A 56,420-nucleotide genomic window follows, 5' to 3' on the forward strand; every position below is an offset into this window, starting at 1 on the left:
CGTTGGCCCCGATCGGCTTGCGGATCGGTGTGCACACGGGTGAGGTGCAGTTGCGCGACGAGGGCAATTACATCGGCCCCACCGTCAATCGCACGGCGCGGCTGCGCGATCTGGCCCACGGCGGGCAGGCAGTGTTGTCGGGCGTGACTGAGTCACTGGTGGTCGACACACTGCCCGCCGACGTGTGGTTGAAAGATCTTGGCAATCACGAGCTACGGGGTGTTTCGCGTCCTGAGCGGGTAGTCCAGCTGTGTCATACCGATCTACGCAATGACTTTCCGCCCTTGCGTGAGTCGACAAGCGTTGAGAGACACAATCTTCCGCAGCAATTCGCCCGTTTCGTCGGTCGCGGCCCACAGCTGACCGAAGTGCGGAAGTCCCTGGCGCATAACCGCATTGTGACCCTGACGGGAGCAGGTGGGGTCGGCAAGACGCGCCTGGCGGTGGAAGTCGCGAACCAGCTTGCGGCCGAATACGCCGATGGTGTCTGGTATGTGGATCTGGCGCCGCTCGCCGATCCCGATGTGGTGCCGGTCGCGATGGCTCGGGTGCTGGGCCTGCCCGATCAGCCCGGCCGCTCGACGTTGGATACGATGCTGCGGGTTGTTCGCGACCGCCAGATGCTGATTGTGCTGGACAATTGCGAGCACCTGCTCGACGCGTGCGCCGAGCTGGCTGTCGCTCTCTGGACTGCGGCGCCGGGGCTGACGCTGCTGGCGACGAGTCGTGAGCCGATAGGAGTCAGTGGCGAGGCGACGTGGCGGGTGCCGTCGCTGTCGTTGGCCGATGAGGCGATCGAGTTGTTCACCGACCGCGCGCGTTTGGCTTACACCCGCTTTTGCCTGACCGACGACAATGCCGCCGTTGTGGCCGAGATCTGCGGTCGCCTCGACGGGATACCTCTGGCGATCGAGCTGGCCGCGGCGCGGGTCCGGGCGTTGTCGCCGGCCGAGATCCTTGACAGCCTCCATGACCGCTTCCGGTTGTTGACCGGTGGTTCGCGGACCGCGGTGCGCCGCCAGCAGACCCTGCGCGCCTCGGTGGATTGGTCGCACGCGCTGTTGACCGAACTGGAGCGCGTTGTGTTTTGCCGGCTGGCCGCATTCATGGGCGGCTTCGATCTGGATGCAGCCCAAGCGGTCGCCGCACATGGGGAGGTGGAGCGTTTCCAGGTGCTGGACCTGCTCACCCTGCTGGTGGACAAGTCGCTGGTGGCGGTCGACGACAGCGGGGCGCGAACCCGTTATCGGATGCTGGAAACGGTGCGCCAGTACGCGCAGGAAAAACTCGGCGAGTCCGGCGAAGCCGACGCCGTGCGCACCCGGCACCGCGATTACTACGCGGCGCAGGCGGCCCTGCTCGACGCCCCGGCAGTTACGGACCACGAGCGCCGCATTGAGCAGGCCGAGATCGAGATTGACAACCTGCGCGCGGCCTTCGGGTGGAGCCGCGAGAACTCCGACATCGATCTGGCTCTGGCGCTGGCGTCGTCGTTACAGCCGCTATGGATGTCCCGCGGCCGCCTACGCGAGGGGCTGACCTGGTTCGACACCGCCCTGGCCGACATCGAGCAGTACTACCCCGGGGTGCTGGCCGCCGTGCGGGCGCGGGCGCTCGCCGACAGGGCGATGCTCGCCATTTGGGCGGGCGCCGCCGACAGCCCGGACCAGGCTCAGCAAGCTCTGGCGATCGCCCGCGAGGTCGACGACTCGGCCCTGCTGGTGCGGGCGCTCACCGCCTGCGGTTACATCACCGGCCTCTTCGACACCGAGGCAGCCCGGGCGTACGTGGCCGAGGCGACCGGCCTAGCCCGGCAGTTGGGCGACCGGTGGTTGCTTTGCCAGGCCCTTGTCGCGCGAGCCATGGGGGCGCTCACGGCGGGTGACCCGCTCGCGTTGCGCGTGGCCGCCGGGGAGGGACGCGATCTCGCCGACGCAATCGGTGACAAGTTTGACGCGCGCCGGTGCCGCTGGGGCCTTGCAGTCGGACAGGTATTCAGGGGTGATCTGGCCGGCGCGGTAGCACAATTCGCCGCGGTGGCCGCCGAGGCCGAGGCAGCTCACGATCAGGTGTTCAGGGTGGATGGCCTCGCGTTCCGGGGCGTCGCGTTGGCGTACCAGGGCGACACCGCCGCGGCCCGGGCCGCCGCGGGTGCGGCCGTCGAGGCCGGCCCAGAACTGGGTGGGCCTAAGGCGAGTCTCGCGTACTTGGCGTTGGCCGCCGCGGCGCTGGCCGTCGGCGATGCTGCGACGGCGCTGGACGCGGCCGAGACGGCGTGGCGGCACGTGAGTGCCCTGCCGCTCCCTGGGGGGAAGCGACGCGTTATTGCTGCGCAGGCCGCGCTGGCGGGCGGGGATCTGGACGCGGCGCGCCGCTGGGCCGACGAGGCCATGCCGACAGCGACGGGCGTGTTCCTGTCGGAAGCGTTGACGACACGTGCCCGCGTGGCGATCGCGCAAGGTGAGCCGGACGAGGCTGACCGTGACGCCCACGACGCGCTTGCGCACGCCGCCGAAGTCGAGGCGTACCTACTCGTCCCTGACATCCTGGAATGCCTCGGCACTCTGGCCGGCGAGGCGGGCGGTCATCTGGAAGCGGCCCGGCTGTTTGGTGGGGCAGACGCCATTCGCAAGCGCATTGGCTCGGTCCGGTTCAAGGTCTATGACGCCGCGTACGAGGCCGCGGTGGCGGCGCTGCGAGAAGCAATGGGCGAGTGCGACTTTAACGCGGCATGGGTCGAGGGCGCGGCGTTGTCCACCGAGGAGGCGATCGCCTACGCGCAGCGTGGCCGCGGCGCACGCAAGCGACCCGCCAGCGGCTGGGGATCTCTCACCCCTGCGGAGCGCGATGTCGTCCGACTCGTCACCGAAGGGTTGGGCAACAACGATATCGCGACCCGGCTGTTCGTATCGCCCCGCACCGTGCAGTCGCATCTGACCCACGTCTACGCCAAACTCGGTCTCACCTCTCGGGTGCAACTGGCCCAGGAGGCGGCCCGCCAGGCGTGAAGGGCGACTACGCCGGCCGCGGAACGAACTCGGGCTGCGAGACGTCGGTGCGCGTCCGCGACACCTGCGAGGCGAGGAGCGCGATCAGCACGCCCGCCACCCCACCGGCCGTCGCCACCTCCGACGATCCCGACAGCACGAAATAACCGAACGCGGCCCCACCGCCGAGCAATACCAAGCGCACCGGAGTCCAGTGGACAGCCGACGGCAGCCGATACGACAGGCCGATGCCGAGCAGCAGCGCCAGCACGTGCCCGACGGCGGTGAAGTCCGCGCCCGAGGCCGCCATCAGCGCGATGCCCAGCCACCACCCGACCCACACGTGGCGCCAGCGCGCCGGTATGGACGCCGTCAAAGCGCCCAGTACGCAGACCGCGCCGTAGCTGACCCCCACGTCGCTCGCCCGCGCAACGGAGAACGGCAGCCACCCCACTTTCAGCGCGACGATCAGCCCCGCCGCGACGAGGAGCGTGGCACCGATATGGCCGACCGCGAACGCGACCACCAAACCCTTGCCGCGCCAAATCAATTCGCCCAGGGCCAGCAAGCAGACCAGCCACGGTAGCCAGAGACAGATATTCCCGCCGTCGTCGACGAATGCGCTGCCGACGAGCGTGCTCAGGCGGCCGTGCGCGAGATTGTGCAAGTTGGTGCTCATGCGGCTCACCGCGACCTCGCGCGCTTGCGGACCGAGCGCATTCAACATGACCGAGATCGCGGCCAGCAGGGCGGCGTAGGCCGCCGTGATGCGCACCGAGGCCGCGTGGGACAACACCCGCGCGGCCCGGCTCTCGCGAACGGCTATGGCATACATCGTGATTCGTCTTCGTCGGAGTGGCCCGACCAACCGCGGTCTCGGGCGAGCAGGTCGGCGACCGTCTCGCGGCGCACCAGCTCACGGGCCCTGCCGCTGGCGACCGCGACCAGCGGCGGGCGGCCCACCAGGCTGCAGCTGGATCCCATCGAGTAGTGGTAGGCGCCGGTGCAGGCCACCGCCAGCAGGTCGCCGGGATGGATGTCGGCGGACAGCTCGACATCGCCGGCGATCTCGTCGCCGGCCTCGCAGTGACGACCCACCACCGTGACCGGCGCGGTGTCGGCCGAAGAATGCCGATTGGCCAGCGCCACCGTGTATTTCGCGTCGGCGCCCGCCACGCGTGGATTGTCGCTCATGCCGCCGTCCACCGCGACGAAGGTGCGCCCGTCGCTTTGGCGTTTGACGGCGACCACCCGGTACAGCGTTATCCCGGCGCGGGCGGCGATCGCGCGGCCCGGCTGAATCACGATCCGCGGTCGGGGATAACCGTATTTCGTGCAAGCGGATTGGAGTGTGGCGTGGGTGACCGCGCCCAATGCCCGCGGATCGAGCTCGGGATCCCCGGACCGATAGGGAACCGCGTGGCCGCCGCCGAGGTTGAGCTCGCCCAGCACGATCCCGTGGCGGTCACGCACCTGGGCCATCAACGCGATCACCTGCCTGATCGCCTCGCCGTACAGCCCCACATCGGCGAGCTGTGACCCCAACTGGCAGTGCAGCCCGACCAGGTCGAGCCACGGCTGATCCAGGACGCGCCTCACCGCGCCGTAAGCCTGGCCGCCCGCCAACGCAAATCCGAACTTCTGGTCGATTACCCCGGCACTCACCGCGCCGGCGTCGATGTCGGGGACCACCCGGATCAGCACCCGTTGGCGACGGCGCACCCGCCCGGCCAGCAGCGCGATCTCGTTGGGTGTGTCGATCACGATTCGCCCGACCCCGGCGGCGACCGCGTCGTCCAATTCGCCGGCGGTCTTGGCGTTGCCGTTGAGGATGATCTTCGCCGGCGGCACCTCGCCGGTGAGGGCGGTGGCCAGTTCGCCGCCGGAGCAGACGTCGACGCCCGCGCCTTCGTCGGCTGCCCACCCGGCCACGGCCGCGGTCAGCAGCGCCCGACCGGCGTAAACCACCTCGGCGCCGGGAAGCGCCGCCCGGTAATTGCGGATGCGGGCCCGGAAATCTTGCTCGTCGACGACGTAGGCGGGGGTGCCGAACGAGGCGGCCAGGTCGGTGGCGGCGACCCCGCCGACGCACAACCGGCCCCTCTCGTCGAGGTAGCTGCTCAGCGGCCAGATCGCCCGGTCGAGGCGCGGATCCACCTCGTGCCGCGGCGATGAAACCAGCTCGAACAGCGTCATACGTCCACGGTGCAGGCGTACGGCGGGATCCGCCTCGTTCTTAACGAAGCTTTCACACCGGTGTGATTAATCTTCACAGAATTCTGCGCGGCCGCCGGGCTCATCCGCGCCTTGACGAGCTCGTCTGGGTGCTGCTACACATGGCGTGCGGCAGAAAATTGGGCGATCGCCCAATATTGGAATCGAGGTGGCTATGGCGGGCCGGATGGACGGCAAGGTCGCGTTCGTGACCGGCGCGGCGCGCGGGCAGGGCAGAAGTCACGCGGTACGGCTCGCGCAGGAGGGCGCCGACATCATCGCCGTCGACATCTGCCGGAAGTTCGAGGCCTCGCCGGCGGACGGCGCGACGCCCGAAGACCTCGACGAGACCGCGGGACTGGTGAAAAACGCCGGCGGGCGCGTCGTCACCGCCGAGGTCGACGTTCGCGATTTCGACGCATTGAAGGCCGCCGTCGACAGCGGGGTGGAACAGCTCGGGCGCCTGGACGTCATCGTCGCCAACGCCGGCATCGGGACGACGGCGGGAAAGCTGCACAAGACCGACGAGGCGCTGTGGCAGGAGATGATCGACGTCAATCTCAGCGGGGTCTGGAAGACGGTGAAGGCGGGCGTCCCGCACATTCTGGAGGGCGGTCGCGGCGGCTCCATCGTCCTGACCTCATCGGTGGCGGGTTTCAAGGCCTACCCGCACGTGGGCCATTACGTGGCGGCCAAGCACGGTGTGATCGGGCTGATGCGTTCGTTCGCGGTCGAATTGGGTCAGCGCATGATCCGGGTCAACGCCGTCCTGCCGACGCACGTGAACTCGCCGCTGCTGATGAACGAGGCCACCTACCGGGCGTTCCGGCCGGAGCTGGAGAACCCCGGACCCGACGACCTGGCGCCGGTGTGCCAGAGCTTCCACTACCTGCCGATCCCCTGGGTGACCCCCGAAGACATCAGCAACGCAGTGCTGTTCCTGGCCTCCGACGAAGCGCGCTACATCACCGGCGTCGCGCTGCCCGTGGACGCCGGCAGCTGCCTGAAGTAAGGAAGCATCGATGACCGTCACCAGTGACACCGACGTCTACTACGACCCCTACGACACCGGGATCATCGCCGACCCGTATCCAACCTATGCGCGGCTGCGCGAAGAGGCGCCGATCTACTACAACGAGCGGTACGACTTCTGGGCGATATCAAGGCATTCCGACGTCGAACGCGCGTTGGCCAATTGGGAGGTCTTCTCCAACCGCCGCAGCGACATCCTCGAGCTGATCCAGTCGAAATTCGACATGCCCGGCGGCGTCATGATGTTCCAGGATCCGCCCGAACACACCAGGCTGCGCGGCCTGATGTCGCGGGTCTTCACGCCGCGCCGGATGGCCGAACTCGAGGACCAGATCCGGCGGTACTGCGTGCGGTGCCTGGATCCGCTCGTCGGCTCCGGCGGCTTCGACATCATCGCCGAACTTGCGTCGATGATGCCGATGCGAGTGATCGGGATGTTGCTGGGAATCCCCGAGTCCGAACAGGTTTCGGTGCGCGACGCCAACGACGCCAACCTGCGCACCAAGCCGGGCGCCCCGATGAAGGTCGTCGACGCCGACTCCATCGCCGATGGCCGCATCTACGCCGACTACGTCGAATGGCGGTCCAAGAACCCGTCGGACGACCTGATGACGACGTTGCTCAACGTCGAGTTCGACGACGAGCACGGGGTGCACAGGAAGCTGACGCGCAAGGAGGTGCTGCATTACACCCAGGTGGTCGCGGGCGCCGGAAACGAGACGACGGGCCGGCTGATCGGCTGGCTGGCCAAGGTGCTCGCCGAGCACCCCGACCAGCGCCGCGAGGTCCGCCAAGACCGGTCGCTGCTGACCCGGGCCGTCGACGAGACGCTGCGGTTCGAGCCCACCGGTCCCCACGTCGCCCGTTGGATGGCAACGGATTTCGAGTGCTACGGCAAAACGGTTCCGGCCGGCAGCGCCATGTTGCTGCTGTTCGGCGCCGCCAACCGCGACCAGCGCCGCTACACCGATCCGGATACCTTCGACATCCGACGCGACAACATCTCGCACATCACTTTCGGCAAGGGCGTGCATTACTGCCTGGGGGCGAACCTGGCGCGACTCGAGGGCCGCGTCGCACTGGACGAGATCCTCAACCGCTGGCCGGAATGGGACATCGATTACGACACGGCGCAATTGGCGTCGACGTCGACCGTCCGCGGCTGGGAGCGCCTGCGGGTCGTGCTGCCCTAGGTCGGTCAGTCGCGCCGCTTGGTCGGCATCTCGAACCGGTCAAGGAAGCGGTTGACCAGTGTGACGGCCTCGTCGTGGCCGCCCTTGGTGCCGAGCGTCTGCTCGAGGATCAGGGTGCGCCCGATCGCGGCGATGACGACCGCGATGCCCGCGGGCGGGAATTCGCTGGGGTCGAGGCCATGTTCGCGGACGATGAAGTTCAGCGCAGTGATCTGCATCTCGCGCCACCGCTCCTGCCACGCGGAGATCTCCGCCCGGATCTCCTTGCGGTGGTTGGCAAGCCCCATGAACTCCAGCAGCAGCCGGGCGTCCTTGGGTTCGACGAGCGTCTCCCAGAAGGCGTGCAGGGGCCGCTCGGAGGCCAGCGCTTCCCGTTGCCGTTCCAGGTAGGCCGCGGCGCCCCGGCGGAACACGTCCAGGTACAGCTCGTCCATCGTGGGGAAGTAGTAGTGCACCAGTGCGGGTTTGACCCCGGCTTCGGCGGCGACGCGGCGCGACGTGGCCGCGGCGTAACCCTCGTCGACCATGATGCGACTCGTCGCGTCGATCAGCATGTCCCGAGTGGTGGAGTCCCTGGCCATCAACGGACCCTAAATTGGGCGATCGCCAAAAATCAACCGCGCGCCGCGAGGGAATCGGCCCCAACTTGACCCTCGTCGCGCGCGGGTGATAGGCAATGTCCAGTCCCCCATGCTGGGCGGTCGCTCAGGAAAGGCGGGTGCGCGTGAAGACTGCGGTGGTGACCGGCGGTGCGTCCGGGATTGGCCGGGCGGTCGCGGAGCGATTGCGCAGCGACGGACTTCGGGTGGCGGTCATCGACCTGTCGCCCACCGACGACGGGTTCGGCTACGTCGCGGACGTGACCGATCGCGCGCAGGTCGACGCCGCGATGTCGGCGATCCGGGACGCGCTCGGCCCGATCCTGGTGCTGGTCAACGCGGCCGGCGTGGAAGGCTTCAAGAAATTCCTGGGCATGTCCTTCGAGGAATGGTCGAAGGTGATCGACGTCAACCTGAACGGTGTGTTCCACACGATTCAGGCCGCGCTGCCCGACATGGTCGAGGCGGGTTGGGGGCGCATCGTCAACGTTTCGTCGTCCAGCACGCATTCCGGTCAGCCGTTCATGGCCCACTACGTCGCGGCCAAGTCCGCCGTGAACGGCCTGACAGTCGCTGGCGCTCGAATACGGGCCGAGTGGGGTGACCGTCAATGCGGTCCCGCCGGGGTTCATCGACACGCCGATGCTGCGCAGCGCCGAGCGCCGGCAGCTGCTGGGCGGCACGGTGGAAGACCACATCGCGCGCACGCCGGTGCGCCGGGTGGGCACGCCGGAGGACATCGCCGCCGCGTGCGCGTTCTTCGCCTCCGAGGAGGCCGGCTACATCACCGGCCAGATACTCGGCGTCAACGGCGGACGCAACACCTGACCCGGGGGTTAGGAAGTGGCGTTAATGGGGAAGGAATACTCGTGGCTCCCAGCTTTCAGGACGTCGTGACGTCCAAGTACCTGCTCCTGACCACCTTCACCAAGGATGGCCGTCCCAAGTCGACACCGATCTGGGGCGTGCCGGACGGCGACAAGCTGCTGGTCATCACCGACGACGGGTCGTGGAAGGTGAGGCGGATCAACAACACGCCGCGGGTGACGATCGCCCGCAGCGCGGCGCTGGGCAAGCCCAAGAGCGAACCGGTCGAGGCGATCGCCCGGGTACTGCCGAAGTCCGAGACGCGGCGGGTCTACAACGCCGTGCTCAAGCGGTACTGGTACCACGCCTGGTGGTTCTATGCGCACTCGATCGTGCGGGGCGGCATCGACAAGGTGCACGTGGGGCTGGAGATCACGCCGGCTGCGTAGCGTCGCTGCGGGGGTCGATCAGGATCTTCGCGTGCGCCTCCGGGTCGCCGAGCGCGTCGAACGCGGCCTCCACGCCGGCCAGCCCGACCGTCCCGGTGATCAACGGCGCGACGTTGACCTTGCCATCGGCGAGCATGTGCAGCGTGTCGCGGAACTCCAGCGGGGTGTAGCCGAGCACGAACCGAAGGTCGATCTCCTTGTTGATCGCCATCGCCGGCCGGATGTGGTCCGAGCCCATGCAGACGCCGACCACGACGACGCGCGAGAACAGCGGCGCGCTCGCGATGATGCCGTCGATGATGCCGGGCACGCCGACACATTCGAAAATGACGGGGTGCTTGGGCGTCGCGGCGCCGGCCGCTTCGGCGGCGCGCCACACATGCCACCAGGGCAGCCGCAACCTCTGCAGCTTCTCGATCGTGCCGACCGCCAGATCGAACGCCTCGAGGATGCCGCGCAGGTGTTTACGGCTCGCGTCCGTCGCGTACGGAGAATCCTGCGCGGGGTCGACGACGACGTCGGCCCCGCAGGCGGTCGCCAGCGCGCGCCGGCCCGGTGCGAAGTCGCTGGCGATCACGGTGCGTACCCCGTGCGCCTTGAGCATGCAGATCACCGCGAGACCGATTGGCCCGCAGCCGATCACGATCGCCACGTCACCCTTGCCCACCTCGCCGCGCCGGACGGCGTGCCAGCCGACCGCCATCGGCTCGGTCAGGGCGGCCATCTCGGGGCTCAGCCCGTTGGGGACCGGAATCGTCAGCGACCGCTCGACGAGGAGCTGCTCGGCATAGGCTCCCGGCGCCATCGTGGACAACCCGATCCCGTGCACCTCCTTGCCACGGCGCAGCAGCGGCAGGGCGACGACCGTGCTGCCGGGCCGCGGTGCCTTGCGCGTGCCGGGGCCGTAATCGAGCACCTCACCGCAGAATTCGTGCCCGAACACGACCGACTGATTCGATCGCATGAACGCGTCGTACCCGGATTCGACCATCACGTCGGCAAGCTCGTCGCAGTGGTGGCGCGCATGCAGGTCCGATCCGCAGATGCCGCACCTGAGGACCTCGATCAGCAACTGTCCCTTCGCCGGGGTCGGGGTCGGCGTGTCGATGACTTCGAGCTTCGCATTGGTGCACGTAACGCTCTTCATCTCTCGATCCTCCTACACCGGCGCCGGCGGGCGGGTGGCGATCGCGAAAGTGCAACTGGCGACACGTTTGCCGAGAACCGATGTCGGTAGTTGCACTTTCGAGGCGAAGCCTTAGCCCCCCGCGGCGCGCAGGGCCTCGAACGTGTCAGCGACGGTTTCCTTCGGGTCCCGGTAGGTGATGCCGAGTTCCCGCTCGCTGGGCGAATCATCCGACGCGGGCATCTGCGTGTAGTACTGCATTCCCGCCGACGTGAACGGCGTGTCGAAGGGCAGAAACCGGCCCGCCCGATCCATGACCGCACCGGCAACGCGCAGCGCGGCGTCCGGGATGGGAACCGCGACCATCGGGGTCCCGGCGACCTCGCCGAGCAGGGTCGCGAGCTCGGCCGCGGGGACGCGGTGACCGCCGGCGGTGTAGCGGCGCGGCCCGCGGCCGGGTTCCAGGAGCGCGGCGTGCAACGCGGCCAGGTCGCGGGCGTCGACGATCAACCATGCCGCGCTGCGCCCCGGGATCGCGTGCATCTGCACCGCCGCCCTGACGCCCTCGCCGGCCTCACCGAACTGGTTGCCGACCGGTGGGCCGAGGACCATGCCGGGATAGGTGATGTTCACGGGTGCGCCGGCGTCCTGCAGGCCGCGCGCATAGATTTCGACCTGCGCCTTGGACGTCCCGTATCCGTCCGCCCCGCCGACGACGGGGAGGTCAGAAGTCAGCGTCTCCAAGCCCGGGTGGAACAGCGCGGTGAAGCTCGACACGTGAATGATCGGGTCCAGGCCCAGCTCGACGGACTGCCCGAGGACGTTCTGCGCGCCCTGCATGTTCGTGGTCAGCATCTCGTTGGTCTGACGCGGGTCGACGGCCACCAGGGCGGCGCTGTGCACGACCGCGTCGCAGCCGCGCAACGCCTCGCGCACCGACACGCGATCGGTGATGTCCCCGACGGCGAAGTCCGAGACGTCGACGCCCAGGTTGGCGACCGATGTCCGCAGCCGATCGGGGTTGCGCACCAGGAACCGGATGGAGTGCCCGTCGTCGGCGATCGCCTTGGCGGTCCACCCGCCGACAAATCCCGTCCCGCCCGTGACCAGAACCCGCATGGTGCGATTCTGCACGGGCCTACAAATGACTCGCCGCGTAGGTCGCGGCTTGGCCCGTCATGCCGTTCATCGGATAGGACATATGCGCGAAGGCGTCGTTGCCGTCACCGCAGATCCCGTCGCCCGGCGCACACAACTCCAGCGTCTTGGGCTGATACAGCGGGCCGATGGCGATCACCGGGGCGCCGTACTTCTGCAGCCACGGACCCGACGGCGTCCCGAAGAGCGTGACCGCCGCGACGTGGTTCGCGATCTCCGGTGGCATCGGCGGGGGCACCGCGGAAGCCGGGACGCCCGCCGGTACTGAGGCCGAGGTGGCAAAACCCGCCACCGCGGCGCCCTGGGAATACCCGCCCAGCACTTCCTTGGTGTTCGGGCAGTTCTTCGCCATCGACTCGATGTGGGTACCGGCGTCACGGATGCCGTCGATGACGGTCCCCGGGAAATCGGGATTCGAAAAGTCGGTGCTGGCAGGGTAATTGACCGGATACACGCCGAGCGACCGGCCGCCGAGCTGCCCGCGCAAGGCGTCGACGAATGACCCGCCGACGCCCCCGACGCCGGGCGGTTCGCCCGAACCGCGGGCGAACACCACCTCGACGTCCGGACACGGGTCGCCGGATGCCGCGGGGGCTGGGGCGCCCGCCAGTGCGAAGGCGGCCGCCACCGCGGCAGCTCCCAGGAATGTCGTGTATCGGCGCATGTTCGTAGGCCTTCGCATCGTCTTGTCCTTTACCCACTATTCGGCGCCAATTGCGGTATGGACGGCCGATCGAAAGGAAAGACCAGCGGGCCGCCGGCCGTCACCGGCAGACCCGCTGGTCAGTGATCACTTACTTCTTGAAGGCGTCCTTCACCTTCTCGCCGGCATCCTTGAGGCTGGACTTCGCCTGGTCGGCCCGGCCTTCATCTCTGGTGTCGTGATCTCCGGTCGCCTTGCCGATGGCCTCCTTGGCCCGGCCACCGAGATCCTCGATCTTGTTCTTCGCTTTATCTGTGCCACTCATGCTGCTGTGACTACCCAGCGGTGGGCGATATTGAAACCGCAGCTCGTCCGGGGCTGTCATCATGGACTGCGTGGGCACCGCAATAGTGGTGGCGATCGTCGCGACGCTGATGCTGCTGGGCATCGGCATGGTGGTCAATCAGCTGCTTCGGCTCAGGAAGTGGCTGAACGCCCAGCCGCCGGAGCCACCGCCCGGCGACGCGGCGCACCACCCCCCGGAGTGATCTGTGCCCGGGGCTTTTGCCGGCTGATAGCTTGAGTCCGTGATGGCCTCGCGTCGCGGATCAGCCCTGCTGGTGACCGACGACGGCTTGCCACGCGGCGTGTCCGGGGCCGCCGACCCGCATTTTGCCAACGTCATCGGCATTTTCGCGCGGCTGTTCCCCGGCCGCCGGTTCGGCGGGGGAGCGCTGACCGTTTACATCGACGGCGCGCCCGTCGTCGACGTCTGGACGGGCTGGTCGGACCGCGCCGGCACCGAGCCCTGGACCGCCGACACCGGCGCGATGGTGTTCTCGGCGACCAAGGGCGTCGCGTCGACGGTGATTCACCGCCTCGCCGACCGGGGTCTGCTGTCCTACGACGATCCCGTCGCCGAATACTGGCCGGAATTCGCGGCCAACGGCAAGGCCGACATCACGGTCCGCGACGTCCTGCGACACCGGTCCGGGTTGTCGCACCTGCGGGGCGTCACCAAGGCGGAGCTGATGGACCACCTCCTCATGGAGGAGAAGCTGGCCGCGGCGCCCGTCGATCATCTGCGTGGCGTGCAGGCCTATCACGCGCTGACCTACGGATGGCTGCTGTCCGGTCTGGCCAGGGCGGTGACGGGCAAGGGCATGCGAGAGCTGATCCGGCAGGAGATCGCGCGTCCGCTCAACACCGACGGCCTGCACCTGGGCCGCCCGCCCCAGGGGGCGCCGACCCGGGCGGCCCAGATCCTGATACCGCAGGGCAAGCTGCGCGCCCCGGTGTTCAATTTCATCGCACCGAAACTGGCCGGCCTGCCGTTCTCCGGTGCGCTGGGCGCGATGTACTTCCCCGGCGTCATATCCCTCATCAAGGGGGAGACCGGTTTTCTGGACGGCGAGGTGCCGGCGGCCAACGGCGTGGTGACCGGCCGCGGGTTGGCCAAAATGTACGCGGCGCTGGCCAACGGCGGCCGCATCGACGGCAAGAAGTTTGTGTCCGAGGAGTTGGCGCGCGGCCTGACGGGCCAGCCGCAGCGCAAGTGGCCCGACGCAAACATGGTGGTGCCCATGCCATTTCATCTGGGCTACCACGAGTCGCCGGTCCCCGGCCTGCTCAAGGGTTTCGGTCACGTGGGGCTGGGCGGAACGCTCGGCTGGGCCGACCCGGAATCCGGCAGCGCCTTCGGGTTCGTGCACAACCGCCTGTTGACGCCGTTGCTGTTCGACATGGGATCGTTCGCGGGTTTGGCGGGCCCGCTGCGCAACGCCATCGAGGCCGCCCGTCACCAGGGGCCGCTCGAGGTGCCGCAGCTGGGCGCGACCTACGCCAAACCCGCCCGGCGGAAGGCCGTTCCCGCGGCGGCGGCCTCGGGCGACGGTTAGACCTTCGCGAAGCCTCGGGGAAGCGTGAGCGGCAGATCGGTATAGGTCACGATGCCCGGCGGGGCGGCGACGACGGCGGGGATCGCGTTGATGACGGGCAGCGCCGTCATGATGTGTCCGAGCGCCATGAAGTCGGCGATCGTCTCGGCCTGGAAGTAGGGGGGCGGCAGGAACCCGACCTTGGTGGTCACCGTGGGCTGCCCGTCGATCTGGATAACCCAGCCGTCCTGCTCGATTTGCCAGTCGGGCTCGAGCGTCTGCCCCTTGCGCCACCGGACATTGAGGTCGATCAGGGTTTTGCCGCCGACGATGCCCTGCCAGCTGATGTACACGCCCGCGACGCACCCCGCGGCAATCGTCCAGGATGCCATTTCGAGATCGGCTGTGGTCTGGGCGAATTCGGCCACGCAACGCACCTCATCGAGCTCGACACCGAGTGCGTCGGCCACCAGCAGCACGGCCTCGGCGAAAATGGCGGTCCCCTTTCGGGCCATCTCCTGCAGCTCCGGGTGATCGATCGGTTGGCCGAAGCCCACCGGCTTCTCGGTGTCCGGCGAGTCGTAGAACGTGGTGTCGGCCGCCTCGATCACGCTGACCTTGTCGATCCTGTTGCACACCATCGCCGAGACGATGGCCAACAGCTCCGCGAAGCCCGGGCTGACGCCGGAGCCGAACATCGTCGACCCGCCCTTCTGGCAGGCTTCGACGATTCGGTCGCGACCCTCGCCCAGATTGGCCCCGGTGATGAAGGACGCCGTCGTCACCACGTTGACGCCCGCGGACAGGATGCGCACCAACTCGTCGACGTCGATCCACATCGGGTTGTAGACGACGCAGTCGGGTTTCAGGGCGAGCAGCGCGTCGACGTCGTTGGTGGCGGTCACGCCCAGCGGCGCAATGCCGACCAGCTCGCCCGCGTCGCGGCCGACCTTCGCCTCTGACCAGGCATAACAGCCCACGAGCTCGAGCGCGGGATTGTCGGCGATCGATTGCAGCGAGCTCTTGCCGACGTTTCCGGTGTTCCACTGAACGACGCGATAGTTGTTTGGCACTCGCTCAGCATAGGGAATGCGGGCGGGCCGAGCGAGGAGGATCAGTAATCCGATTCGGCGGCCAGGATCTCCGCCAGAAAGGCGTCGTTCGGCGGCCGGTCCAGCCGCGCCCGCGCCCACCGGCGGACCCTGTCCCGGGTGTCGCGCGTCTCGATCCCGCCCGACACCTCGGCGCCGACGATCACCGACGTCGCCGACCAATCGTGGTCCCAGGCAGCCGATTCCGTCACCGGCCGTCGCTCGCGGTCGACCAGGGGGAGGGTGGCGTCGCCGTCGGCGTCTAAGGCGCCGCTGCCGCTGATGGACCCGGCCCTCAGGTGCACCGCGATTCCGGTGGCGGGGCCGGGCCCGATCACGGCCGCCCGCACGACGGCGACCACCTCTGCGCCGGCCACCTCGACGCTCCAGTCGACGGTGTTTTCGCCCGCGTCGAAGATCCCGGGCGGCACCGCACTCCAGCTGACGGACGCGACGCCGCGGGCGATCGGGGCCGCGCCCCGTGGGCCCGCCCCGGTGCCGGCGGCCAGCGCGTAGTCGTCACGACGCCCACCCGGCTGGGTCGGCTCGCCAGCCGGTGCCATGCCCGAATCATCCAGCAGTGCATGCAGTTGCGGCCATCCCGCGCCGTCGACGCCCACCTCGTCGGCCAGCCCGGCGCCGGCTCGCACCAGATCGAGGACCCGCGGATCGCCACCCCGCGCGTGGCTGATGAGGGCCAGGGCGTGCGGCGCCAGCAGCTCCTCCACATCCGAATCCAGGGTGTCGTCGGTGAAGAAGCTCTGCGCGCCGGAGGTCAGCAGCGCGACCTCCACGTCGAGCAGCGCCCGGTCGAGTCCGGCGATGCCGTCCAAGCGGCTGACGGGCCACCACCGCCGCAGCCAGTGGCCCACCGCCAGCCGCCGGAGTGGGGCGAGCGATCCGGGCACGATCTCGACGCCCGCGAGCTCGATGCCGGGTGGTTGATCGGCCGCACCGTCGACCGCCGACACCAGGGCGACGTGCCCGGACTCGCCGAGGACACGCCAAAGCCAGTCGGCGCGTGACAAATCGGTGAAGGCGATTCGGGTGCCCGCATCGCCGGGAGGATCGTCGATCATCCAGCACAGCACCGCGCCACTGACTTCCAGCACCGCGGCCAGCGGCGTCTCGGCGGGGGGCGTTCCCGTCGTCCACAGGCCGGAATCGGCAACCAATCTCATCCGGCCACCTGCAATTCCAGCATCGCCTTGATCCGTTGCCGGTGGTCCAGGCTCACCGACCGCGCGACGCCCTCCAGCAGGGACCGCACCTCGTCGACGTCATCGCAGGGCTCCTGCCAGACATCCCGCCCGTGCAGCCGCGCCCAGAGCCGGCTCAGGTAGGGCCTCGTGTAGGCGGCGAGGTCGTCGACGACCTGCCGTTGGCGGGGATGGATCGGACCGCCCTCGGCGAGGTAGCGCCGGGCGTGCAGCACGTAGGCCTCCTTGCGCAGCCGGGCCTGGATCTGCGCCGCCAGCGCGTAGCGGCTGGAGACCGACGGGTCCAGGGGCGCCAGCTCGACGGCCACCTCGATGCCGGCTACCAGCGTGGCCTGCTTGTCCTCGGACAACAGCCCCCAGGGCGCCGACGCGCGGTCCACTTCCTCCTCGCACAGCAGCGGGATGTCGGGCAGCGCGTCGCGGTCCAGGGCGCGCCGCAGCGTCGCGCGCACCCGATCCACCACGCTGCGGTCCAGCGGCCGATCGCTGTCGGATTCGCCCGCGATTCGGGGTTGTCGTTGTGGCTCAACCGAACTCAAGCCCAGCTCGACGATCGACCAGGGCAGCTCGGCGCTCTCGAGCCGGGCCAGCGCCCCCAGGTTGTACGGCGTCGCGTCGGAGATCACGGCCGACCAGACGCGCTGCCGGGCCGCCGCGGCCCGATGGCCGGTGGCGGGTCCGAGCACCGTGCCCAGTTCGGCCAGGAACGGGGCGATCGCCGGTTGTGCTGCCCGCACGTCACGCCAGCTGCGGTCGAGCTGCTCGGTGAGCCTGCCGACGACGCCGGGGCTTGCCACGTAGTGGCGTAGCACCTCGATGGCGGTGCGGTCGCGGCCCTGGTGGATATCCGTGAGCACGGCGGCAGCCGTCTCTCGATCTTGCGGCGCCGGTGGGCCTTTCGTCACCGCGAGCTCGAAGCACACCGGAAAATACAGTTCCTGGGCGTTGCCGGTGCGGATTCGCTGCCTGCGGCGCTCGAGCTTGAGCGTGTCGAACCACGATGCCGCACAACGCAGTTCGTGCGCACTCCCGACGATCAGGTGGTGCATGGCGGCCGCGGTTTCCGGCGGGACGACGGGGGCGGAGTACTGCGGATTGGAGCGTAGCCGCAGCACCAAGGGGTCAAGGATGCGTTTGACGGTCCGGCTCAAGGGGCCGCCGTCGTCGCTGCTGAGCACCTCGACGCCGGGGCCGATTGCGCGCCACGCGGCCTCGATCACCGACCGGCGTGGGTGGCCCACGGCGACGTCGGTCGCGATCTGCGAATCCGCGCTCATCACCACAGGATAGGGGCATTCGGAAAATATCGGCAGCCGAAAAGTTGGGTTTGGTAGCCGCCCGGTGGTTGGAGCCTGGTGGCATGAAGAAGTTCATCATGTTGCTGGACCGGTTCCCGCTCGCTCGGCGCCGGATCCCTGTGGGACCCACCGTCGGGGTCGGGACCGTGCGCAACGTCGGCGACGAGCGCCAGGTATTCATCGAGGTGGTAGCCGTTTCCGGCGAGACATTCATCGGGAAACTGGCGGGCGGTGCGGGTGATGCGGACGTGTCGATGCTACGACCCGGGCTCGTCGTGCTGGTGGCGTTCGATCCCGCTGCCCGCGAGGACCTTTCGCTGCCCGATGACGTGCTGGCCGTCCACGCGGCCCGGCCGGCGTCGGTCTGAGCGCTATCGTGCCCCGTCCACCGCGAATGTGACCAGGGCACCCCAATACAGCGGGCTGGCGCTGATATCGCCGCCCCGCCAGTGCCGCATCTGCGCGCGCTGCCAACGAATCACCGCGCACCCCGCGTCGGCGCCGCCGTGCGCGTCGTCCACGGCGACAACGACATCGGCCATCGGGTCGGCCGCCTCGTGTGCGGCGAACCGTCGATATGCCGCGGAGGTGGGCAGCGACCACAAGGTGGCGGTCACCAGCTCGGCACCGCCGAGAACCATCGCGGCCACCAGGCCGGTCGCCTCGTCGAATTGGTAGTCGCCGCCCGATCCGCAGGCCAGCAGGGCAACCCGCGGCGGGATCGGCAATTGCAGCGACATCAGGTCCGAGGCGGTCAGCGGGCGGTGATCGCCGATCGTCTCGGCGTCTCCGGGGATCCCGGCCGCGCACGCCAGGTGCAGCGCGGCCTGGTCGGCCCGCCCGTGCGCCGAGCTGGCGTGGCCGACGTACAAGAGCCGGCTGGGGGCCTGTGCCAGCTGCTTGGCCAGCCAGACGCGGTCGGCGTCCTGGCGGCGGAACAGCTCGACCGGACCGCCGACCTCCGGCAGCACCGGCCGGCGCCCCATCAGCTCGCCGAAGTGTTGCGCCAGTGGCGTTTCCGGGGAGGGCCTGCCGAGCACCGAGCCGAGCGCGGAGTCGGGGCGCTGCCCGGGCACCCGGGGATCGAGCAGCAACAACGGCGGGGCACCCCTCCTGGCGTCCCAGCCGGCCGGTGCCCGTGGTGAGTGAACGATGTTGGGCGGCACCGCCATCAGGACTTCGACCAGCTCCATCAGCCGGTCGCCGTCGGTGTAGGCGTCGATGTCGGCCAGCTGCCACGGGATTCGGGCGGCGACCCGCCCGCTGCGGGTGATGGCGTCCTGGCGGGCGCGCACCAACTCTTCCTTGCTCGGGCCCGATTTCGGCACCGCCACCAGGCCCCAGGGAATGCGCGCCAACCGCGCACTGGGCGAGACGAACAACACCGCACGCGGCGACGCCGCGCACTGAACCAACAGCTCCCACCCTGCTGACCCGATCAGCAGCACCCCGAGGATGTAGGCCACCGTGAGTTCGGCTTCCGGTGTCGCGAACGGACCGCTGGTCAGTGCCCGCTCGATGGCGTCGGGCCGGCTCTCGGCGCCGTGTGGCTCGGGGAGCGCGTCGGTCAGCTCTTGCAACGCCGCGAGCAGGATCGGTTCCTCCACCACCCAATTGACGGTCTTCGAGGGCTGCCCGACGATCCGCAAACTGCCGTAGGTGGCGATCCCGACGTCGGCGAACCGCAGTACCAGAGTCGGTCGGTCCGCATCGGTCATGGCCAGGTCGACCAGGCCGGCTCGGCGGCGGTGACGTCGCGGCCGTAGCGCCGCTGAGCCAGGTCGCGATAGTGGCTCATGATCGGCGGGCCGTCGGGCTGCATCTGCAACGGCGGCAGCGGGCCGAGCCGCGTCAGTGAGCCGCCGGCCCGGGCCGGCGCCGGACCCGCCGCGGCCAGGGCCACGTCCGCGTCGGTGTCGATGACGACCGTCGCGGTGGCCATCGACGCCCATTCGCCGATTTTCGGCCGCTCCAGATCCGTGTCGAAAGTGCCGCGCGCGCTGTGGTATTCAACCAGTTCGCTGATCAGTTGGGTGTTTTCCCACTCCCACGCGACGGCGAAGGCGCCGGCCAGGATGGGCGCCGAAATGCTGGAGGCCCAGCGCGATCTCGCGTCGGCGTCGGCGATCGAATACCGCACCGAGTCGACCGCGAGCGCGGCCGGCACCTTGAGCTCCGCGGCCTGTTCGAGTTTAGTCATCGCGCGCCAGTACTGCGGAGTGCCGACCTCCCCGTGCAGGATGCCGAGCCCCTCGGCCTGCCGCGCCTCGGTTTCCTGCAGCGTCTCGTCCGGGTCGCCCGAACTGTCGAAACCGAGGTCGGCCAACGCATCCGCGCGCCACACCGTGCCGAGGTGGCTGTCGAGCTGGGCGTACTGCAACCAACTGCTGCGGGGCGATGAGTCCAGTAGCTCCCGGGCCTGGGCGATCAGCTCGACCGCGTCGGCAAAGCGGCTCCAAAATATGGCAATCCAGCTGCGCTGCAACAAGATACGGTGCAGGTGCAAGGGCTTCCCCAGTTCACGCCAGTGCCGTTCGGCGTGCTCCCAGCACTCGTCGGCGGCTTCCAGCGCACCGGATCCCAGCCGGGTCAGCCCCAGGTAAAGCCAGCAGCGCGCGACGTCGTGCGTGCGGGAGTATCGAGCGATGACGGGCTGGGCCTCGGACGCCAGCTGCGCGGTCGTGGCGTGGTCGCCCACCGACCAGCGGGCCGCCGCGCGCTCCAATTTCGTTCTGGCGCTTGCCAGTTCCCATCCGCGCGCCTCCGCCCTGGCCCCCGCGCGCCGCAACCAGGGCTCGGCCTCGCTCAGTCGGCCCGTCTCGACGCAGAATCTGCCGTATGCGGTGCCGGCGGTGATCAGGAGGTGATCGGCCGACTCGCTGCCATCTCGCAGGTGGTCCACGCCTTCAAGCGCGCGTTCCCACAACGGGACTGATCGCACATGCAGGTCGTCGTCGCAGAGCGCCATGGCACACAGGACTTGCGCGTGGGCGAGCAGGTATGTGTGTTCGTCAGCCAGGTCGTCGAAGTCGCAGCCCGTGTCGCTCAATGCGCTCAGCGCCGACGCGGCGCCCTCATGGTCCCCGACGGCCGCGGCCAGGCCCGCCTCCAGGAACAGCGCCCGCCGTGAGTACCGGCAGATGAGGTGCGCCACCTCGGCGTCGGACATGCTTACCTGCGCCGCGGCGTCCGGCATCGTGCCGGCGGCGATCCCCGAATAGATGGCCAGGCAGTCGCGGATGCGCCGGATGGACTCGCGCACCCCGTCGTGCGTCCCGCGCGCGAGGTAGATCTCACCAAGCTGCGCAAAGGCTTCCAGCATCAGATCGTCACGGTCTGCCCGCTCGATCTGCGGCACCAGCGACAACAGGAGATCACGCGCGCGTGTCTCGTCGGCGGCATATGCCAACCGGCGGGCGTTCGCCAATTCGACGGGGATCGACACGGCTGCATCATAAGTCCGCCGTCGCGGGCGTGGCGAGGATCCGGAGCGGCGGGCGTGTGAGTGAGGGCACGCCCGCCGCCCCGGAGTTCGGTCGATCAACCGCAAGTCACCTTGATGTTGAAGTCCTTGGTGATCATTCCGGCCATCGGGTTCTTCATGTCGGCGCCCTGCGCCTGGCCGCTGATGGTGTAGGTCTTGCCATCCACCGCCACGTCGGCCGAACCGACCTTGGCGCCCATGCCGTTGCTGACCGTCAAGGCGCTGCCGTCGACAAAAAGGGCCAGCGACTCGACCTTGGGGGTGGCCTCGTCGGTCATCACCACGGCCAGCGCCTGCTGGGCGCCCGCGTTGCCGCTGCCGATGTCGATCTTGCCGCCGGTCCGGACGCAGGTCACCGAGGACGGGTTCAGGCCGGCCAGATCGGTGCCAGCCACCTTGACCTGCGCGTTGGTGCCGGTTGTGGCGGCGCTGGGCGCCGTGCTCGACGCGGGGCTGGCCGTGTGGCCGCCGCTCGAGCAGCCCACCAGCGCAGATGCGACGCCGAGGGTTCCAATCGCTCCCGCGATAAGACGTTTCACTGGTTTTCCTTCCTTCATGCGCCGCCCGATTGGCGTCGCCATGAGCGCAAGTACAGACGTGCCCGGCTGCTACCGATCCCAATTTCCGGCCCCGCCCGGTAGGCTGCCTCGACACGGCCGATGAAGGGAGACGCGCGATGGCGAGCGTGAAATGGCTCGAAAAGCCTGAGACGCATGACTTCCCGGCGGCAGCCGACTACCTCGCCTTGCTCGCGGAGCCGGGTACCGCCAACCAGTTGGCGGAAAAGCTGAAGGCCGGAATCGTCAGCCACAAGAAGGCGAAGGACATCCTCCGGGCGGCGCAGCTGACACTGCTACCCGACGACAACCCCCACGTCGCCGCGGATCTCTCCAAGATCAAGAAGGGGCAGGCGTTGTCCCCGATCCTGCTGGTGCGCGGCGACTTCACGACGGGCGTCCCGCTGCAGATCGCCGACGGCTACCACCGGGTGTGCGCGAGTTACCACACCGACGAGAACACCGACATCCCCGTCGTTATCGTCTCATCGTGATCGAGATCGAGGCCGCCGGCGCGGTTCAGGTACTGACCCTTTCCTCCGGGCGCGTCAACGCCCAAGATGTCGAGCTGCTCAAAGAGCTGGCGGACGCGCTGTGCGAGCTGCAGCACTCCGGCGCCGGAGCGCTCGTCGTCACCGGCGCGGGCCGCGCGTTCAGCGCCGGGGTCGACCTCAACCGCGTGGTCGACGGCGGTGCCGACTACACCGACCGGCTGATCCCGGCGCTGTCCGAGGCGTTCGAGGCGATGTTCTGCTACCCCGGCCCGACGGTGGCCGCGATCAACGGCGCCGCCATCGCGGGCGGATGCGTGCTGGCGTGCGCCTGTGACCGCCGGCTGATCGGCCCCGAGGCGCAGATCGGGGCGTCCGAGGTCCGCGTCGGGGTGCCGTTTCCGGTCGCCGCGCTCGAGGTGATGCGCTACGCGTGCGGGGACCGCGCCGAGGACGTGTTGCTGGGCGGCCGCGTCTACCGGGGGGACGAGGCGATCGCCCACGGGCTCGCCCATCGCGTCGTCGCCGACGACCTCGTCGCGGCGGCAGTGGCGGAGGCCGCCGACCTCGCCGGCATCCCGGTCGACGCTTATCGCCATACCAAAATGCAGCTGCGGGCCCCCGCCCTGGCACGGATGCGCGAGGGTGCCCTCGTGGACAGTGAGGTCCGCCGGCTGTGGGGTGCCGATCAGACGCAGCGGCGCATCGCCGCCTATGTGGAAAGCCTCAAGCGCCGCTGACGCCGCAGGCTGCGGTCACTCGTCGACCGCGACGCCGCCTCGGGTGCGCCGGCGCATCCGGTGGGAGCCCTTGCCGGTGGGGCGGCGGTTCTGCAGCCCACCCTTGGCCTGTTCGGTGTCTTGCGCGGCAGGTGCTTCCGCGGGAGCGTCGGCCGATTCGACCGGTTGTTCGGCCTGCTCGTCGGTGGCGGCTTCCTCGCTCGCTTGGGTTTCCGGGGCCTCTTCGGTCTCGTCGACCTCGGGCTCAGCGCCCTCTTCGGCGAGTTCTTCCGTTTCCTCTTCGGTCTCGTCGCCCTTCTTGCCGCGGACGCCCCGCTTCTTGCGCTTGTCCTTCTTCGCCTTGATCGGCTTCGGCGGTGGCGGCGGCAACTCGGCGATGAACGACAGATAGAACGCGAAGACCCCGAGCACGCCGATCGCGGCGGCGGCGCCGTAAACGCCGAACAGCCACCGCCCGACGGCGTCGAGGCTGAGCCAGATCTCGCTGATCGCGGTGCCGATGATCAGCGCGCCGGCCAGCACGTGGGCCACGATCGACACAAGCCGGATGGTCAGCGCCAGCTGCGGCGTGCCCAACTCCGGCTTACGGGTCCGCAGCTGGGTGAAAACCACCGGCAGCGCGGCCAGGGCGATCAGCGCGCCCGTCACGATCCGCAGCGTCGTCCCCACCGAATGCGTGGTGTCGCCCATCAGCTCAGGCCAGCGGGGCAGCACGAAAAAGAAGTAGAGGACGCCGGCAGCGATCGAGAACGTCGCGTGCCACGGTACGGCGACCTTGCGCCCCATACGCCTCCTCATGCTGCTGGTAAGCCCAAGCCAGCCTAAAGGCCGGTCACAGCGATTCCAAACAACCCCCGTGCGTGGTCGCGCCCTATCGAGTGCGACCGGTGGCGGAGGATGCGGGATTTGAACCCGCGAGGGCTGTTAACCCAACCCGCGTTCCAGGCGAGCGCCATAGGCCACTAGGCGAATCCTCCGTGGGCCATGGTAACCGAGCGTGCAGGCCCCTTGAATGGCCGCCGCCATTCGCTTCCGGCCAGGTACTAGACTCGCCGCAGGACCCCGCGCGGCGTCTATCCTGTGAACTCCCCCAGGGCCGGAAGGCAGCAAGGGTCAATGGGCTCTGTCGGGTGCGCGGGGTCCCCTACGTTTGATGAGTGGCGACCCGCTTCGCCCGGCTCCGCCGCGCTTGCGATCTCCACTTGACTCCACCCCGGTTGGACCGCGAAAGGGCCCGCATAGCTATGGCGTCGTTCGATTCCCTCAGCCCTGACGAGCTGACCGCGGTGCACGCGCGCAACCAGCAGGATTATGCGGAGCTGCAGGCCAAGAAGCTGGCTTTGGACCTGACCCGCGGCAAACCCTCGCCCGAGCAGCTCGACCTGTCCAACCAGCTGCTGAGCCTCCCCGGCGACGATTTCCGCGATTCCGAGGGCACCGACACCCGCAACTACGGCGGCCTGCACGGCCTGCCGGAACTGCGTGCCATATTCGGGGAGCTGCTCGGGATCCCGGTGCAAAACCTGATCGCCGGCAACAACTCCAGCCTGGAGCTGATGCACGATCTCGTCGCCTTCTCGATGTTGTACGGCGGGGTGGACTCGCCGCGGCCCTGGAAGGACGAGCCGGTCGTCAAGTTTTTGTGCCCGGTCCCCGGCTACGACCGCCACTTCGCGATCACCGAGACGATGGGCATCGAGATGATCGCGGTCCCGATGCTGCAGGACGGGCCGGATGTCGACCTCATCGAGGAACTGGTCGCCGTCGATCCCGCGATCAAGGGCATGTGGGCGGTGCCCGTGTTCGGCAACCCCACCGGCATCACCTACTCCTGGGAGGCGGTGCGCCGGCTCGTGCAGATGCGGACGGCGGCGCCGGACTTCCGGCTGTTCTGGGACAACGCCTATGCGGTGCACACCCTGACACACGACTTCGTTCGCCAGGTCGACGTGCTCGGGCTCGCGGCCACGGCCGGCAACCCCAACCGCCCCTACGTCTTCGCGTCCACCTCGAAGATCACCTTCGCCGGCGCCGGGGTCAGCTTCCTGGGCGGATCGCTGGGCAACATCGCCTGGTATCTGCAATACGCGGGGAAGAAGTCGATCGGCCCGGACAAGGTCAACCAGCTGCGGCACCTGCGCTTCTTCGGCGACGCCGACGGGGTGCGCCTGCAGATGCAGCGTCACCAGCAGATCCTGGCGCCGAAGTTCGCGCTGGCGCTCGAGATTCTGGACAACCGGCTGGGCGACTCCAAGATCGCCTCGTGGACCGAACCCAAGGGCGGCTACTTCATCAGCCTCGACGTGTTGCTCGGCACCGCGCGGCGGACCGTCGCCCTGGCCAAAGACGCCGGTATCGCGGTGACCGAGGCGGGCGCGTCGTTCCCGTACCGGAAAGACCCGGACGACAAGAACATCCGGATCGCGCCCACCTTCCCGTCCCTGCCGGACCTGCGCGACGCGGTCGACGGGCTGGCGACGTGCGCGCTGCTGGCGGCTACGGAGTCGATGCTGGTCTCCTCGCCGTCGAGTGTGAGCTGACGGCGACGACCCGCCGACCGGGCTCCAGTCAGCGCGCGCCGGTAGCCTGCTGACCGTGGCCCTCTACCGCAAGTATCGACCGGCAACCTTCGCCGAGGTGGTGGGGCAGGAGCACGTCACCGAGCCGCTGTCGATCGCCCTGGAGGCCGGCCGGATCAACCACGCCTACCTGTTTTCCGGGCCGCGCGGCTGCGGCAAGACGTCGTCGGCGCGCATCCTGGCCCGGTCGCTGAACTGCGCGCAGGGGCCGACGGCCAACCCCTGCGGCGTGTGCGACTCCTGCACGGCGCTGGCGCCCAACGCGCCCGGCAGCATCGACGTGGTGGAGCTCGACGCCGCCAGCCACGGCGGCGTGGACGACACGCGCGAGCTGCGGGACCGCGCCTTCTACGCCCCCGCGCAGTCGCGCTACCGAGTGTTCATCGTCGACGAAGCGCACATGGTCACCACCGCGGGGTTCAACGCCCTGCTCAAGATCGTCGAGGAGCCGCCCGAGCACCTCATCTTCATCTTCGCCACCACCGAACCGGAGAAGGTGTTGCCGACGATCCGGTCGCGCACCCACCACTACCCGTTCCGGCTGCTGCCGCCCAAGACCATGCGGGCGTTGATCGGGCGGATCTGCGAGCAGGAGGACGTCGTCGTCGACGACGCCGTGTACCCGTTGGTGATCCGGGCCGGCGGCGGTTCGCCGCGCGACACGCTCTCGGTCCTGGATCAGCTGCTGGCCGGCGCCGAGGGCAACCACGTGACCTACCAGCGCGCGCTGGGGCTGCTCGGCGCCACCGACGTCGCGCTCATCGACGACGCCGTGGACGCCCTCGCCGCGTCGGATGCCGCCGCGTTGTTCGGCGCGGTCGAATCGGTGATCGACGCCGGCCACGACCCGCGGCGCTTCGCCACGGATCTGTTGGAGCGGTTCCGGGATCTCATTGTGCTGCAATCGGTTCCGGATGCCGTGAGCCGCGGCGTGGTCGACGCGCCCGAGGACGTGCTGGACCGGATGCGCGAGCAGGCGGTGCGGATCGGCCCGGCGACCCTGACCCGGTACGCCGAGGTCGTGCAGGCCGGGCTGGGGGAGATGCGCGGTGCGACGGCGCCGCGCCTGCTGCTCGAGGTGGTATGCGCGCGGCTGCTGTTGCCCTCGGCCAGCGACGCCGAGTCGGCGCTGTTGCAGCGCGTCGAGCGGATCGAGACCCGGCTGGGCGTGTCGCTTCCGGCCTCCGAGAGCGCCGCGCCGCCGCCACGGCCCGCGGCGCCGCCCGTGCAGCCCCGCAAGGAGGCCGACGCGCCCGTCGCCAGGGCCGAGCCGAAGCCGGAGCCCAAGCCCGAACCGAAGCCGACGCCGGCACCCGAACCGGCTCCGCCGCCTCCCGAGCCCGTATCAGCCTCTGCCCCAGGAGAACTCAACGCGGCCGCGCTGCGATCGATGTGGCCGACGGTGCGCGACAAGGTGCGCCAGCGCAGCCGCACCACCGAGGTGATGCTGGCGGGCGCCACGGTCCGCGCGGTGGAGGACAACACGCTGGTGCTGACCCATGCGTCGGCGCCGCTGGCCAAGCGGCTGTCCGAGCAGCGCAACGCCGACGTCATCGCCGAAGCGCTCAAAGACGCGCTGGGGGTGAGCTGGCGGGTGCGGTGCGAGGTCGGCGCGGGGGAACCGGCCGCGAGCGCCCCCGAGCCCGCCAGGCGGGAAGCGCCCGTCGACGAGCCGGCCGAGACGGATTCGGCTCAGCGCGACGACGAGGAGCACATGCTCGCCGAGGCCGGCCGCAGCGAGTCGTCGGCGCCGCGACGCGACCCCGAGGAGGTCGCACTGGAGCTGTTGCAGAGCGAGCTGGGCGCCCGCCGAATCGATAACGCTTAGGGCATCCACCACGGCCGCAGTGGCAGGCCGTCGCCGCCGCGGGCCGCTACATTGGCCGCCAGCACGTGATGCAGCTGAAGGTTGTTCTGCTCGAAGGCCACCCGGGAGGCCGCCATGTACAGGCCCCACACCTTGGCCGTCGCCAGGCCGACCTCGTCGACCGCTTCGTCCCAGTGCTCCACGAGGTTGCGGCACCAGTCGCGCAGCGTCATCGCGTAGTGGTGCCGGAAGTTCTCCTCGTGCAGCACCTCCAGGCCGACGTCTTGGGCCTCGGTGATGATGCGGCCCGAGCCGGTGAGCTCGCCGTCGGGGAAGACGTAGCGGTCGGTGAATCCGCCGGCGAACGACGTCGATTTGTTGTCATGGCGGGTGATGCAGTGATTGAGCAGCAGGCCGCCGGTGCGCAGCTTGGACTTCAGGAAACCGAAGTATGCGGGGTAATTCTTGACGCCGATGTGCTCGGTCAGGCCGATCGAGGACACGGCGTCGAATTCCGCCTCGGCGACGTCGCGGTAGTCGGAGTGACGCACCTCGGCCAGGTCGGCGAGACCTTCGTCTTCGATCGCCAGCCGCGCCCATTTCGCCTGCTCGGCCGACAGCGTGGCGCCGATCGCGCGGACGCCGTGTCGCGCCGCGTAGCGCACCATGCCTCCCCAGCCGCAGCCGACGTCGAGCAGCCGGTCGCCCGGTTGCAGGCGCAGCTTGTCGAAGATCAGCCGGTATTTGTTTTCCTGGGCCTCTTCCAGCGTCGCGTCGGCGTGGGGGTAGACCGCGCAGGTGTAGGTCATCGACGGACCCAGCACCCATTCGTAGAAGGTGTTGGAGACGTCGTAGTGGTGGTGGATGGCCTCGGCGTCCCGGGTCTTGCTGTGCATGACGCCGGCCGCGACCCGGCGCCACCGCGGCGGCGCCTCCTCCGGCGGCGGGGCGACGGGCAGCAGGTGCTCGACACCCATGGAACGGACGACGTTGGCAAGCGTCCGTGCCGACGGCCGCCTGAAGTTGACCCGGTCGGTCAGCGTCTTGAGCAACTGGTACGGGTCGCCGGGATGGACGCCGTAGGTCTGCAGGTCACCCGACACGTAGGCGCGGGCCAGGCCCAGCTCGCCGGGGGCGGTGGCCAGATAGGTCGCCCCGCGTGGCGAGCAAAGGTCCAGGCCCAGCTCCGCGTCCTCGCTGCCCGCGGTGCTGCCGTCGTACGCGGTGAACTTCAGCGGGTGCCGTCCGGTCGCGGCGAAAAGCTCCAGGATCTCCGCCATGCTGAGCTTCCCGGTGGTGGTGTGATGGGGTTCTCGGGTAGTCGTCATCGCCGTTGCACCGCCTTCGCGTACAGGTCCAAAAGACGTGAATCGGGGTCATAGGTTTTCTTGACCGTCTTGTAAGCCTCCCCGCCGTAGAGCTCGTCAAACTCCTCGCGGGTGTAATAGGAGTCGGAGTACAGCGACTTGTGCCCGTCCAGCTCGCTGACCTTCGCCTCGATCGCCCGATTTGTGGCGCCTTCGGTCGCGCCGGCCGGCACCGACGACCAAAACCCGATGTTGACGTAGGTATGGTCCGGGCGCATCGGATACAGCGGCCAGCAGTCGTGATCGCGCAGCCGCAGCGGGCACAACCAGATCGGCGTGATGGGCACGTTGCCGGCGAACCACTCCAAGAACTCGCAGGTCCGTTCGACCGGCACCTCGACGTCCTGCACCACCCGCTCGCGCGGCGGACGGCCATTGCGCTTCTCGATGCGATCGGCGATGCCGAAACGCTGGTCCAAGGCGACGAGCTTCCAATAGAAGCTGCTGCGCCGGTATCGGCGGGGCCACCAGCGCCGCACCCGCGGGTTCTGGGCGCCGAACGCTCGGGAGCACCAGAACCAGTCGGTGTCCCAGCGCCAGAGGTAGTCGTGAATGGTCAGCCGGTCGTCCTTGGTGGCTTGTTGAGTGGCGTTCGAGCCAACCGAGTCATGCCGAATCGATTGGTAGTAAATGTGTTTGCCGGTGTAATCGCTGACCGGTCCCGGGGTGGCGGTCCGGCGGCCCACGCACAGGTAGCTTTCGTCGGGGCTGAAAACCACGCCGTCCAGATAATCCACCGGGGTGCCGCCCTGCCCGCCGGTGTCGATGATGCGTTCCATGGCCGCGACCATGTCGGGCAGCGAGCGGAATCGGATATGCCGCAGCGCCACAAACGGAGCGACGGGCTCCAGCTCGATCCGCAGCCTCGTCGAATAGCCCAGTGTGCCATAGGAATTGGGAAATGCGCGGAACAGGTCCGGGTGTTGGGTGCGGGATGCGGTCAGCAATTCGCCGGCGCCGGTGAGGATGTCCATCTCCAGCACCGATTCGTGGGGCAGGCCGTTGCGAAACGACGCCGACTCGATGCCCAAGCCGCTGACCGCACCGCCGAGGGTGATGGTCTTCAGCTGCGGAACCACCAGCGGCGAAAGGCCGTGCGGCAGCGTCGCGGCCACCAGGTCCTCGTAGGTGCACATGCCGGCGACGTCGGCGGTGCGGGTGTCGGGATCGACCGACAGGACGCCGGTCAGGCCCGAGGTGTCCAGGCCGCGCGCATCGCGTTTGGCGCGGGCGCGGAACAGATTTGAGGTGGGCTTGGCGAGTCGGACGGCGGACGTCGCGGGGATGGATCGATAACTCGCCATCAACCGGTCGACGCCCGCTGCGTGAGCCGAGAGTGCAGATCCAGGGACAGGCACCACATATACCCTAGTCTTCGGAAACAGCCCGTGCACCCGCGCGCGGGCGGATCGCCGAGACATCGAAAGAGGGGTCGCGCCCGATGGGCCAGGTGAGCGCAGCCAGCACGATCTTGATCAACGTCGAGCCCGGGGCAACCCTGGCCGCGGTCGCGGACTATCAGAAGATGCGCCCGAAAATCCTGTCCCCGCAGTACAGCGAGTACCAGGTGCTGCAGGGCGGGCAGGGGGCGGGCACCGTCGCCAAGTGGAAGCTGCAGGCCACCAAGTCACGGGTTCGCGACGTGCAGGTGAACGTTGACGTGGCCGGCCATACCGTCATCGAAAAGGATGCGAACTCGTCGATGGTCATCAACTGGACGGTGGCTCCCGCCGGGCCGGGGTCCAGCGTCACGGTGAAGACCAGTTGGACCGGCGCCGGCGGCGTCAAAGGTTTCTTCGAGAAAACCTTTGCGCCCTTGGGGCTGAAGAGGATTCAGGGCGAGGTCCTGGCCAACCTGAAGAAGGAACTGGAAAGCTAGCGCGCCTGGCCCTGGGTGGCCAGGAAGCCCGCGACGCCGCGGACGAGCGCGTCGGCGTACTTCTGCCGGCCCTCGGGTGACTCCATCAGCGCCGAGTCCACCGGATTCTTCATGTTGCCGCACTCGACCAGGATCGACGGATACTGCGCCAGGTTCAGGCCGGCAAGGTCCGAGCGCCCGTACAGCCCGTCCTGGCCGATGTAGTTCGCGGGCGGAATGCCCGACGCCTGCATTTGGTCGCGCATGATCCGGGCGTACTGCACCGAGGGCCCGGCCTGCGCCTGGTTAAGCGGTGGCGCCGAGTAGTTGACGTGGAACCCGCGCCCCGACGGCGGACCACCGTCGGCGTGGATGCTCAGGACCGCGTTGGGGTGCAACGCGTTGGCCATGTTGGCCCGCTCGTCGACGCAGGGCCCCAGGCCCGTGTCGTTGCCGCGGGACATGGCTGTGCGGACGCCCAGCGCGTTGAGCTCGGCGCGCACCCGCAGCGCGGTGTCCCAGGTGAACGTGTGCTCCCCGTACCCGGTGTTCGTCGACGTCCCGCTGGCCTGGCAGTCCTTCGTGCCGCCGCGCCCGGTGGGCACCTGGCGGGAGATGGAGGCGTCGTTGGACCCGTTGTGGCCGGGGTCGATGAAAACGACCATGCCGGCGATATTGGACGGCACCCCCCAGGCGGCCGGGGTTGCCGTCGGCATGATCGCCGTGGAGGCGGCGACCAGCGCACCGATCACCGATTTGATTCCGACACGCCTGCTCACTCGTAGGTCCACGGCGCAAAGGTAACCGCGCGCGGTCTACGCTGGGTGTTTCGAATCGCCCGGCACCCACAGGCGAAACCAACTCGAGACCAAGATGCGAGGGGATTGTCATGCAACCCGGAGGCGACATGTCGGCGCTGCTCGCTCAGGCGCAGCAGATGCAGCAGAAGCTACTGGAGGCCCAGCACCAGCTCGCCAACGCCGAGATACACGGTGAGGCCGGCGGGGGCTTGGTCAAGGTCGTCGTCAAAGGCAGCGGCGAGGTGATCGGCGTCGAGATCGATCCCAAGGTCGTCGACCCCAGCGACATCGAGACTCTGCAGGACCTGATCGTCGGGGCCATGCGCGACGCGTCGGCGCAGGTCACCAAGATGGCGCAGGAGCGGCTCGGGGCCCTGGCCGGTGGCATGGGCGCCCCGCCGGCCCAGCCGCCGGCGCCGCCGCCGACTCAAATGCCGGGGCTCTGACGCTGTACCGACATGTTTGAGGGACCTGTCCAGGATCTGATCGACGAGCTCGGCAAGTTGCCGGGCATCGGGCCCAAGAGCGCGCAGCGCATCGCGTTCCATCTGCTGTCGGTCGAACCGCCGGAGATCGACCGGCTGACAGCGGTGTTGGGGAAAGTCCGCGAGGGCGTGCGGTTCTGCGCCGTCTGCGGCAACGTGTCCGACGACGAGCGCTGCCGCATCTGCGCCGACCCGCGCCGGGACGGCTCGCAGGTCTGTGTCGTCGAGGAGCCGAAGGACATCCAGGCCGTCGAGCGCACCCGCGAATTCCGCGGCCGCTACCACGTGCTGGGCGGCGCGCTCGATCCGCTGTCCGGCGTGGGTCCCGAGCAGCTGCGCATCCGCGAGCTGCTGACCCGCATCGGTGAGCGGGTCGACGACGTCGACATCACCGAGGTGATCATCGCCACCGACCCCAACACCGAGGGGGAGGCGACGGCCACCTACCTCGTCCGGATGCTGCGCGACATCCCCGGCCTGACCGTGACGCGCATCGCGTCCGGGCTGCCGATGGGCGGTGACCTGGAGTTCGCCGACGAGCTGACGCTGGGCCGCGCGCTCACCGGCCGCCGGGCCATGGTCTGAGCCGTCACTTGGTGACGACGGCGAAGTTGTCGCTGGTCTGCCACGCCGCTTCGAAGGTGGCAACGGAAACCTGTTCGTCCCGCCCGGCCTTGATGCCGCTGTCGTTCAGGTGCACCGCGTTGGCTGAGGTGTCGATGCCGATGACGACGACGAAGTGGTTTTCCTGGGTGCGGTCGCCGGGCCTGTTCCACAGGATCTTGTCGTTGAGCCCGACGATCACCTTGCGCCCCTGATCCAGGTCCTGCGCGAGGGCGTCGAGGTTGGGGTGGACCGCGGTGGCCGGGACGCCGTAGTGCGCCAGCAGCACGGGCAGGTCCGAGTTCTTGGTGTTGCTCCCGGGCCGGTAAATCGGTCCGGGGTGGCTGACGCTGGGGACGTTTCCGGCCGCGGCGGTGATCTCGTCCTCGGTGGGTTCGTGGCCGGTGACCTGGCCGACGACGTCGGCGACCGCCATCTCCCCGCAGTCGCGGTCCTGCTGTTGGTAGCGCCAGTAGGGCGCCGCGGCGGCCGGGGTGCCGTGCATCCCGTCGTGGGCTGCGTCGGCCCTGGCGGCGAACGCAACCATCGAGCCGGTGGCCGCGGCCAGCACGGCCGAGAGCCCGATGACGCGGGCCGCCGTGACGATGAGTGTTCTCGGGTTGCTCATGGGATTCCTTTTCTCGGTCGGTGCGTTGAGAAAAGGCTGGATGATGCCGCTAAAGGGATCCTTGAAGAAAACTTGGAGCGCGGCCAGGGGGCCCTTCCTGCGCGAGATATAAACCCTTGCGGTCGGCCGCGGCGTGTCGTCGCAGAGGTTTCCGTGTCGCGGAAGAGGCCTAGCGAGCCGCCAGTCGCTCGCGGCGCAGCAGGTCGACCTCGGGCAGCTGCAGCGGCGCCAGCTCGCCCACCACTGTGCCGAGCAACAGGTCGGCCAGCTCGGGGTTGCGGGCCAGGCAGGGCCCGTGCATGTAGGTCGCGACCACGCTGCCCTGCACCGCGCCGTCGAAGCCGTCACCGGCCCGGTTTCCCGCGCCCTTGACCACTGCCCCCAACGGCGACGCCGCCGACCCCAAAACCGTGCCGCCCCGGTGGTTCTCGAAGCCGGTGAGCCGCTGCGTCAGGCCGGCCGGCAGCGGCTTGCTGACCAGCTCGCCGATGGTGCGCGCGTCCTGCGGCGACGCGGTCGCATCCAGCATGCCTACCCCGTCGACCCGTTCGCCCGACGACGTCGCGTACCAGTGCCCCAGCACCTGGACCGCCGCGCAGATCGCCAGCACGGGCGCGCCCCGCTCGGCCGCGCGCTGCAGGCCCGGGTAGCGAAGGAGGTGCCGGGTGGCCAGCCGCTGCGCGTAGTCCTCGGCTCCGCCCAGCGTGTACAGGTCCAGCGACTCCGGCACCGGATCGGCCAGCGTGATCTCGATGATCTCGGCCGCGATGCCCCGCAACCGCAGCCGCTGCCGCAGCACCAGGGCGTTGCCGCCGTCGCCGTAGGTGCCCATCACGTCGGGCAGCACCAGCCCGATCCGCACGGTGGAGTCAGCCATGGCGCGCCAACGCTCGCTGCAGCTGCAGGAAGGCGGTGTAGTTGGCGACGACCTCGACCCGCCCGGGCGGGCAGGACGCGATGGCCGCGACGGTGTCGTGCACCAGCGTGTGCTCGACGCCCGCGTAGCCGAGGCGCACCGCCAGGTCGGTGCCGCGTTCGCCCGCTGCCACGACGGCCGTCTCCTCGAAGTGCTCGAAGCGCACGTCCCACAGCCACGACAAGTCCTCGCCGTCGGGCACCTGCCCGTTGACCGAGATGACCACCCCGGCGGCGTGCTTGTCGACCATCGACAGCGCCTCCTGCCAGCCGGCGGGGTTCTTGGCCAGCAGGATCCGCGCCTGGTGGTCGCCGACGCGGACGCTGCGGTAGCGCCCGGCGACCTCGTCGACCCGGGAGACCGCCGCCACCGCTTTCGACGGGTCGGCGCCCAGCGCGACGGCGGCGGCCACGGCCTGGGCGGCGTTGCCCCGGTTCACCGCGCCCGGCAGCGCCAACCGCATCGGCAGGGCCAGGCCGTCCGGCCCATACAGCGTCTCGTCGTCGAACCACCACTGCGGGCTGGGCCGCTTGAAATCGGCGCCGGTGGAATACCAGTGTCCCTGGTCGCGCACGATGACCTCGCCGCTGCGCGGGCAGCTGACCGAGTCGTTCGCCCACGCGCCGCCCGCGGCCACCCACACCACGTGGGAGCTGTCGTACGCCGCGGAGGTCATCAGCACGTCGTCGCAGTTGGCGACGACGACCGCCGTGGGGTGCCGCGCCAGGCCGGCCCGCAGCGTGCGTTCGATCACGTTGATCTCGCCGACCCGGTCCAGCTGGTCACGCGACAGGTTGAGCAGCACGATGACGCTGGGCTCGACGGCGTCGGAAACGTGCGGCACGTGCATCTCGTCGACCTCCAGGGCGGCCAGCCCGGCCTCGCGGTCGGCGGCCAGCGCGGCCACCAGGCCGGCATCCATGTTGGCGCCCTCGGCGTTGGTGGCCACCGGGCCCAGCGTCGCGAGCGCGGCCGCCGTCATCCGTGTGGTCGTCGACTTGCCGTTGGTGCCCGTGACGATGACGGTGCGCCGCCCGGCCCCGAGCTGGCGTAGCACCGAACGGTCCAGCGTCATCGCGACCAGGCCGCCGATCATGGCGCCGGCCCCGCGTCCGGTCATCCGCGATGCCCAGCGCGCGCTCGCTCCCGCGGCGAGGGCCAGGCGCGCACGGGTGGTGATCACCCGCGCAGTGTAAAGGCGCGGGAAGTTACCTGCCGACACGGCAGCGCAGCGACCGGGTGATGTCGGTCGTGCGTGCCATGCTCAGGTCATGAACCGGGTGTCCTGGGGGCGGCCGGCCGGCGAGCCGGGCGGGGGTTGGGCGGTCGTCGACGTCGAGACCTCGGGCTTTCGGCCGGGTCAGGCGCGGATCATCAGCGTCGCCGCGCTCGGGCTCGACGCCGAAGGCCGAGTGGAGCAGTCGGTGGTCAGCCTGCTCAACCCGGGGGTGGACCCCGGTCCCACCCATGTGCACGGCCTGACGGCCGCGATGCTCGAGGACCAGCCGCAGTTCGCCGACATCGTCGGTGACCTGGGCGAGGTGCTGCGCGGCCGCACGCTGGTGGCGCACAACGTCGCCTTCGACTACGCGTTCTTGGCCGCGGAGGCCGAGCTCGCCGAGGCCGAGCTGCCGGTTGACGACGTCATGTGCACGGTTGAACTGGCGCGCCGGCTCGACCTCGGGGTCGAGAACCTGCGGCTGGAGACCCTCGCGGCGCACTGGGGCGTGGTGCAGGAGCGCCCGCACGACGCCTTTGACGACGCGCTGGTGCTGACCGGGGTGCTGGAGTCGGCGCTGGAGCGGGCGCGCCAACGCGACATCTGGCTGCCGGTGCACCCGGTGACCCGGCGGCAATGGCCCAACGGCCGGGTGACCCACGACGAGCTGCGCCCGCTGAAGGTGCTGGCTTCGCGGATGCCGTGCCCCTACCTCAACCCGGGGCCCTTCGTGCGGGGCAGACCGCTGGTCCAGGGCATGCGAATCGCGCTGGCGGCCGAGGTGAGGCGCACTCACGAGGAGCTCGTCGAGCGGATCCTGCACGCCGGGCTCGCCTACAGCGACGCCGTGGACGGCGAGACCTCGCTGGTGGTCTGCAACGACGACGCCCCCGAGCAGGGCAAGGGCTATCACGCCCGGCAGCTGGGGGTGCCGGTGGTGCCCGACGCGCAGTTCATGGACTGCGTCGGTGCCGTCGCCCGCGGCACCGGTATGGAGGAATTCACCGACGTCACCGCGGCCCACGCGCAGCTGGCCCTGTTCTGAACCCACCCTTGCCATCACTACGCCTGTAGTAGTACCGTCGTCGGCATGGCAACCACTACAGACGTAGTACACCGGCGTCGGTGGGCCGCGTACCGCCGCCACGGCTACTTTTTCCGCGCGGCGGCCATGCTGACCATTTCGCTGGGTGTGGCCCTGCACTTGTACCGGGTGGTCTTCGGAGACAACCTCACCCTGAAATACGTGGCGACTGTGCAGGCCGACAGGTTCCTGCTCGTTCCCATGACGTATGCGGCTATCACCGGCATCTTGGTGTGGCGGCGCGTCCGGTTCGCCAACAAACGTCATCGCGCGTTCTTCACAGCGTCGCTCGTCTACATCGCCGGAAGTGTGCCGCTACACATTTACTGCTCTTACGTGATCAAGGACGTTTCGCTCTACATGTGGTTTCCGTTGTGGTTCAGCTACCTTTTGCTGGTTGCGGTGTATCCGGCTTTCCTCACGATGTTCTGGCGGCTGCGCTACAAAGACTGATGCCGCCTAATCCGGAACGCCGCGCGCAGATGCTGGACGCCGCGATCGGCATCCTCGCCGATACCGGCGTCGGGGGTCTGACGCATCGCCAGGTCGACGAGCGGGCGGGCCTGCCGGCGGGCACCACGTCGAACTACTTCCGCACCCGGCAGGCCTTGCTCGAGGCCACCGCGTCGCGCACCGTCGATCTGCATTGGCAGCGCGTCGAGGCTCTGCGGGCCTCGATCGGCTCGCTGACACGCGACGGCGTCAAAGCGCTGATGACGCGGCTGATCTCCGACCCCGACGAGCAGGCTCTCCGTTACACGCTGGCTCGGTTCGAGCTGTTCATGGAGGGCACGCGGCGGCCCGAGCTTCGGCCGCTGCTGATGGAGTTGCAGGCCGCGGCGGTGAAGTCCGCCACGCTCATCTTCGAGGCGGCTGGCCTTGCCCCGGAACCGCAGCAGCTGGAGGAGCTCAGCCGCCTGCTCAACGGCTACGTGTTCAGCAAGCTCACGATGCCCACCGATGACGACCCGGCGGAGCTGGTCGATCGACTGCTGCGTGTGTTCTTTGACGCTTAGCGAGAGGCGCGGTTGACCGCCGACACCACGGCACGCAACGACGCGGTGGTGATCGACGGCGCGATGCCGACCCCCCACACCGTGCGGCCGGCGACCGAGCCTGATGGGTGCCGACCCGCTTCGCCCGGCTGCGCCGCGCTCGCGATCGACACCGAAGCCTCCACATACGCGGCGGCCTGAGCGTCGTCGCCCGAGCTCATCGCGTGCTCGGAGTAATCCAGCACGGCCACGTCGAAGCCGACGCTCCCCAGCGCGTGGACGAAGGCGGCGAGCGGGCCGTTGCCGGTGCCGCTGATCTCCGTCTCCACGCCGTCGATCTTGACGGTGGCATCGATCGTCGTCGCCCCGCCGTCTTCGTCGGAGGCGTCGACGCGCTGCTTGATTCGCTCCAACGGCCGCACCGGGGCCAGGTACTCCTCGGAGAACGCCTCCCACATCTCCTTCGGCGAGACCTCGCCACCCTCGCCGTCAGTGATCTTTTGGATCACCTGCGAGAACTCGATCTGCAGCCGTCGCGGCAGGGCCAGGCCGTGATCGGCCTTCATGATGTAGGCCACCCCGCCCTTGCCGGACTGGGAGTTGACCCGGATCACCGCCTCGTAGGTGCGCCCGACGTCCTTGGGGTCGATCGGCAGATAGGGCACCTGCCAGAGCATGTCGTCGAAGTCGGTGTCCGCCTCGTCGGCGGCGATCTTCATCTGGTCCAGGCCCTTGTTGATGGCGTCCTGGTGGCTGCCGGAGAAAGCCGTGTAGACCAGGTCCCCGCCGTAGGGGTGTCGCTCGGGCACCGGCAGCTGGTTGCAGTACTCCACGGTGCGGCGGATCTCGTCGATGTTGGAGAAGTCGATCTGCGGGTCCACGCCGCGGGAGAACAGGTTGAGACCCAGCGTCACCAGGCACACGTTGCCGGTGCGCTCCCCGTTGCCGAACAGGCAGCCCTCGATCCGGTCCGCGCCCGCCTGGTAGCCCAATTCGGCTGCGGCGACGGCGGTTCCGCGGTCGTTGTGCGGATGCAGGCTCAGGATCACCGATTCGCGGTTGGCCAGGTTGCGGCTCATCCACTCGATCGAGTCGGCGTAGACGTTCGGGGTGGCCATCTCCACGGTGGCGGGCAGGTTGAAGATGATCGGGTTCTCCGGCGTCGGCTGGATGATTTCGCCGACGGCGTCGCACACCTGCCTGGCGTACTCGAGTTCCGTGCCCGTGTAGGACTCCGGTGAGTACTCGAAGCGCCACTGCGTGCCGGGATGCTTGGCGGCCTCCTCGACGCATTTGCGGGCGCCGTCGGTCGCGATGGCCTGGACCGCCGCCCGGTCGGCGCGGAATACCACCCGGCGCTGCAGGATCGACGTCGAGTTGTAGAAGTGCACGATGGCCCGCGGCGCGCCCGCGCACGCCTCGAAGGTGCGCTCGATCAGCTCCGGCCGGCACTGGGTCAGCACCTGGATCGTGACGTCGTCGGGGATGGCGCCCTCGGTGATGATGGCGCGGACGAAGTCGAAGTCGGTCTGGCTGGCCGACGGGAATCCGACCTCGATCTCCTTGTAGCCCATGCGTACCAGCAGGTCGAACATGCGGCGCTTGCGGGCCGGGCTCATCGGGTCGATCAGCGCCTGGTTGCCGTCGCGCAGGTCCACCGCGCACCACAGCGGGGCGTGCGTGAGGACGCGGTCGGGCCAGGTGCGGTCGGCCACGCGGATGGGCTCGACCTCTTCGGCGAAGGGCCGGTACCGGTTGATCGGCATCGACGAGCCGCGCTGGGGGTTCCAGGAGGGTTGGCCGGGTTGGGGCGGGCCGGCGGGTTTGACGATGGTGCGTGCCGACTTGTAGGCGTCGGGCGAATCAGGCTGGGTCACGGTAGTTGCTCCGGGGGTTTGGAAGGAACCTCAGACCGGCGCATCGCGAACTCCCGCGACGGGAGGCCGGTCTGGATCAGACCCCGTCGCGGCGTCCGAGGAGGAACACCCGCTGCACGGTGTGCACTCTACCGCCATCGGCGCCGTCAGGGAAAATTCCGCCGAAGTGAGGTCCGAGCCCACCCGCAAAGGCCCGAGCGCACCGGCATCGGCCGGAAAATCGGGATGCGCCCCCACGTATTCTGTTGTGGACTTAGGACCAGCCGGGGAAGGGAAACAGTGGCGCTCGTCGTGCAGAAGTACGGCGGATCATCCGTGGCGGATGCCGACCGGATCCGCCGCGTCGCGGAGCGCATCGTCGCGACCAAGAAGCAGGGCAATGACGTCGTCGTGGTCGTGTCCGCGATGGGCGACACCACCGATGACCTGATGGACCTGGCCCAGCAGGTCTGCCCGGCCCCGCCGCCGCGGGAACTCGACATGCTGCTGACCGCCGGTGAACGCATCTCCAACGCATTGGTCGCCATGGCGATCGAATCGCTGGGCGCGCAGGCCCGCTCGTTCACCGGTTCGCAGGCCGGGGTGATCACCACCGGCACCCACGGCAACGCGAAGATCATCGAGGTGACGCCGGGCCGGCTGCGGGACGCGCTCGACGAGGGGCGCATCGTGTTGGTCGCCGGGTTCCAGGGCGTCAGCCAGGACACCCGGGACGTGACCACGCTCGGCCGTGGCGGCTCGGACACCACCGCAGTGGCTCTGGCCGCGGCGCTCGGCGCCGACGTCTGCGAGATCTACACCGACGTGGACGGCATCTTCAGCGCGGACCCCAGGATCGTGCACAACGCCCGCAGGCTGGACACCGTGACGTTCGAGGAGATGCTCGAGATGGCGGCGTGCGGCGCCAAGGTGCTGATGCTGCGCTGCGTCGAATACGCTCGCCGCTACAACATTCCGGTGCACGTCCGGTCGTCATACTCGGACAAGCCGGGCACCGTCGTTAAGGGATCGATCAAGGACACTGCCATGGAAGACCCCATCCTGACCGGAGTCGCGCACGACCGCAGCGAGGCCAAGGTGACCATCGTCGGGATACCCGACATCCCGGGTTACGCCGCCCGGGTGTTCCGGGCCGTCGCCGACGCCGACGTGAACATCGACATGGTGCTGCAGAACGTCTCGAAGGTGGAGGACGGCAAAACCGACATCACCTTCACCTGCTCGCGCGACAGCGGGCCCACCGCGGTGGAGAAGCTCGACGCCCTGCGCGACGAGATCGGGTTCACCCAGCTGCTTTACGACGACCACATCGGCAAGGTGTCGTTGATCGGGGCGGGAATGCGCAGCCATCCGGGCGTCACCGCGACCTTCTGTGAGGCGTTGGCCACGGTGGGCGTCAACATCGAGCTGATCTCCACGTCCGAGATCCGGATCTCGGTGCTATGCCGCGACACCGAACTAGACAAGGCCGTCGTGGCGTTGCATGAGGCGTTCGGGCTCGGCGGCGAGGAGTCGGCGACGGTGTATGCGGGGACGGGTAGGTAGATGGTCGCGATTGGGGTAGTGGGGGCCACCGGGCAGGTGGGCCAGGTGATGCGCAGGCTCCTCGAAGAGCGTGACTTTCCCGCGACGACGGTGCGGTTCTTCGCCTCCGCCCGCTCACAGGGCCGCAAGCTGCCCTTCCGCGGCCAGGAGATCGAGGTCGAGGACGCCTCGACCGCGGACCCGGCGGGGCTGGACCTGGCGGTGTTCTCGGCCGGCAAGACGATGTCGCTGGTGCAGGCGCCGCGGTTCGCCGCCGCCGGCGTGACGGTGATCGACAACTCGTCGGCGTGGCGCAAGGACCCCGAGGTGCCGCTGGTGGTGTCGGAGGTGAACTTCGCGCGGGACGCCGCCAACCGCCCGAAGGGCATCATCGCCAATCCGAACTGCACGACCATGGCCGCCATGCCCGTCCTCAAGGTGCTGCACGACGAGGCGCAGCTGCAGCGCCTGGTGGTGTCCAGCTATCAGGCGGTTTCCGGTAGCGGGCTGGCCGGCGTCGAGGAGTTGGCCACCCAGGCGCGCGCCGTCATCGACGGCGCCGAGCAACTGGTGTACGACGGCGGCGCGTGCGACTTTCCGGCGCCGAAGACTTACGTGGCGCCGATCGCGTTCAACGTGCTGCCGCTGGCCGGATCGCTGGTGGACGACGGTTCCGGCGAGACCGACGAGGACCAGAAGCTGCGCTTCGAGAGCCGCAAGATCCTCGGCATCCCCGACCTGTTGGTCAGCGGTACCTGCGTGCGGGTGCCGGTGTTCACCGGGCACTCGTTGTCGATCAACGCCGAGTTCGCGCGGCCGCTGGCACCGGAGCGGGCCCGTGAGCTGCTGGAGGGCGCCGCGGGCGTCAAGGTGGTCGACGTGCCGACGCCGCTGGCCGCCGCCGGGGTGGACGAGTCGCTGGTCGGGCGCATCCGGCGCGACCCGGGCGTGCCCGACGGGCGCGGCCTGGCGCTGTTCGTCTCGGGGGACAACCTGCGCAAGGGGGCCGCGCTGAACACAATCCAGATCGCCGAGTTACTCGCCGCCCAGTTGTGAATCCGCGGGTGAGTTCCGCGACGCGGTTCTCGCTAGTTGTGGCCGCTTTGCTGGTGCCGCAGTGCTTTTGGATCGCGCGCGCCGATCCCCCGGCGCCGGCGCCGGAGCCGGTCCTGCAGCCGCTGGCGCCGGGCCAGGTGGTGCGTATCGGGCCGACGGCCGGCACCGGAACCCCCACGGGCGACTACGGCATCGGCGCGACGGACCTGTGTGAGTTCGTCGAGTTCCCCGCCGAGCTGTTGCAGGTCTGCGGCGACAGCTTCGCCGGCCAGGGCGTCGGCTTCGGCGGCTGGTACTCGCCGATCGCGCTGCATGTCGACACCGCGTCGGTGGACGACCCCGCCGGGGTGCGCTACACCGGCGTCACCGGGATCAACAAGCCGCTGCTGGCCGACCCGACGCCGCCCGGGGATTCCCAGTTGCCCGCGGGGGTGGTGCAGGTCAACCGACGCAACTACCTGATGGTGACGACGACGAAAAATCTTGAGCCGCAAAGCTCGCGGTTGGTGATGGCAGAACCGGCGCGCGGCGGCTGGCAGACCGTCGCGGGCTCCCGCCGCGACGGCTCCTACCAGGGCGGGCGCCAGTCGCAGATCAGCGGCTACTACGACCCGATCCCCACCCCGGACTCGCCGGGCGGCTGGGTGTACATCGTGGCCAACAGCTTCACGCGCCGCGATCCGGTGCTGCTGTACCGGGCCACGCCGCAGACGTTCATCGACCGGTCCCGGTGGCAGGGCTGGGCGCCGGGGCCCGGCGGCGGGTGGGGCAAGCCGCCGCGGCCGCTGTGGCCCGACCAGGTGGGCGAGATGTCCATTCGGCAGATCGACGGCAAGGCGGTGCTGTCCTACTTCAACGCCAGCACCGGCAACATGGAGGTCCGGGTCGCCGACGACCCGACCTCGCTCGGCACCGCGCCCGTGACGACGGTGGTGCAGCACGACGAGTGGCCCGATCCGGCGGAGAGCCTGCCGCCGCCGTTCGACAACCGTCTGGCACAGCCGTATGGCGGCTACATCTCACCAGGGTCCACCCTGGATGAGCTGCGGATCTTCGTCAGCCAGTGGGACACCCGGACCAGGGCGACCGCGCCGTACCGGGTGATCCAGTTCGCGGTCAACCCGTTCAAGCCGGATTAGCCTTCCAGCCAGTGGTTTTTGCAGGTAAACCGTGTTTTCAGCTCATAGCCGCTACTTAAGTAGCGCATAGCCATAACTATTGTTAACGCCCGCATCATGAGTCTCATGAGTGAAACATCTGACACACCAACTGTGCGGACCTCAACCGCAACCGCGCCCGCGCCGGCGGTCGAGCCGGCGCTCTTCCGGACCCCTCGGGTCTTCATTGCCGCGGCATGGGTCGCCATCGTCGCCGGCGTCGTGTTCATCGTCTCGGTCATCTTCTTCACCGGCATGGCGCTCGGCCATCACGGTCATGGCGGCATGCACCACCACAAGCACCACGCGGCGTTCATGCACCCGCACCGCTTCGGCGGCCCGGGTGGTCCCGGCGGGCAGGGTGGCCCGGGCGGCGGCCCCGGGGCGGTCCAGGGCGGCGGGCCCGCATCGGCGACACCGGGTGCCCCCGGACCCAGCCAGATCCCGTCGTCGGTCGCGCCGTCTCGCACGCCGTAGGCGCTTCGTCAAACCTCCACCGCTAGCCCGGCGCTCGAATGAGCGCCGGGCTACACAATTCACAGCAACTTTTGTCGGCGCAACCCTGTTATCGCGGTTGCCGAGACGGGCACTATTCAAGGCATGACCCAAACACCTGAACCGTCAGCGCAACCGACTTCCGTCGCCGCGCCGCCACAGTCGGCGCCCGCGTACGAGCGGGTCAAGCCGCCCAGGCTCTACGTCGCCGCCGCGTGGGTGGTGATCGTGGCCGGGATCGTCTTCATTCTGTCGACAGTCTTCTTCGCCGGCGCCATGGTCGTCGGTTTCAACCATCACTGCCACCACAAACATCATCACGGCATGATGTACGGCCCCGGTGGCCCCGGTGGCCCCGGTGGCCCGGGCGGCGGGCCGTGGCAGTTCGGCGGCCCGGGTGGTCCGGGGATGGTCGTCGGCCCGTGGGGTCCGCCGCCGGGCTTCGGGCCCGTCGGCCCGGGTGGCCCCGGCGGTCCCAGCCAGTCGCAGACACCCAGCGTCCCCGCACCGGCGCCGAACACCCCGGGCAACCCGCGTCCGTAGGCGTGCCCGCGGTGCCGCGCGGCATCCAAAGTTTTGGGCCCATTCGCATTAACGAGGAGGCAGCGAAATGACTGACCGCCATACCACCACCGACGCCGGCATCCCGGCACCCAGCGACGACCAATCGTTGACGATCGGCCCCGACGGGCCGATCCTGCTGCAGGATCACTACCTGATCGAGCAGATGGCGATGTTCAACCGGGAGCGCATCCCGGAACGCCAACCGCACGCCAAGGGCGGCGGCGCGTTCGGGCACTTCGAGGTGACCAACGACGTCAGCAAGTTCACCAGGGCGGCGGTGTTCCAGCCGGGAACCAAAACCGAGACGCTGATCAGGTTTTCGACCGTCGCCGGCGAGCGCGGCAGCCCGGACACCTGGCGTGACCCCCGTGGCTTCGCGCTGAAGTTCTACACGACCGAGGGCAATTTCGACATGGTCGGCAACAACACGCCGGTCTTCTTCATGCGCGACCCGATGAAGTTCCAGCATTTCATCCGGTCCCAAAAGCGCATGCAGGCAACGAATTTGCGCGACCACAACATGCAATGGGATTTCTGGACGCTGTCACCGGAGTCCGCGCACCAGGTCACCTGGCTGATGGGCGATCGCGGAATTCCCAAGAGCTGGCGGCAGATGAACGGCTACAGCAGCCACACCTACAGCTGGATCAACGCCGCCGGCGAGGTCTTCTGGGTGAAGTACCACTTCATCACCGACCAGGGCGTCGACTTTTTGACCCAGGAGGACGCCGACCGGCTGGCCGGGGAGGACGGTGACTATCACCAGCGGGACCTCTACGACGCGATCGAGCGCGGTGATCACCCGAGCTGGACGCTGAAGATGCAGATCATGCCGTACGAGGAGGCCAGGAACTACCGGTTCAATCCGTTCGACCTGACCAAGGTGTGGCCGCACGGTGACTATCCGCTGATCGACGTCGGCAAGCTGACCCTGGACCGCAACGTCACCGACTACCACACCGAGATCGAGCAGGCGGCCTTCGAGCCCAACAACACCGTGCCCGGCACCGGACTGAGCCCGGACAAGATGTTGCAGGCCCGCGGTTTCTCCTACTCCGACGCGCACCGCGCCCGGCTGGGGACCAACTACCGGCAGATCCCCGTCAACACGCCGAAGGTGGAAGTGAACAGCTACTCCAAGGACGGCGCGATGCGGATGAACAACGTCTCCGATCCGGTGTACGCCCCGAACTCCTACGGCGGCCCGCAGGCCGACCCGGCGCGCGCGGCCGAGGTGCGCTGGCACGCCGACGGTGACATGGTCCGCGCCGCGTACACGCTGCACCCCGAGGACGACGACTGGGGCCAGGCCGGGGCCATGGTCCGCGAGGTGCTCGACGATGAGGCCCGGGATCGCTTGGCGCACAACATCATCGGGCACGTTTCCAAGGGCGTCAAAGAGCCGGTGCTGTCGCGGGTGTTCGAGTACTGGCGCAACGTCGATCCCGACCTCGGTAAGAAAGTGGAGGAGGGGGTGCGGGCGCAATAATCCGGCGCTCGCGATCTCGCTCCCGCCCCTGGCATGATCGAAACCCATGACCATGCGGATCTGGGCCGCGGTGGTGACCGTCGGCGTGGCGGTCGGAGCGGGGTGGGGCGTTCCTGTTGCCGCCGCGCACCCGTCGGAGCCCGGGGTGGTCAATTACGCGGTCCTGGGCAAGGGGTCGGTCGGCAACATCGTCGGCGGGCCGATGGGCTGGGAATCGACGTTCACCCAGCCCTTCCAGGGCTTCTCCGTCGACGTGCCGGTGTGCAACAACTGGGCGGACGTCGGGCTGCCCGAGGTGTTCGACGATCCGGATCTGGCGTCGTTCAACGGGGCGACCACCCAGACGTCGGCCAACGACCAGACCCACTTCGTCAAACAGGCGGTCGGGGTGTTCGCCAACAACGACGCCGCGGCACGGGCGTTCCATCGTGTCGTGGACCGGACCGTGGGTTGCTCGGGCCAGACCACCGCGATGCATCTGGACAACGGGAGCACGCAGGTGTGGTCGTTCGACGGCGGCCCGGCGACGGGTACCGACGCGAATTGGACCAAGCAGGAAGCCGGCACCGACCGGCGTTGTTTCGATCAAACCAGGCTGCGTGAAAACGTGTTGTTGCAGGCCAAGGTCTGCCAGTCTGGCAACGCGGGTCCCGCGGTCAACGTCCTGGCCGGGGCGATGCAGAACGCCCTGGGCCAGTAGCGTGGACCCGCGTACTCGGGTATGCCGTGACTGGGGAGTCCGGCGGGACGGGAATATGTCGGTGCGATCTGCAAGATGAAGTAGTGGCAATTAATTTTCCGACAGCTGCGCAACAAGCCCGAAGGGATCGTGATATGGCCTTTGCCGCCGTCCGCGCCCCCGCAGCCGAGATCGCCGACTCTGTTGCCGCCGCAAAATACATCGCCGAGGGCTGCCTGATCGATGCGCCGCTGCGGCGCATCGGCCTGGAGCTGGAGGGGCATTGCCACGACCGCGCCGACCCGCACCGCCGGCCCGGCTGGGACGAGATCGCCGATGTGCTCGAGCAGCTGCCCGCCCTGCCCGGCGGCAGCGTGGTCACGGTGGAACCTGGCGGAGCCGTCGAGCTGTCCGGCCCGCCCGCCGACGGGGTGGTGGCCGCCATCGACGCGATGCATCGGGATCAGGCGGTGCTGCGGTCTGCCTTCGCCGACGCCGGGCTGGGTCTGGTTTTCCTCGGGGCCGATCCGCTGCGGCCGCCGAAGCGCATCAACCCCGGTCCGCGCTACCGCGCCATGGAGCAGTTCTTCGGCGCCAGCCGCTCCGGGGAGGCGGGCGCGGCGATGATGACGTCCACCGCGTCGATTCAGGTCAACGTGGACGCCGGGCCGCGGGACGGCTGGGCGGCGCGGGTCCGGCTGGCGCACGCACTGGGCCCCACGATGATCGCGGTCTCCGCCAATTCCCCGATGCTGGGCGGCGAGTTCACCGGCTGGGTGTCGACCCGGCAGCGGGTGTGGGGCGACATGGACTCGGCGCGGTGCGGACCGATCCTCGGCGCCAGCGGCGACGACCCGGGCACCGACTGGGCGCGCTATGCGCTCAAAGCCCCGGTGATGCTGGTGCACGACCCCGACGCGGTGGCCGTCACGCGGTGGGTGCCCTTCGCCGACTGGGTGGACGGCCGGGTGTTGCTCGGCGATCGACGCCCGACTCTCGCCGACCTGGAATACCACCTGACCACGCTGTTCCCGCCGGTGCGCCCGAGGCAGTGGCTGGAGATCCGCTACCTCGACAGCGTCCCGGACGCGTTGTGGCCGGCGGTGGTGTTCACGTTGGTGGCGCTGCTCGACGACCCGGTCGCCGCCGACCTCGCGGCCGAGGCCGTCGAACCTGTGGCCACCGCCTGGGACACCGCGGCGCGGGTGGGCCTGCGCGACCGGCGGCTCCACGAGGCGGCCAACAAGTGCGTGGCCGTCGCTGCCGCGCGGGCGCCGGCGGAGCTGACCGAGTCGATGCAGCTCCTGCTCAGCGGCGTCGAGCAGGGCCGATGTCCGGGCGACGACTTTGCCGACCGGGTCATCGAGCACGGCATCGCGCCGGTGGTGGCGCGCATGGCGCAAGGCGGCTTGTGACGTCCCGGGAGAGGCTTGCCGACGACATGGCGCGGGCGCGGGCGCGCACGCTGCGACTGGTCGAGTTCGACGACGACGAGCTGTGGCGGCAGTACGACCCGCTGATGAGCCCCCTGGTGTGGGATCTGGCGCACATCGGTCAGCAGGAAGAGTTTTGGCTGCTGCGGGGCGGCGATCCGGCCCGACCGGGGATGTTGCCGGCGGCCGTTGAGGGCCTCTACGACGCGTTCGAGCATTCCCGGGCCAGCCGCGCGGAGTTGCCGCTGCTGTCCCCCGAGCGGGCGCGGTCCTACTGCCGCACGGTGCGGTCGGCGGCGCTGGACGCTTTGGACGCGCTGCCCGACGACCCCGCCGGCGAGCAAGCGGCGTTCGCCTTCGGGCTGGTGGTCAGCCACGAAAACCAGCACGACGAAACCATGCTGCAGGCGCTGAACCTGCGCACCGGCGCGCCGCTGCTGACCGACGGCTCCGCCCTGCCCGCGGGCCGGCCGGGGGTGGCCGGGACGTCGGTGCTGATCCCGGGCGGCCCCTTCGTGCTCGGCGTCGACGCCGCGAGCGAACCGTACTCGCTCGACAACGAACGCCCCGCCCACGTCGTGGACGTGCCGGCGTTCCGGATCGGCCGGGTTCCGGTCACCAACGGCGAGTGGCGCCAGTTCATCGACGACGGCGGCTACCACCGGCCCCAGTGGTGGTCCGAATTCGGCTGGCACCACCGCCAGACCGCGGGCCTGACCGCGCCGCAGTTCTGGAGTTCCGACGGCAAAACCCGCGCCCGGTTCGGCTACCTCGAGGACATTCCCGCGGATGAGCCGGTACAGCACGTCTCGTACTTCGAGGCCGAGGCCTATGCCGCCTGGGCCGGCGCGCGGCTGCCCACGGAACTGGAATGGGAGAAGGCGTGCGCGTGGGACGCGGCGACCGGCGCCCGGCGGCGCTACCCGTGGGGCGAGCAGGCGCCTTCCGAAGCGTTGGCCAATCTGGGCGGCACGGCGCTGCGTCCCGCGCCCGTCGGCGCATACCCCGCCGGCGCCTCGGCCTACGGGGTCGAGCAGCTGCTCGGTGACGTCTGGGAGTGGACCGCCTCGCCGCTGCGGCCCTGGCCGGGTTTCGTCCCGATGATTTACGAGCGTTACTCGCAGCCGTTCTTCGACGGCGACTACCGCGTGCTGCGCGGCGGCTCGTGGGCCGTGGAGGCGGCGATCCTGCGGCCCAGCTTCCGCAACTGGGACCATCCGGTCCGCCGCCAGATCTTCTCCGGTGTCCGCCTGGCCTGGGATGTGGGCGACTGATGTGTCGTCACCTGGGCTGGCTCGGCGCGGACGTGACCGTCGCCTCGCTGGTGCTTGACCCGCCGTGCGGGTTGCGCGTGCAGTCATACGCCCCGCGCCGCCAGAAGCACGGTCTGATGAACGCCGACGGCTGGGGCGTCGGGTTTTTCGATCGCGACGTGCCCCGGCGCTGGCGCAGCCCGGCGCCGCTGTGGGGCGATGTGTCGTTCGACTCGATCGCGCCGGCGCTGCGCAGCCACTGCGTGGTGGCCGCGGTGCGCTCGGCGACCGTGGGGATGCCGATCGAGGCCAGCGCGACCGCACCATTCACCGACGGCCGTTGGCTGTTGTCGCACAACGGGATCGTCGATCGTTCGGTGCTGCCGCCCACCTCGGCTGCCGAATCGTCTTGCGACAGCGCAATACTCGCGGCCACCGTCTTCGAGCATGGGCTCGACGCGCTGGGCGACACCATCGCCGAAATCGGCGCCGCCGACCCGCTGGCGCGGCTCAACGTGTTGGCCGCCGACGGCTCCCGGCTGCTGGCGACCGCCTGGGGGGACACCTTGTTCATCCTGCGCCGCGACGACGGGGTGGTGGTGGCCAGCGAGCCCTACGACGACGCGCCCGGCTGGGAGGACGTGCCCGACCGGCACCTGATCGAGGTCACCTCGGCGGGCGTCAGGATGACGCCGCTCAATTCGAAAGGGTCTCAATGACGCTGACGCTGTCCAACCACCTCGCCGCCGACTCCGCGTATCACACGCTGCGTCGCGACGTGCTCGACGGCCTGCAGCAAACGCCGAAAACCTTGCCGCCCAAGTGGTTCTACGATTCGGTGGGCAGCGACCTGTTCGACCAGATCACTCGGCTGCCCGAGTACTACCCGACCCGCGCGGAGGCCGAGATCCTGCACGCGCGGTCGGGCGAGGTCGCCTCGGCCAGCGAGGCCGACACCCTGGTCGAGCTGGGCGCCGGGACGTCGGAGAAGACGCGACGGCTGCTGGACGCGCTGCGCGACCGCGGTTCGCTGCGCGGGTTCGTGCCGTTCGACGTCGACGCCAGCGTGCTGTCCGCCACCGCCACCGCCGTCCAGAGCGAATACCCGGGCATCGAAATCAACGCCGTCTGTGGGGATTTCGAGGAACACCTGACCGAGATCCCCGACGGTGGCCGGCGGCTGTTCGTGTTCCTGGGATCGACGATCGGTAACCTCACGCCCGAGCCGCGGGCGGAGTTTCTGGCCACCCTGGCCGGGGTGATGCGGCCCGGGGACAGCCTGCTGCTGGGTACCGACCTGGTCAAGGACACCGAACGGCTGGTGCGCGCCTACGACGACGCCGCCGGGGTGACGGCCCGGTTCAACCGCAACGTGCTCGCGGTGATCAACCGGCAACTCGACGCCGATTTCGATGTCGAGGCCTACCACCACGTGGCGCGCTGGAACACCGACGAGGAACGCATCGAAATGTGGCTACGAGCCGGCCGGGGCCAGCGGGTCCACGTCGGCGCGCTTGACCTGACGGTCGACTTCGCGGACGGCGAGGAAATGCTCACCGAGGTGTCGTGCAAGTTTCGCCCGGACGGGGTCAGCGCCGAACTGGCCGAGGCCGGGCTGCGTCGCGTCCGGTGGTGGACCGACGCCGCGGGCGACTTCGGGCTGTCGCTGGCGGTTAAGTGACGGCGGATTCGCTGGCCGACCGGTGGCGGGCGGCCCGTCCGCCGGCGGCCGGGCTGCACCTCGACAGCGCGGCCTGCTCGCGTCAGAGTTTCGCGGCGCTCGATGCCGCCGCCAAGCACGCGCTGCACGAGGCCGAGGTCGGCGGCTACGTCGCGGCCGAGGCGGCGGCCCCGGTGCTTGACGCGGGGCGGGCCGCGGTCGCGACGCTGTGCGGCATGCCCGACGCCGAAGTCGTGTTCACCACCGGCTCGCTGCACGCGCTGGATCTGCTGCTGGGCGCTTGGCCGGCCGATCGGCGCACGCTGGCCTGCCTGCCCGGCGAATACGGGCCCAACCTGGCCGTGATGGCCGCCCACGGGTTCGAGGTGCGCACCTTGCCGACCCTGGACGACGGCAGGCTGGCGCTCGACGACGCGGCATTCCAACTCGACGAGGACCCGCCGGATTTGGTCCACCTCACGCCCCTGGCCAGCCACCGGGGCGTGGTGCAACCCCTTGCCATGGTGGCCACGCTCTGCCGTCAGCTCGGCGTGCCGCTGGTGGTGGACGCCGCGCAGGCGCTGGGGCACATCGACTGCGCCGTCGGCCCCGACGCCATGTATTCGTCGTCGCGCAAATGGATCGCCGGGCCGCGCGGCGTCGGCGCCTTGGCCCTGCGGCCGGGCCTGATGGATCGGCTGACGCCGCGGCTACCGGCACCGCCCTGGGCCGGGAGCCTGTCGGTCGCGCAGCAGCTCGGCTTCGGGGAAGCCAACGCCGCTGCGCGCGTCGGCTTTTCGGTTGCCGTCGGCGAACATCTGGCCTACGGGCCGGAGTCGATCCGTGCTCGGTTGGCCGAGGTCGGCGACATCGCCCGCACGCTGCTGGCCGACATCGACGGCTGGCTGGTGGTCGAAGAGACGGAGGAGCCGAGCGCCATCACCACGCTGGCCCCCGTCGACGGCGCCGACCCCGAATCGGTGCGGGCATGGCTGCACGCCGAGCGGCGCATTGTGACGACCTACGCGGGGGTGGCGCGGGCGCCGGACGAACTGTCCGCGCCGGTGCTGCGGATCTCGCCCCACGTCGACACCACGGCCGACGACCTGGAGAGCTTCGCCGAGGCGCTGATCGCGGCGACCGCGGCGACCGGCACCTAGCGGTGCGGCCGGGCCGCGGCCCGAAGAAACCGATCTGGGAATTCTGGCCGCCAATTTTGACGGAAAGTATGAAAAGCACTGTGCTTATTAGGCACGTGTGCGGTAGGTTTTTCCGTAGCGCGCGCCCGGGTCAAGGGTCGGCCCGCGACGGCACGCCCTTCGATGACGAGCGGGTGAGAAAGGGTGCCGGATGAGTTCCGATCCGATGCCGGAGGCGGCGGCCTGGGATGGGCTGATCGGCGAATTGGGTTCGGCCGCAGCGTCGTTCGGCTCGGTGACCCCGGCGCCGGCGGGCGCGTACTTCTCTTTGCGGGGTGCGTGAAAGGAGATGGAGATGTCGTATCTGATCGCCGTGCCGGACGTGGTGCAGGGTGCAGCTCAGGACTTGGCAGGTATTCGTGCCTCGCTGACCGAGGCCGCCGCGACCGCGGGCCCCACCACGGGGATAGCGGCGTCCGCTGCGGACGAGGTATCGGTCGCGATCGCGTCGCTGTTCGACAGCGCCGGCCGGCAATTTCAAACCCTCAACGCTCAAGCACAGGCGTTCCACGCGGAGTTCGAAAGCCTGTTGGGTGCCGGCGCGGCGGCATATGTCAGCGCCGAGGCTGCCAATGCAGGGCAAGTGCTGGGCAACGCGGTAGCCGGTGGCGGCCAAGCGGTCCCCGCGGCGGCTGTACCCGCCGCGACCTATAGAACCTTCAACCTCTTCAACGGCGCGCTTGACATCAATATCGGGACGGGTGGCATTCAATTCACGATCAGCACGCCCGGGGTCATCCTGCCGGCAGTGCACGTACCTCCGATAAACGTCGCCGCCTTCAATCTGCCCCAGCTCACCATTCCACCCATAAACATCCCGGCCGGCTCCACGGTCGCCAATGTCACGGTGAGTCCGTTCAGCTTGCCGCAACTGTCGATACCGTCAATCAGTATCCCGGCCGGCACGACCCCGGCCACCATCACCGTCGGCGCATTTGACCTGCCGCAGATAACGACCCCAGCCATCACGGTGCCGCCGATCAACCTGCCCGCGGTGACCATACCGGCGTTCCAGACGCCCCTGATCCAGGTGACAGGGTGGAGCCTGCCTTCGATAACCGTTCCCCAGATCAATCTTCCCCAGATACAGATCCCGGATATCAATGTCCCGGGTGGCGGCCAGACGGTGGTCCATCTGCATACCGGAAACGTCCTCTTCCCGGACTATGACATCAATCTTCAGTCGTTCGATTTCGCACCATCACTTGGCTTCAACACACCTGGCTTTATCACCCCCTTCGTCATCCCCAGTATCCAAATCGGGGCTCTCACCCTGCCGTTCCTGAACATCAGTAACCCGAGCGGCGGCAGCTACGTGTTCCCGTCCATCGGCCTTTCCGGCTTCTCCATCCCGTCGGTCACCGTTCCGCCCATCGCCGTCGGCGGTTTCACACTGCCGCAGGTCAGCTGGCCGGCGTTCACCACGGCACCGCTGACCATCCCGCCGATCGGCGTGGGCGGTTTCACGCTGCCGCAGGTCAGCTGGCCGGGGTTCGCCACGGCTCCGCTGACCATCCCGCCCATCGGCGTCGGCGGCTTCAGCTTGCCCGACGTCAACGTCCCCCAAATCACCCTCGCGCCCGTCCAGCAGGAGCAGTTCCTGATCCCGCCAATACCCACCTGGTTGAACGGCGCGACCGTCATCGCGAACGACTTCGTTGGAATCGTGGAAGACGTCGCGGCCAGCCTGCTGGGCGTGGGCCCCTGACCCGCGCATGGCGCGGTTGAAACCTCAGCCGGTCTTGTGCGCCGTCAGCAGGTAGGCGGGCAACTTCATCCGGCCCTTCTCGTCGCGGTCGTGCGGGGGAAATTCGAACGGCGCGTTGGGCAGCTGGGGAATGTTCGCGTGGATGTAGGCGGGCCGGATTTCGTCGATGTCCCAGTACTTGCTCACCGCGGCGCGCAACTCGTCCTCGTCGACCTCGTTGGGCTTCGGCTCCATCTCGGCGGGGAAGGCGCCGTTGGCGAACACCAGCACGAAATAGCCGGCTCCCGGGGCGGCCGCGCGGTGGATCGAGCTCAGGTAGCCGTCACGGCCCTCCACCGGTAGCGAATGGAACAACGTGCTGTCGACGACCGTGGAAAAGCGTCCGTCGTATCCCGTGAAGGACGTGATGTCGGCCTGCACGAAACTGGCCGTGCTCAGGCCGCGTTCCTGCGCCGCCCTGGTGGCCGCCGCGACGGCGGTCGGCGTGAGGTCGATGCCGACCACGGTGTAGCCCTGCGCGGCCAGCGCCAGCGACAGCTCGGCGAAGCCGCACCCGGCGTCCAGCACGTCGCTGCGGAACTTTCCGCCCTCGATCAGCGCCGCCAACTCCGGCTGCGGCTCACCGATATTCCACGGCGGCGGCCCCTCGAATTCGCCGTCCTCGCGATAGGCACCGTCCCAATCCATGATGTCGGACGACATGGTTACCCCTTTGCGCTGCTATAGATCCCAGGTGTGCACGGGCTCGTTGGCGTGCATGTGTTCGCAGTACCGCCGCAGCATCTCGGCCAGTGCCGCGGGCCGGCTCATGCCGCCGTCCTCCAGGGTACGCACGGTGGAGACCTGCCAGGTCGCCCCGTTGCGGCCGGCACGGGCGCGGCCCTCGATGACGCCGAGGAAACGGTCGCGCACCTCGGCGTCGACACCCCAGCGGCGCAGGCCGTCGTCCGCGATCGGCAGCAACGTGTCGAGGACCAGTTCCCGGGCCGTCACCTTGCCGATGCCGGGCCAGAGCAGGCGGGCGTCGATGCCGTGGCGCGCGGCCGCGAGGAAGTTCTCCCGTGCCACAAGGAAACCCATCCTGTTCCACAGCGGGTCCGGGGCCTCGGACAGGCCGCGCAGTAACCCGTAGTAGAAGGCGGCGTTGCCGAGCATGTCGATGACCGTCGGGCCGGCCGGCAGCACCCGGTTCTCCAGCCGCAGGTGCGGACGCCCGTCGACGACGTCATAGACCGGGCGGTTCCAGCGGTACACGGTGCCGTTGTGCAGGCGCAATTCCCCAAGCTGCGGGGTGCGCCCGGCGGCCAGCTCGGCGACCGGGTCTTCGTCGGACACTTCCGGCAATAGGGACGGGAAGTATTGGATGTTCTCTCCGAACAGGTCGAGCACGGAGGTGATCCACCGTTCGCCGAACCACACCCGCGGTCGCACACCCTGGGCCTTGAGCTCCTCAGGCCGGGTGTCGGTGGATTGCGAGAACAACTCGATGCGGGTCTCCGACCACAACTGATGACCGAAGAAATAGGGGGAGTTGGCCGCCAGAGCCAGCTGCGGTCCCGCCAGCACCTCGGCTGCGTTCCAGTTGGCCGCGAATTCCTCGGGTGCCAGCTGCAGATGCAATTGCATGCTGGTGCAAGCGGATTCGGGTGCGATCGTCGCGGCGCGCCAGCTCAGCGGCTCTGGGCCGGAGATCTCGATCGGGATGTCCTCGCCGCGGGCGGAAAAGATCGAATCGTTGAGGGCCGCGTACCGCTTGGATTCGCTCATCCAGTTATGGTCGAGATGCTCGGGCATCAGCGTGGGCAGGATCCCGATCATCACGATGTGGGCCCCGCCGGAGTTGGCTTTCAGCTCGGCGTCGTTGAGGCTGGCCCGCACCTCGGCCTCCAGGTCCAGGCCGGTGTGCCCGGGCAACGGCCGGGGCGGGACGTTGAATTCGATGTTGTAGGCGCCCAATTCGGTCTGGTAGGCCGGATCCGCGATGGCGTCCAGCACGACACGGTTCGACATGGCGGGCTGGTAGTCGGCGTCGACGAGATTGCACTCGATCTCCATGCCGGTGAGCGGCCGGTCCGCGTCGAACCGCGACTGCGCGAGCATCGTCTCGAAGACGTTCAGGCACAGCCGCACCTTGCGCCGGTATTCCTCCCGCTGCGCGCGGTCGTACGTGGTGCGCTTGACCTCTTCGCCCACAACGCCGATGGAACAGGTTTACCGGCCGCAACGCAAGGGCGACAGGCTGACCTGTGCGGACGGGCGCCGGGCGGGTAGACCATCATGGACGTGCACGTCTGACATGGGTGGAGGAGAGCTCGTTGGCCGAGTCCGCGGAATTCGTAGCCGCCATCGATCAGGGCACCACGAGCACCCGGTGCATGATTTTCGATCACGACGGTGCCGAAGTGGCCCGCCATCAGCTCGAGCACGAGCAGATCCTGCCGCGCGCCGGGTGGGTCGAGCACGACCCGGTGGAGATCTGGGAGCGCACGTCGTCGGTGCTCATGTCGGTGCTGAACCGAGCCAATCTGTCGTCGAAGGAGCTTTTGGCCCTGGGCATTACGAACCAGCGGGAGACGACGCTGGTATGGAACAAACGAACCGGACGGCCGTATTACAACGCGATCGTCTGGCAGGACACCCGCACCGACCGGATCGCGTCCGCGCTGGACCGGGACGGTCGCGGCGATGTGATTCGCCGCAAGGCCGGCCTGCCGCCGGCGACGTATTTTTCCGGCGGCAAGCTGCAGTGGATCCTGGAAAACGTCGACGGGGTGCGCGAGGCCGCCGAAAGCGGTGACGCCCTGTTCGGCACCGCCGACACCTGGGTGTTGTGGAATCTGACCGGCGGCCCGCGGGGTGGCGTGCACGTCACCGACGTGACCAACGCCAGCCGCACGATGCTGATGAACCTGGAGACGCTGGACTGGGACGACGAGCTGTTGTCGTTCTTCTCCGTTCCGCGCGCGATGCTGCCGGCGATCGCGCCGTCGTCGCCGCTGCAGCCCTACGGCGTGACGCT

At 69.0% G+C, this 56,420-nt stretch carries 55 protein-coding genes, 1 tRNA gene, 1 other RNA gene and 1 pseudogene (1 of these 58 running past the window's edge); 34 read left to right on the top strand and 24 right to left on the bottom strand.

Going from position 1 to position 56,420, the window contains the following annotated elements:
• The first annotated feature begins 2 nt into the window (after window positions 1-2).
• Window positions 3-3,008: a LuxR C-terminal-related transcriptional regulator gene (locus tag A5787_RS08695; protein ID WP_082977126.1), complete on the top strand. Its 3,006-nt coding sequence runs from the start codon at window positions 3-5 to the stop codon at window positions 3,006-3,008.
• Between the two features lie 7 nt (window positions 3,009-3,015).
• Here A5787_RS08695 and A5787_RS08700 read toward each other — a convergent pair whose 3' ends face one another.
• Both A5787_RS08700 and lysA read right to left on the bottom strand, forming a co-directional pair.
• Window positions 3,016-3,822 (bottom strand): rhomboid-like protein, encoded by an 807-nt coding sequence (locus A5787_RS08700; RefSeq protein ID WP_156763831.1) that lies wholly within the window; start codon window positions 3,820-3,822, stop codon window positions 3,016-3,018.
• Entirely contained in the window at window positions 3,810-5,183 is a 1,374-nt protein-coding gene (gene lysA, locus A5787_RS08705) for a diaminopimelate decarboxylase (RefSeq protein ID WP_066964703.1), read from the bottom strand. Before lysA ends, A5787_RS08700 begins: the two co-directional genes overlap by 13 nt.
• 193 nt (window positions 5,184-5,376) lie before the next feature.
• Here lysA and A5787_RS08710 point away from each other — a divergent pair, with 193 nt between their 5' ends.
• Both A5787_RS08710 and A5787_RS08715 read left to right on the top strand, forming a co-directional pair.
• Complete coding sequence (locus tag A5787_RS08710; protein ID WP_066964705.1) at window positions 5,377-6,213, top strand: mycofactocin-coupled SDR family oxidoreductase; 837 nt, start codon at window positions 5,377-5,379, stop codon at window positions 6,211-6,213.
• A 10-nt stretch (window positions 6,214-6,223) separates the two neighbouring features.
• A complete protein-coding gene (locus A5787_RS08715; protein ID WP_066964707.1) occupies window positions 6,224-7,426 on the top strand; it encodes a cytochrome P450 in 1,203 nt (400 codons plus the stop codon).
• Between the two features lie 5 nt (window positions 7,427-7,431).
• Here A5787_RS08715 and A5787_RS08720 read toward each other — a convergent pair whose 3' ends face one another.
• A complete protein-coding gene (locus tag A5787_RS08720) occupies window positions 7,432-7,980 on the bottom strand; it encodes a TetR/AcrR family transcriptional regulator (RefSeq protein WP_156763846.1) in 549 nt (182 codons plus the stop codon).
• Window positions 7,981-8,150: 170 nt separating this feature from the next.
• Here A5787_RS08720 and A5787_RS08725 point away from each other — a divergent pair.
• Together A5787_RS08725 and A5787_RS08730 are read left to right on the top strand one after the other, a co-directional pair.
• Window positions 8,151-8,853: pseudogene (locus A5787_RS08725) on the top strand (SDR family NAD(P)-dependent oxidoreductase).
• Window positions 8,854-8,894: 41 nt separating this feature from the next.
• On the top strand, window positions 8,895-9,281 hold the full coding sequence (locus A5787_RS08730; RefSeq protein ID WP_066964711.1) for a PPOX class F420-dependent oxidoreductase: 387 nt from the start codon (window positions 8,895-8,897) through the stop codon (window positions 9,279-9,281).
• Here A5787_RS08730 and A5787_RS08735 read toward each other — a convergent pair.
• From A5787_RS08735 to A5787_RS08750, 4 genes are all read right to left on the bottom strand, one after another.
• Window positions 9,265-10,428, bottom strand: coding sequence for a zinc-binding dehydrogenase (locus tag A5787_RS08735; RefSeq protein WP_066964713.1), 1,164 nt, complete (start codon window positions 10,426-10,428; stop codon window positions 9,265-9,267). The two genes, A5787_RS08730 and A5787_RS08735, sit on opposite strands and share 17 nt — an antisense overlap.
• Window positions 10,429-10,539: 111 nt before the next feature.
• On the bottom strand, window positions 10,540-11,526 hold the full coding sequence (locus A5787_RS08740) for an NAD-dependent epimerase/dehydratase family protein (protein ID WP_066964715.1): 987 nt from the start codon (window positions 11,524-11,526) through the stop codon (window positions 10,540-10,542).
• A gap of 19 nt (window positions 11,527-11,545) precedes the next feature.
• Complete coding sequence (locus A5787_RS08745) at window positions 11,546-12,247, bottom strand: cutinase family protein (protein WP_066964718.1); 702 nt, start codon at window positions 12,245-12,247, stop codon at window positions 11,546-11,548.
• Between the two features lie 112 nt (window positions 12,248-12,359).
• Window positions 12,360-12,533: a CsbD family protein gene (locus A5787_RS08750; protein ID WP_066964955.1), complete on the bottom strand. Its 174-nt coding sequence runs from the start codon at window positions 12,531-12,533 to the stop codon at window positions 12,360-12,362.
• 70 nt (window positions 12,534-12,603) lie between these two features.
• Between A5787_RS08750 and A5787_RS27670 the strand changes: the two genes are divergently transcribed.
• A complete protein-coding gene (locus A5787_RS27670; RefSeq protein WP_197507000.1) occupies window positions 12,604-12,756 on the top strand; it encodes a hypothetical protein in 153 nt (50 codons plus the stop codon).
• Window positions 12,757-12,798: 42 nt separating this feature from the next.
• On the top strand, window positions 12,799-14,106 hold the full coding sequence (locus tag A5787_RS08755; protein ID WP_066964720.1) for a serine hydrolase domain-containing protein: 1,308 nt from the start codon (window positions 12,799-12,801) through the stop codon (window positions 14,104-14,106).
• Here the strand turns inward: A5787_RS08755 and A5787_RS08760 are convergent.
• The 3 genes from A5787_RS08760 to A5787_RS08770 are packed head-to-tail and all read right to left on the bottom strand — an operon-like array spanning window position 14,103 to window position 17,673.
• On the bottom strand, window positions 14,103-15,158 hold the full coding sequence (locus A5787_RS08760) for a dihydrodipicolinate reductase (RefSeq protein ID WP_066964723.1): 1,056 nt from the start codon (window positions 15,156-15,158) through the stop codon (window positions 14,103-14,105). The two genes, A5787_RS08755 and A5787_RS08760, sit on opposite strands and share 4 nt — an antisense overlap.
• Window positions 15,159-15,199: 41 nt before the next feature.
• Window positions 15,200-16,357 (bottom strand): hypothetical protein, encoded by a 1,158-nt coding sequence (locus tag A5787_RS08765; RefSeq protein WP_066964726.1) that lies wholly within the window; start codon window positions 16,355-16,357, stop codon window positions 15,200-15,202.
• The gene (locus A5787_RS08770; protein ID WP_066964958.1) at window positions 16,354-17,673 is read right to left on the bottom strand and encodes a hypothetical protein; all 1,320 of its coding nucleotides are present in this window, start codon (window positions 17,671-17,673) and stop codon (window positions 16,354-16,356) included. Before A5787_RS08770 ends, A5787_RS08765 begins: the two co-directional genes overlap by 4 nt.
• A 44-nt stretch (window positions 17,674-17,717) precedes the next feature.
• Here A5787_RS08770 and A5787_RS08775 point away from each other — a divergent pair, with 44 nt between their 5' ends.
• Window positions 17,718-18,062: a hypothetical protein gene (locus A5787_RS08775; RefSeq protein WP_369829098.1), complete on the top strand. Its 345-nt coding sequence runs from the start codon at window positions 17,718-17,720 to the stop codon at window positions 18,060-18,062.
• A gap of 3 nt (window positions 18,063-18,065) precedes the next feature.
• Here A5787_RS08775 and A5787_RS08780 read toward each other — a convergent pair whose 3' ends face one another.
• From A5787_RS08780 to A5787_RS08790, 3 genes are all read right to left on the bottom strand, one after another.
• Window positions 18,066-19,412 (bottom strand): CHAT domain-containing protein, encoded by a 1,347-nt coding sequence (locus A5787_RS08780; RefSeq protein ID WP_066964728.1) that lies wholly within the window; start codon window positions 19,410-19,412, stop codon window positions 18,066-18,068.
• On the bottom strand, window positions 19,409-21,139 hold the full coding sequence (locus A5787_RS08785) for a hypothetical protein (protein WP_066964730.1): 1,731 nt from the start codon (window positions 21,137-21,139) through the stop codon (window positions 19,409-19,411). The genes A5787_RS08780 and A5787_RS08785 overlap by 4 nt, the downstream gene beginning before the upstream one ends.
• Window positions 21,140-21,234: 95 nt before the next feature.
• Window positions 21,235-21,717, bottom strand: a complete 483-nt coding sequence (locus tag A5787_RS08790) for a lipoprotein LpqH (RefSeq protein WP_066964732.1) — start codon at window positions 21,715-21,717, stop codon at window positions 21,235-21,237.
• 137 nt (window positions 21,718-21,854) lie between these two features.
• On the opposite strand from A5787_RS08790, the gene A5787_RS08795 reads away from it, so the two are divergent.
• Window positions 21,855-22,229, top strand: a complete 375-nt coding sequence (locus tag A5787_RS08795; RefSeq protein ID WP_066964733.1) for a hypothetical protein — start codon at window positions 21,855-21,857, stop codon at window positions 22,227-22,229.
• Window positions 22,226-22,966, top strand: a complete 741-nt coding sequence (locus tag A5787_RS08800) for an enoyl-CoA hydratase/isomerase family protein (protein ID WP_066964736.1) — start codon at window positions 22,226-22,228, stop codon at window positions 22,964-22,966. The genes A5787_RS08795 and A5787_RS08800 overlap by 4 nt, the downstream gene beginning before the upstream one ends.
• A gap of 15 nt (window positions 22,967-22,981) precedes the next feature.
• On the opposite strand, the gene A5787_RS08805 is transcribed toward A5787_RS08800, so the two are convergent.
• Both A5787_RS08805 and A5787_RS08810 read right to left on the bottom strand, forming a co-directional pair.
• A complete protein-coding gene (locus A5787_RS08805) occupies window positions 22,982-23,752 on the bottom strand; it encodes a hypothetical protein (RefSeq protein ID WP_066964739.1) in 771 nt (256 codons plus the stop codon).
• Between the two features lie 102 nt (window positions 23,753-23,854).
• Window positions 23,855-23,943, bottom strand: a tRNA-Ser gene (locus A5787_RS08810).
• A gap of 76 nt (window positions 23,944-24,019) precedes the next feature.
• On the opposite strand from A5787_RS08810, the gene ffs reads away from it, so the two are divergent.
• The 3 genes from ffs (at window position 24,020) to A5787_RS08825 (ending at window position 27,373) form a co-directional block, all read left to right on the top strand.
• Window positions 24,020-24,116: signal recognition particle sRNA small type (gene ffs / locus A5787_RS08815), an RNA gene on the top strand.
• A gap of 94 nt (window positions 24,117-24,210) precedes the next feature.
• A complete protein-coding gene (locus tag A5787_RS08820; protein ID WP_066964741.1) occupies window positions 24,211-25,506 on the top strand; it encodes an aminotransferase in 1,296 nt (431 codons plus the stop codon).
• A 55-nt stretch (window positions 25,507-25,561) separates the two neighbouring features.
• Entirely contained in the window at window positions 25,562-27,373 is a 1,812-nt protein-coding gene (locus A5787_RS08825) for a DNA polymerase III subunits gamma/tau (protein WP_066964744.1), read from the top strand.
• Here the strand turns inward: A5787_RS08825 and A5787_RS08830 are convergent.
• Together A5787_RS08830 and A5787_RS08835 are read right to left on the bottom strand one after the other, a co-directional pair.
• Window positions 27,370-28,680 (bottom strand): class I SAM-dependent methyltransferase, encoded by a 1,311-nt coding sequence (locus tag A5787_RS08830; RefSeq protein ID WP_197506992.1) that lies wholly within the window; start codon window positions 28,678-28,680, stop codon window positions 27,370-27,372. The genes A5787_RS08825 and A5787_RS08830 overlap by 4 nt on opposite strands.
• A complete protein-coding gene (locus A5787_RS08835) occupies window positions 28,677-30,080 on the bottom strand; it encodes an FAD-binding oxidoreductase (RefSeq protein ID WP_066964752.1) in 1,404 nt (467 codons plus the stop codon). Before A5787_RS08835 ends, A5787_RS08830 begins: the two co-directional genes overlap by 4 nt.
• An 80-nt stretch (window positions 30,081-30,160) precedes the next feature.
• On the opposite strand from A5787_RS08835, the gene A5787_RS08840 reads away from it, so the two are divergent.
• Window positions 30,161-30,598, top strand: a complete 438-nt coding sequence (locus A5787_RS08840; RefSeq protein WP_066964753.1) for an SRPBCC family protein — start codon at window positions 30,161-30,163, stop codon at window positions 30,596-30,598.
• Here A5787_RS08840 and A5787_RS08845 read toward each other — a convergent pair.
• Window positions 30,595-31,368, bottom strand: coding sequence for an Rv3717 family N-acetylmuramoyl-L-alanine amidase (locus A5787_RS08845; RefSeq protein ID WP_066964755.1), 774 nt, complete (start codon window positions 31,366-31,368; stop codon window positions 30,595-30,597). The genes A5787_RS08840 and A5787_RS08845 overlap by 4 nt on opposite strands.
• Window positions 31,369-31,466: 98 nt before the next feature.
• Between A5787_RS08845 and A5787_RS08850 the strand changes: the two genes are divergently transcribed.
• Window positions 31,467-31,823: a YbaB/EbfC family nucleoid-associated protein gene (locus tag A5787_RS08850; protein WP_082977127.1), complete on the top strand. Its 357-nt coding sequence runs from the start codon at window positions 31,467-31,469 to the stop codon at window positions 31,821-31,823.
• A gap of 12 nt (window positions 31,824-31,835) precedes the next feature.
• The gene (gene recR, locus A5787_RS08855; RefSeq protein ID WP_066916765.1) at window positions 31,836-32,447 is read left to right on the top strand and encodes a recombination mediator RecR; all 612 of its coding nucleotides are present in this window, start codon (window positions 31,836-31,838) and stop codon (window positions 32,445-32,447) included.
• A gap of 4 nt (window positions 32,448-32,451) precedes the next feature.
• On the opposite strand, the gene A5787_RS08860 is transcribed toward recR, so the two are convergent.
• From A5787_RS08860 to A5787_RS08870, 3 genes are all read right to left on the bottom strand, one after another.
• A complete protein-coding gene (locus tag A5787_RS08860) occupies window positions 32,452-33,093 on the bottom strand; it encodes a C39 family peptidase (protein ID WP_066964761.1) in 642 nt (213 codons plus the stop codon).
• Window positions 33,094-33,262: 169 nt separating this feature from the next.
• Window positions 33,263-33,970, bottom strand: coding sequence for a type 1 glutamine amidotransferase (locus A5787_RS08865; RefSeq protein WP_066964764.1), 708 nt, complete (start codon window positions 33,968-33,970; stop codon window positions 33,263-33,265).
• Window positions 33,963-35,192, bottom strand: coding sequence for a Mur ligase family protein (locus A5787_RS08870; RefSeq protein WP_066964772.1), 1,230 nt, complete (start codon window positions 35,190-35,192; stop codon window positions 33,963-33,965). The genes A5787_RS08865 and A5787_RS08870 overlap by 8 nt, the downstream gene beginning before the upstream one ends.
• Before the next feature lie 88 nt (window positions 35,193-35,280).
• On the opposite strand from A5787_RS08870, the gene A5787_RS08875 reads away from it, so the two are divergent.
• Genes A5787_RS08875 through A5787_RS08885 form a run of 3 tightly spaced genes read left to right on the top strand, consistent with a single transcriptional unit; the run spans window position 35,281 to window position 37,328 of the window.
• Window positions 35,281-36,273: a DEDDh family exonuclease gene (locus A5787_RS08875; protein ID WP_066964774.1), complete on the top strand. Its 993-nt coding sequence runs from the start codon at window positions 35,281-35,283 to the stop codon at window positions 36,271-36,273.
• Window positions 36,274-36,318: 45 nt separating this feature from the next.
• A complete protein-coding gene (locus tag A5787_RS08880; protein ID WP_066964776.1) occupies window positions 36,319-36,765 on the top strand; it encodes a hypothetical protein in 447 nt (148 codons plus the stop codon).
• Window positions 36,765-37,328, top strand: a complete 564-nt coding sequence (locus A5787_RS08885) for a TetR/AcrR family transcriptional regulator (protein WP_066964778.1) — start codon at window positions 36,765-36,767, stop codon at window positions 37,326-37,328. The genes A5787_RS08880 and A5787_RS08885 overlap by 1 nt, the downstream gene beginning before the upstream one ends.
• On the opposite strand, the gene leuA is transcribed toward A5787_RS08885, so the two are convergent.
• Window positions 37,325-39,184 (bottom strand): 2-isopropylmalate synthase, encoded by a 1,860-nt coding sequence (leuA, locus tag A5787_RS08890; RefSeq protein ID WP_066964780.1) that lies wholly within the window; start codon window positions 39,182-39,184, stop codon window positions 37,325-37,327. The two genes, A5787_RS08885 and leuA, sit on opposite strands and share 4 nt — an antisense overlap.
• A 279-nt stretch (window positions 39,185-39,463) precedes the next feature.
• Between leuA and A5787_RS08895 the strand changes: the two genes are divergently transcribed.
• The 14 genes from A5787_RS08895 to A5787_RS08955 all read left to right on the top strand — a co-directional run bounded on the left by A5787_RS08895 (window position 39,464) and on the right by A5787_RS08955 (window position 53,401).
• Window positions 39,464-40,729: an aspartate kinase gene (locus A5787_RS08895; RefSeq protein ID WP_066964783.1), complete on the top strand. Its 1,266-nt coding sequence runs from the start codon at window positions 39,464-39,466 to the stop codon at window positions 40,727-40,729.
• Window positions 40,730-41,764, top strand: coding sequence for an aspartate-semialdehyde dehydrogenase (locus tag A5787_RS08900; protein WP_066964785.1), 1,035 nt, complete (start codon window positions 40,730-40,732; stop codon window positions 41,762-41,764).
• Between the two features lie 8 nt (window positions 41,765-41,772).
• The gene (locus A5787_RS08905) at window positions 41,773-42,903 is read left to right on the top strand and encodes a DUF4185 domain-containing protein (RefSeq protein WP_369829099.1); all 1,131 of its coding nucleotides are present in this window, start codon (window positions 41,773-41,775) and stop codon (window positions 42,901-42,903) included.
• Window positions 42,904-42,999: 96 nt separating this feature from the next.
• Window positions 43,000-43,398, top strand: coding sequence for a hypothetical protein (locus A5787_RS08910; protein WP_156763835.1), 399 nt, complete (start codon window positions 43,000-43,002; stop codon window positions 43,396-43,398).
• A 123-nt stretch (window positions 43,399-43,521) separates the two neighbouring features.
• Window positions 43,522-43,959, top strand: coding sequence for a hypothetical protein (locus A5787_RS08915; RefSeq protein WP_066964792.1), 438 nt, complete (start codon window positions 43,522-43,524; stop codon window positions 43,957-43,959).
• Between the two features lie 67 nt (window positions 43,960-44,026).
• Complete coding sequence (locus A5787_RS08920; protein WP_066964794.1) at window positions 44,027-45,469, top strand: catalase; 1,443 nt, start codon at window positions 44,027-44,029, stop codon at window positions 45,467-45,469.
• Between the two features lie 52 nt (window positions 45,470-45,521).
• Complete coding sequence (locus A5787_RS08925) at window positions 45,522-46,169, top strand: sensor domain-containing protein (protein WP_156763849.1); 648 nt, start codon at window positions 45,522-45,524, stop codon at window positions 46,167-46,169.
• Window positions 46,170-46,303: 134 nt separating this feature from the next.
• Window positions 46,304-47,563, top strand: coding sequence for an ergothioneine biosynthesis glutamate--cysteine ligase EgtA (egtA, locus tag A5787_RS08930; RefSeq protein ID WP_066964807.1), 1,260 nt, complete (start codon window positions 46,304-46,306; stop codon window positions 47,561-47,563).
• Window positions 47,560-48,855 carry an ergothioneine biosynthesis protein EgtB gene (egtB, locus tag A5787_RS08935; protein ID WP_066964809.1) on the top strand — a complete coding sequence of 432 codons (1,296 nt, stop codon included), beginning with the start codon at window positions 47,560-47,562 and terminating at the stop codon, window positions 48,853-48,855. Before egtA ends, egtB begins: the two co-directional genes overlap by 4 nt.
• Window positions 48,855-49,553, top strand: a complete 699-nt coding sequence (egtC, locus tag A5787_RS08940) for an ergothioneine biosynthesis protein EgtC (protein ID WP_066964811.1) — start codon at window positions 48,855-48,857, stop codon at window positions 49,551-49,553. Before egtB ends, egtC begins: the two co-directional genes overlap by 1 nt.
• The gene (gene egtD, locus A5787_RS08945) at window positions 49,550-50,515 is read left to right on the top strand and encodes an L-histidine N(alpha)-methyltransferase (protein ID WP_066964813.1); all 966 of its coding nucleotides are present in this window, start codon (window positions 49,550-49,552) and stop codon (window positions 50,513-50,515) included. Before egtC ends, egtD begins: the two co-directional genes overlap by 4 nt.
• The gene (gene egtE, locus A5787_RS08950) at window positions 50,512-51,654 is read left to right on the top strand and encodes an ergothioneine biosynthesis PLP-dependent enzyme EgtE (RefSeq protein ID WP_066964816.1); all 1,143 of its coding nucleotides are present in this window, start codon (window positions 50,512-50,514) and stop codon (window positions 51,652-51,654) included. Before egtD ends, egtE begins: the two co-directional genes overlap by 4 nt.
• A 190-nt stretch (window positions 51,655-51,844) precedes the next feature.
• Window positions 51,845-51,976 (top strand): hypothetical protein, encoded by a 132-nt coding sequence (locus tag A5787_RS28470; RefSeq protein ID WP_255361717.1) that lies wholly within the window; start codon window positions 51,845-51,847, stop codon window positions 51,974-51,976.
• Between the two features lie 12 nt (window positions 51,977-51,988).
• Complete coding sequence (locus tag A5787_RS08955) at window positions 51,989-53,401, top strand: PE family protein (RefSeq protein WP_197506993.1); 1,413 nt, start codon at window positions 51,989-51,991, stop codon at window positions 53,399-53,401.
• A gap of 24 nt (window positions 53,402-53,425) precedes the next feature.
• Here the strand turns inward: A5787_RS08955 and A5787_RS08960 are convergent, their stop codons facing one another.
• Window positions 53,426-54,103: a class I SAM-dependent methyltransferase gene (locus A5787_RS08960; RefSeq protein ID WP_066964823.1), complete on the bottom strand. Its 678-nt coding sequence runs from the start codon at window positions 54,101-54,103 to the stop codon at window positions 53,426-53,428.
• Window positions 54,104-54,121: 18 nt separating this feature from the next.
• Window positions 54,122-55,594 (bottom strand): glutamate--cysteine ligase, encoded by a 1,473-nt coding sequence (locus A5787_RS08965; RefSeq protein ID WP_066964825.1) that lies wholly within the window; start codon window positions 55,592-55,594, stop codon window positions 54,122-54,124.
• A gap of 182 nt (window positions 55,595-55,776) precedes the next feature.
• Between A5787_RS08965 and glpK the strand changes: the two genes are divergently transcribed.
• Window positions 55,777-56,420: the 5' end (the start) of a glycerol kinase GlpK gene (gene glpK / locus A5787_RS08970; protein WP_231993909.1), read on the top strand. The gene runs 823 nt beyond the window's last position; 644 of the gene's 1,467 nt are visible here — the first part of the coding sequence; it begins with the start codon at window positions 55,777-55,779; its stop codon lies off the right edge, out of view.

This window comes from Mycobacterium sp. 852002-50816_SCH5313054-b (assembly GCF_001667185.1).
Classification (GTDB): Bacteria; Actinomycetota; Actinomycetes; order Mycobacteriales; family Mycobacteriaceae; genus Mycobacterium.

Coding starts and splice junctions, on each gene's coding strand:
- A5787_RS08700 (WP_156763831.1), bottom strand. CDS start 3,822: ATGTATGCCATAGCCGTTCGCGAGAGCCGGGCCGCGCGGGTGTTGTCC.
- lysA (WP_066964703.1), bottom strand. CDS start 5,183: ATGACGCTGTTCGAGCTGGTTTCATCGCCGCGGCACGAGGTGGATCCG.
- A5787_RS08710 (WP_066964705.1), top strand. CDS start 5,377: ATGGCGGGCCGGATGGACGGCAAGGTCGCGTTCGTGACCGGCGCGGCG.
- A5787_RS08715 (WP_066964707.1), top strand. CDS start 6,224: ATGACCGTCACCAGTGACACCGACGTCTACTACGACCCCTACGACACC.
- A5787_RS08720 (WP_156763846.1), bottom strand. CDS start 7,980: ATGCTGATCGACGCGACGAGTCGCATCATGGTCGACGAGGGTTACGCC.
- A5787_RS08735 (WP_066964713.1), bottom strand. CDS start 10,428: ATGAAGAGCGTTACGTGCACCAATGCGAAGCTCGAAGTCATCGACACG.
- A5787_RS08740 (WP_066964715.1), bottom strand. CDS start 11,526: ATGCGGGTTCTGGTCACGGGCGGGACGGGATTTGTCGGCGGGTGGACC.
- A5787_RS08745 (WP_066964718.1), bottom strand. CDS start 12,247: ATGCGAAGGCCTACGAACATGCGCCGATACACGACATTCCTGGGAGCT.
- A5787_RS08750 (WP_066964955.1), bottom strand. CDS start 12,533: ATGAGTGGCACAGATAAAGCGAAGAACAAGATCGAGGATCTCGGTGGC.
- A5787_RS08755 (WP_066964720.1), top strand. CDS start 12,799: ATGGCCTCGCGTCGCGGATCAGCCCTGCTGGTGACCGACGACGGCTTG.
- A5787_RS08765 (WP_066964726.1), bottom strand. CDS start 16,357: ATGAGATTGGTTGCCGATTCCGGCCTGTGGACGACGGGAACGCCCCCC.
- A5787_RS08770 (WP_066964958.1), bottom strand. CDS start 17,673: ATGAGCGCGGATTCGCAGATCGCGACCGACGTCGCCGTGGGCCACCCA.
- A5787_RS08780 (WP_066964728.1), bottom strand. CDS start 19,412: ATGACCGATGCGGACCGACCGACTCTGGTACTGCGGTTCGCCGACGTC.
- A5787_RS08795 (WP_066964733.1), top strand. CDS start 21,855: ATGGCGAGCGTGAAATGGCTCGAAAAGCCTGAGACGCATGACTTCCCG.
- A5787_RS08805 (WP_066964739.1), bottom strand. CDS start 23,752: ATGGGGCGCAAGGTCGCCGTACCGTGGCACGCGACGTTCTCGATCGCT.
- A5787_RS08820 (WP_066964741.1), top strand. CDS start 24,211: ATGGCGTCGTTCGATTCCCTCAGCCCTGACGAGCTGACCGCGGTGCAC.
- A5787_RS08830 (WP_197506992.1), bottom strand. CDS start 28,680: ATGACGACTACCCGAGAACCCCATCACACCACCACCGGGAAGCTCAGC.
- A5787_RS08840 (WP_066964753.1), top strand. CDS start 30,161: ATGGGCCAGGTGAGCGCAGCCAGCACGATCTTGATCAACGTCGAGCCC.
- A5787_RS08850 (WP_082977127.1), top strand. CDS start 31,467: ATGCAACCCGGAGGCGACATGTCGGCGCTGCTCGCTCAGGCGCAGCAG.
- recR (WP_066916765.1), top strand. CDS start 31,836: ATGTTTGAGGGACCTGTCCAGGATCTGATCGACGAGCTCGGCAAGTTG.
- A5787_RS08860 (WP_066964761.1), bottom strand. CDS start 33,093: ATGAGCAACCCGAGAACACTCATCGTCACGGCGGCCCGCGTCATCGGG.
- A5787_RS08865 (WP_066964764.1), bottom strand. CDS start 33,970: ATGGCTGACTCCACCGTGCGGATCGGGCTGGTGCTGCCCGACGTGATG.
- A5787_RS08875 (WP_066964774.1), top strand. CDS start 35,281: ATGAACCGGGTGTCCTGGGGGCGGCCGGCCGGCGAGCCGGGCGGGGGT.
- A5787_RS08880 (WP_066964776.1), top strand. CDS start 36,319: ATGGCAACCACTACAGACGTAGTACACCGGCGTCGGTGGGCCGCGTAC.
- A5787_RS08885 (WP_066964778.1), top strand. CDS start 36,765: ATGCCGCCTAATCCGGAACGCCGCGCGCAGATGCTGGACGCCGCGATC.
- A5787_RS08900 (WP_066964785.1), top strand. CDS start 40,730: ATGGTCGCGATTGGGGTAGTGGGGGCCACCGGGCAGGTGGGCCAGGTG.
- A5787_RS08910 (WP_156763835.1), top strand. CDS start 43,000: ATGAGTCTCATGAGTGAAACATCTGACACACCAACTGTGCGGACCTCA.
- A5787_RS08915 (WP_066964792.1), top strand. CDS start 43,522: ATGACCCAAACACCTGAACCGTCAGCGCAACCGACTTCCGTCGCCGCG.
- A5787_RS08920 (WP_066964794.1), top strand. CDS start 44,027: ATGACTGACCGCCATACCACCACCGACGCCGGCATCCCGGCACCCAGC.
- A5787_RS08925 (WP_156763849.1), top strand. CDS start 45,522: ATGCGGATCTGGGCCGCGGTGGTGACCGTCGGCGTGGCGGTCGGAGCG.
- egtA (WP_066964807.1), top strand. CDS start 46,304: ATGGCCTTTGCCGCCGTCCGCGCCCCCGCAGCCGAGATCGCCGACTCT.
- egtC (WP_066964811.1), top strand. CDS start 48,855: ATGTGTCGTCACCTGGGCTGGCTCGGCGCGGACGTGACCGTCGCCTCG.
- egtD (WP_066964813.1), top strand. CDS start 49,550: ATGACGCTGACGCTGTCCAACCACCTCGCCGCCGACTCCGCGTATCAC.
- A5787_RS28470 (WP_255361717.1), top strand. CDS start 51,845: ATGAGTTCCGATCCGATGCCGGAGGCGGCGGCCTGGGATGGGCTGATC.
- A5787_RS08955 (WP_197506993.1), top strand. CDS start 51,989: ATGTCGTATCTGATCGCCGTGCCGGACGTGGTGCAGGGTGCAGCTCAG.
- A5787_RS08960 (WP_066964823.1), bottom strand. CDS start 54,103: ATGTCGTCCGACATCATGGATTGGGACGGTGCCTATCGCGAGGACGGC.